Source organism: Bacillus sp. FSL P2-0099 (genome assembly GCF_038007445.1).
GTDB classification, from domain to species: Bacteria; Bacillota; Bacilli; order Bacillales; family Bacillaceae_G; genus Bacillus_A; species Bacillus_A mycoides.
This window is the reverse complement of the sequence record NZ_JBBOXE010000001.1, coordinates 886,714-944,384: the sequence shown is the minus strand read 5'-3', so window position 1 is coordinate 944,384 and position 57,671 is coordinate 886,714. Positions and strand designations below refer to the sequence as shown.

48 protein-coding genes (1 of these 48 running past the window's edge) are annotated in these 57,671 nt (G+C 35.7%); 12 read left to right on the top strand and 36 right to left on the bottom strand.

The genetic code is table 11. The features are described from left to right. The 3 genes from MKY90_RS04765 to dcm form a co-directional block, all read right to left on the bottom strand. Positions 1-710: the 5' portion of a DNA mismatch repair protein MutH gene (locus MKY90_RS04765; protein WP_341090567.1), read on the bottom strand. Its footprint begins 1,648 nt before the window's first position; 710 of the gene's 2,358 nt are visible here — the first part of the coding sequence; its start codon is at positions 708-710; its stop codon lies off the left edge, out of view. Next, a complete protein-coding gene (locus MKY90_RS04760; protein ID WP_341090564.1) occupies positions 643-1,671 on the bottom strand; it encodes an FRG domain-containing protein in 1,029 nt (342 codons plus the stop codon). The genes MKY90_RS04765 and MKY90_RS04760 overlap by 68 nt, the downstream gene beginning before the upstream one ends. Before the next feature lie 356 nt (positions 1,672-2,027). After that, entirely contained in the window at positions 2,028-3,311 is a 1,284-nt protein-coding gene (gene dcm, locus MKY90_RS04755) for a DNA (cytosine-5-)-methyltransferase (RefSeq protein ID WP_341090562.1), read from the bottom strand. A 322-nt stretch (positions 3,312-3,633) separates the two neighbouring features. Between dcm and MKY90_RS04750 the strand changes: the two genes are divergently transcribed. Continuing rightward, on the top strand, positions 3,634-5,028 hold the full coding sequence (locus MKY90_RS04750) for a Sau3AI family type II restriction endonuclease (protein WP_341090560.1): 1,395 nt from the start codon (positions 3,634-3,636) through the stop codon (positions 5,026-5,028). Between the two features lie 128 nt (positions 5,029-5,156). Here MKY90_RS04750 and MKY90_RS04745 read toward each other — a convergent pair whose 3' ends face one another. The 3 genes from MKY90_RS04745 to MKY90_RS04735 are packed head-to-tail and all read right to left on the bottom strand — an operon-like array spanning position 5,157 to position 8,417. Next, the gene (locus tag MKY90_RS04745; RefSeq protein ID WP_341090558.1) at positions 5,157-6,134 is read right to left on the bottom strand and encodes a tripartite tricarboxylate transporter substrate binding protein; all 978 of its coding nucleotides are present in this window, start codon (positions 6,132-6,134) and stop codon (positions 5,157-5,159) included. Next, on the bottom strand, positions 6,131-6,808 hold the full coding sequence (locus MKY90_RS04740) for a response regulator (protein WP_215564027.1): 678 nt from the start codon (positions 6,806-6,808) through the stop codon (positions 6,131-6,133). The genes MKY90_RS04745 and MKY90_RS04740 overlap by 4 nt, the downstream gene beginning before the upstream one ends. A gap of 19 nt (positions 6,809-6,827) precedes the next feature. Then, positions 6,828-8,417, bottom strand: a complete 1,590-nt coding sequence (locus MKY90_RS04735; RefSeq protein ID WP_341090553.1) for a sensor histidine kinase — start codon at positions 8,415-8,417, stop codon at positions 6,828-6,830. 225 nt (positions 8,418-8,642) lie between these two features. On the opposite strand from MKY90_RS04735, the gene MKY90_RS04730 reads away from it, so the two are divergent. Further along, the gene (locus MKY90_RS04730) at positions 8,643-9,965 is read left to right on the top strand and encodes an MFS transporter (protein WP_341090549.1); all 1,323 of its coding nucleotides are present in this window, start codon (positions 8,643-8,645) and stop codon (positions 9,963-9,965) included. Positions 9,966-10,025: 60 nt separating this feature from the next. On the opposite strand, the gene MKY90_RS04725 is transcribed toward MKY90_RS04730, so the two are convergent. After that, on the bottom strand, positions 10,026-10,337 hold the full coding sequence (locus MKY90_RS04725; protein ID WP_044792516.1) for a hypothetical protein: 312 nt from the start codon (positions 10,335-10,337) through the stop codon (positions 10,026-10,028). Between the two features lie 257 nt (positions 10,338-10,594). Between MKY90_RS04725 and MKY90_RS04720 the strand changes: the two genes are divergently transcribed. Both MKY90_RS04720 and MKY90_RS04715 read left to right on the top strand, forming a co-directional pair. Beyond that, positions 10,595-11,632, top strand: a complete 1,038-nt coding sequence (locus MKY90_RS04720; protein ID WP_215599687.1) for a lipase family protein — start codon at positions 10,595-10,597, stop codon at positions 11,630-11,632. Between the two features lie 16 nt (positions 11,633-11,648). Then, positions 11,649-11,948, top strand: a complete 300-nt coding sequence (locus MKY90_RS04715) for a hypothetical protein (protein WP_013246223.1) — start codon at positions 11,649-11,651, stop codon at positions 11,946-11,948. A 45-nt stretch (positions 11,949-11,993) separates the two neighbouring features. Here MKY90_RS04715 and MKY90_RS04710 read toward each other — a convergent pair whose 3' ends face one another. Beyond that, positions 11,994-12,359, bottom strand: a complete 366-nt coding sequence (locus MKY90_RS04710) for a hypothetical protein (protein ID WP_098168894.1) — start codon at positions 12,357-12,359, stop codon at positions 11,994-11,996. 671 nt (positions 12,360-13,030) lie between these two features. Between MKY90_RS04710 and blaIII the strand changes: the two genes are divergently transcribed. Next, positions 13,031-13,978 (top strand): class A beta-lactamase BlaIII, encoded by a 948-nt coding sequence (blaIII, locus tag MKY90_RS04705; protein ID WP_002016516.1) that lies wholly within the window; start codon positions 13,031-13,033, stop codon positions 13,976-13,978. 144 nt (positions 13,979-14,122) lie between these two features. On the opposite strand, the gene MKY90_RS04700 is transcribed toward blaIII, so the two are convergent. The 8 genes from MKY90_RS04700 to MKY90_RS04665 all read right to left on the bottom strand — a co-directional run bounded on the left by MKY90_RS04700 (position 14,123) and on the right by MKY90_RS04665 (position 21,279). Next, positions 14,123-14,281, bottom strand: coding sequence for a hypothetical protein (locus MKY90_RS04700; RefSeq protein ID WP_002087303.1), 159 nt, complete (start codon positions 14,279-14,281; stop codon positions 14,123-14,125). A gap of 188 nt (positions 14,282-14,469) precedes the next feature. Further along, on the bottom strand, positions 14,470-14,631 hold the full coding sequence (locus tag MKY90_RS04695; protein ID WP_165689461.1) for a hypothetical protein: 162 nt from the start codon (positions 14,629-14,631) through the stop codon (positions 14,470-14,472). 287 nt (positions 14,632-14,918) lie between these two features. Beyond that, a complete protein-coding gene (locus tag MKY90_RS04690; protein WP_085309462.1) occupies positions 14,919-15,443 on the bottom strand; it encodes a hypothetical protein in 525 nt (174 codons plus the stop codon). 331 nt (positions 15,444-15,774) lie between these two features. Next, the gene (locus MKY90_RS04685) at positions 15,775-16,746 is read right to left on the bottom strand and encodes an ABC transporter ATP-binding protein (protein ID WP_141507031.1); all 972 of its coding nucleotides are present in this window, start codon (positions 16,744-16,746) and stop codon (positions 15,775-15,777) included. Continuing rightward, a complete protein-coding gene (locus tag MKY90_RS04680; protein ID WP_002087306.1) occupies positions 16,739-17,731 on the bottom strand; it encodes an ABC transporter ATP-binding protein in 993 nt (330 codons plus the stop codon). Before MKY90_RS04680 ends, MKY90_RS04685 begins: the two co-directional genes overlap by 8 nt. A 27-nt stretch (positions 17,732-17,758) precedes the next feature. Next, a complete protein-coding gene (locus MKY90_RS04675) occupies positions 17,759-18,610 on the bottom strand; it encodes an ABC transporter permease (RefSeq protein WP_215598997.1) in 852 nt (283 codons plus the stop codon). A 6-nt stretch (positions 18,611-18,616) separates the two neighbouring features. After that, positions 18,617-19,567, bottom strand: coding sequence for an ABC transporter permease (locus MKY90_RS04670; RefSeq protein ID WP_002125592.1), 951 nt, complete (start codon positions 19,565-19,567; stop codon positions 18,617-18,619). A 122-nt stretch (positions 19,568-19,689) separates the two neighbouring features. After that, positions 19,690-21,279 (bottom strand): ABC transporter substrate-binding protein, encoded by a 1,590-nt coding sequence (locus MKY90_RS04665; protein ID WP_098169082.1) that lies wholly within the window; start codon positions 21,277-21,279, stop codon positions 19,690-19,692. Between the two features lie 318 nt (positions 21,280-21,597). Between MKY90_RS04665 and MKY90_RS04660 the strand changes: the two genes are divergently transcribed. Further along, positions 21,598-21,936, top strand: a complete 339-nt coding sequence (locus tag MKY90_RS04660) for a hypothetical protein (protein WP_215598998.1) — start codon at positions 21,598-21,600, stop codon at positions 21,934-21,936. Positions 21,937-22,436: 500 nt separating this feature from the next. Here MKY90_RS04660 and MKY90_RS04655 read toward each other — a convergent pair whose 3' ends face one another. The 6 genes from MKY90_RS04655 to MKY90_RS04630 form a co-directional block, all read right to left on the bottom strand. Then, positions 22,437-23,414 carry an ornithine cyclodeaminase family protein gene (locus MKY90_RS04655; RefSeq protein ID WP_341090527.1) on the bottom strand — a complete coding sequence of 326 codons (978 nt, stop codon included), beginning with the start codon at positions 23,412-23,414 and terminating at the stop codon, positions 22,437-22,439. Between the two features lie 19 nt (positions 23,415-23,433). Further along, entirely contained in the window at positions 23,434-24,486 is a 1,053-nt protein-coding gene (locus MKY90_RS04650; RefSeq protein WP_341090525.1) for a proline racemase family protein, read from the bottom strand. Positions 24,487-24,781: 295 nt separating this feature from the next. Continuing rightward, on the bottom strand, positions 24,782-25,243 hold the full coding sequence (locus MKY90_RS04645) for a VOC family protein (protein ID WP_098169086.1): 462 nt from the start codon (positions 25,241-25,243) through the stop codon (positions 24,782-24,784). A gap of 248 nt (positions 25,244-25,491) precedes the next feature. Continuing rightward, on the bottom strand, positions 25,492-26,694 hold the full coding sequence (gene lhgO / locus MKY90_RS04640; protein ID WP_098169087.1) for an L-2-hydroxyglutarate oxidase: 1,203 nt from the start codon (positions 26,692-26,694) through the stop codon (positions 25,492-25,494). A gap of 58 nt (positions 26,695-26,752) precedes the next feature. Next, complete coding sequence (glaH, locus tag MKY90_RS04635) at positions 26,753-27,691, bottom strand: glutarate dioxygenase GlaH (protein ID WP_098169088.1); 939 nt, start codon at positions 27,689-27,691, stop codon at positions 26,753-26,755. Positions 27,692-28,222: 531 nt separating this feature from the next. Continuing rightward, a complete protein-coding gene (locus MKY90_RS04630) occupies positions 28,223-28,576 on the bottom strand; it encodes a DUF3870 domain-containing protein (protein WP_215599000.1) in 354 nt (117 codons plus the stop codon). Positions 28,577-28,817: 241 nt separating this feature from the next. On the opposite strand from MKY90_RS04630, the gene MKY90_RS04625 reads away from it, so the two are divergent. Next, positions 28,818-29,033, top strand: coding sequence for a YflJ family protein (locus MKY90_RS04625; RefSeq protein ID WP_098169089.1), 216 nt, complete (start codon positions 28,818-28,820; stop codon positions 29,031-29,033). A gap of 461 nt (positions 29,034-29,494) precedes the next feature. Then, positions 29,495-29,995: a DinB family protein gene (locus MKY90_RS04620; RefSeq protein WP_001273686.1), complete on the top strand. Its 501-nt coding sequence runs from the start codon at positions 29,495-29,497 to the stop codon at positions 29,993-29,995. Between the two features lie 201 nt (positions 29,996-30,196). Here the strand turns inward: MKY90_RS04620 and MKY90_RS04615 are convergent, their stop codons facing one another. The 3 genes from MKY90_RS04615 to MKY90_RS04605 all read right to left on the bottom strand — a co-directional run bounded on the left by MKY90_RS04615 (position 30,197) and on the right by MKY90_RS04605 (position 34,274). Continuing rightward, positions 30,197-31,150, bottom strand: coding sequence for a TRM11 family SAM-dependent methyltransferase (locus MKY90_RS04615; protein WP_215599001.1), 954 nt, complete (start codon positions 31,148-31,150; stop codon positions 30,197-30,199). Positions 31,151-31,309: 159 nt separating this feature from the next. Beyond that, positions 31,310-32,917, bottom strand: a complete 1,608-nt coding sequence (locus MKY90_RS04610) for an N-acetylmuramoyl-L-alanine amidase (protein WP_215599002.1) — start codon at positions 32,915-32,917, stop codon at positions 31,310-31,312. 307 nt (positions 32,918-33,224) lie between these two features. Next, positions 33,225-34,274 carry a M42 family metallopeptidase gene (locus MKY90_RS04605; protein WP_215599003.1) on the bottom strand — a complete coding sequence of 350 codons (1,050 nt, stop codon included), beginning with the start codon at positions 34,272-34,274 and terminating at the stop codon, positions 33,225-33,227. A 127-nt stretch (positions 34,275-34,401) separates the two neighbouring features. Between MKY90_RS04605 and MKY90_RS04600 the strand changes: the two genes are divergently transcribed. Further along, positions 34,402-34,581, top strand: coding sequence for a hypothetical protein (locus MKY90_RS04600; protein WP_070141061.1), 180 nt, complete (start codon positions 34,402-34,404; stop codon positions 34,579-34,581). A 20-nt stretch (positions 34,582-34,601) separates the two neighbouring features. On the opposite strand, the gene MKY90_RS04595 is transcribed toward MKY90_RS04600, so the two are convergent. The 3 genes from MKY90_RS04595 to MKY90_RS04585 all read right to left on the bottom strand — a co-directional run bounded on the left by MKY90_RS04595 (position 34,602) and on the right by MKY90_RS04585 (position 37,685). Then, the gene (locus MKY90_RS04595; protein ID WP_002125566.1) at positions 34,602-34,928 is read right to left on the bottom strand and encodes a nucleoside triphosphate pyrophosphohydrolase; all 327 of its coding nucleotides are present in this window, start codon (positions 34,926-34,928) and stop codon (positions 34,602-34,604) included. A gap of 375 nt (positions 34,929-35,303) precedes the next feature. Next, positions 35,304-36,383 (bottom strand): RNA-guided endonuclease InsQ/TnpB family protein, encoded by a 1,080-nt coding sequence (locus MKY90_RS04590; RefSeq protein WP_341090511.1) that lies wholly within the window; start codon positions 36,381-36,383, stop codon positions 35,304-35,306. Between the two features lie 513 nt (positions 36,384-36,896). Beyond that, positions 36,897-37,685, bottom strand: coding sequence for an enoyl-CoA hydratase (locus MKY90_RS04585; protein WP_215599005.1), 789 nt, complete (start codon positions 37,683-37,685; stop codon positions 36,897-36,899). 329 nt (positions 37,686-38,014) lie between these two features. Between MKY90_RS04585 and MKY90_RS04580 the strand changes: the two genes are divergently transcribed. After that, complete coding sequence (locus MKY90_RS04580) at positions 38,015-39,394, top strand: O-antigen ligase family protein (protein WP_215599006.1); 1,380 nt, start codon at positions 38,015-38,017, stop codon at positions 39,392-39,394. A 99-nt stretch (positions 39,395-39,493) separates the two neighbouring features. On the opposite strand, the gene MKY90_RS04575 is transcribed toward MKY90_RS04580, so the two are convergent. From MKY90_RS04575 to MKY90_RS04560, 4 genes are all read right to left on the bottom strand, one after another. After that, complete coding sequence (locus tag MKY90_RS04575) at positions 39,494-41,356, bottom strand: S-layer homology domain-containing protein (protein ID WP_215599007.1); 1,863 nt, start codon at positions 41,354-41,356, stop codon at positions 39,494-39,496. A gap of 148 nt (positions 41,357-41,504) precedes the next feature. Next, positions 41,505-42,593, bottom strand: coding sequence for a polysaccharide pyruvyl transferase CsaB (csaB, locus tag MKY90_RS04570; protein ID WP_078184539.1), 1,089 nt, complete (start codon positions 42,591-42,593; stop codon positions 41,505-41,507). Between the two features lie 143 nt (positions 42,594-42,736). After that, positions 42,737-44,257: a putative polysaccharide biosynthesis protein gene (locus tag MKY90_RS04565; protein ID WP_341090502.1), complete on the bottom strand. Its 1,521-nt coding sequence runs from the start codon at positions 44,255-44,257 to the stop codon at positions 42,737-42,739. A gap of 334 nt (positions 44,258-44,591) precedes the next feature. Next, a complete protein-coding gene (locus MKY90_RS04560) occupies positions 44,592-46,061 on the bottom strand; it encodes a SulP family inorganic anion transporter (RefSeq protein WP_012260397.1) in 1,470 nt (489 codons plus the stop codon). A 351-nt stretch (positions 46,062-46,412) separates the two neighbouring features. Here MKY90_RS04560 and MKY90_RS04555 point away from each other — a divergent pair, with 351 nt between their 5' ends. Then, the gene (locus MKY90_RS04555; protein ID WP_085309419.1) at positions 46,413-46,883 is read left to right on the top strand and encodes a hypothetical protein; all 471 of its coding nucleotides are present in this window, start codon (positions 46,413-46,415) and stop codon (positions 46,881-46,883) included. Between the two features lie 38 nt (positions 46,884-46,921). Here the strand turns inward: MKY90_RS04555 and MKY90_RS04550 are convergent, their stop codons facing one another. Both MKY90_RS04550 and MKY90_RS04545 read right to left on the bottom strand, forming a co-directional pair. After that, positions 46,922-48,478 (bottom strand): fatty acid--CoA ligase, encoded by a 1,557-nt coding sequence (locus MKY90_RS04550; RefSeq protein ID WP_078184536.1) that lies wholly within the window; start codon positions 48,476-48,478, stop codon positions 46,922-46,924. A 271-nt stretch (positions 48,479-48,749) separates the two neighbouring features. Next, entirely contained in the window at positions 48,750-50,240 is a 1,491-nt protein-coding gene (locus MKY90_RS04545) for a coproporphyrinogen III oxidase (RefSeq protein ID WP_341090500.1), read from the bottom strand. Between the two features lie 250 nt (positions 50,241-50,490). Between MKY90_RS04545 and MKY90_RS04540 the strand changes: the two genes are divergently transcribed. Next, positions 50,491-52,194 (top strand): S-layer homology domain-containing protein, encoded by a 1,704-nt coding sequence (locus MKY90_RS04540; protein WP_098169096.1) that lies wholly within the window; start codon positions 50,491-50,493, stop codon positions 52,192-52,194. A gap of 101 nt (positions 52,195-52,295) precedes the next feature. Here MKY90_RS04540 and MKY90_RS04535 read toward each other — a convergent pair whose 3' ends face one another. Both MKY90_RS04535 and MKY90_RS04530 read right to left on the bottom strand, forming a co-directional pair. Beyond that, positions 52,296-56,366, bottom strand: a complete 4,071-nt coding sequence (locus MKY90_RS04535) for a SpaA isopeptide-forming pilin-related protein (RefSeq protein WP_341090497.1) — start codon at positions 56,364-56,366, stop codon at positions 52,296-52,298. Positions 56,367-56,760: 394 nt separating this feature from the next. Beyond that, entirely contained in the window at positions 56,761-57,633 is an 873-nt protein-coding gene (locus MKY90_RS04530; RefSeq protein WP_063218437.1) for a Cof-type HAD-IIB family hydrolase, read from the bottom strand. Positions 57,634-57,671: the final 38 nt, after the last annotated feature.

Genomic DNA, 57,671 nt, shown 5'->3' with positions numbered 1-57,671 from the left:
AATGTCGAATCTGTATTATATGAATTATTCAGACCATATAAACCTAATAAAAATTTCGTTTTGAAATTATTTCGTAAACGATTTGCCTCGTTACCAACAATCCCTACCCTCACATTATCTTTAAACAATCCACTCCCTGTTTGATTATATAGCTTGTACAATTCTCTTAATGAAATATTATAAACTAAACCTAGACCACCTTCGACTTCCTTACTGGCAGCCTTATACTCTAAATAATTCACTCCATCTTCTTCCAAAAACATTTCAATTTCACTATCTCGAATTAAATAACATGTCTTTAAAGATTCTAAATCTTTTTTTATCTTTCGTTTTTCTATACCGCTTTTTGCTTCGACAACTACCTGATCCCGAAAGTCCTGTTCCTCTTCCCACGATTCAAATATCATTAATGGCTGTATTTCTAAATTATTTTTTTGCTCATAGCTTTCCCAAAATTCTTTGAATGTAACATTATCTTTACTGTTTTTACGAAAATCCCCTACATGATACTCCACTATATCCCCGTTATCATTAATAACTTCTAAGATTTCAGATTTCAAATCAACGCTTCGCTCTTCTAATCCTGTATCACCTAATATTTTGTATATCTTCTTTATATCTTCATCTCTTAATATCATATTACTAGCCCCTTTTTGTATAATATAAACGTAAATATTCGAAGTCATGGCAAGCCCTTTTCCTAATTTCATTTAACCTTCCCATATCTTCTCCCTTGGTTTTAGCCTTTTTTTCTAATTCATCAAGAGCACAAAATAAATCTTGCTCGTACTTTCTTAATTGCCTCATAACATTTTTTTTAGGCTCTTTATTATTTATATACGAATTAATTTCAAATTCTAAGTTTTCGAAATACGAATCCAACTCAGCTTCCAGTGTATTATCTGTTTTACATCCTTCCAAAGTTTTATCGATGCCTTCAAAAATAACATCACTCAATTTATCCTTTTCCGGAAAAAGAGTAGACTCATATATAGAAAAGAACTCTGCTAATTGCTTTCTTATATTTTCTTTTTTCTTACCACTTATTTTTATTCTTTTGTAAAAACAACTCGGTATCCTCGTAATATTACTTGCCGGGAAAAATATGAATCCTCCTCGTTGTAATTTTATCCTGTCATTAAAATGTCCATGTGTTACCACTTTAAAGTTCTTTTTTAAAATTAGCTCATTTTGATTTTCTAATAACATATCATTATAATATTTTTCGATATACTTCGAACTCGGAGAGAAATGCTGTGGTAAACAGAATACATACAAATATCCATCCTTGTCACCTTTATCATTTTCATAGGCAGTAGCAAAATATATTGCTACCAGAACATTATATGTTATATCTAATAACCTACTAGTTGCTAAATAATGTTGTGCGGCTATTGCTTTTTGTAAATTTGTTTTATCCTTTTCACCTATTACCTGATAATCATTTAATAAATCAAATAGTTTAATTTCTTGTTTTGGGCTTAAACCTCTTCTATATAACGATGGTAATAATTTTGTCCCTTCGTAATCTTGAGGTTCCCCACGAAAAGCAATGATACTCTGTTTTTCAGGAATTCCTAAAGATTCCCTCAACAAAAGTGTCTCTTCTTTTACCCTCTTTAATAATTCAAAAAGGCACTCCTCTATTTTCTCTACTCCATTTTCATTCATTTGCACACCTCTTTAACATTTTATTAAAATAATAAGATATAATTCAATTTTTCGTCTTATAATAACACTAGTACTGTTATAATTAACTACACTATTCATCAATCTAATATATACAACATAAAAAAACGATTTTACACTATAGAATTATATCACATCATAATTTTTTTGAATAATATTCCTTTCTTGTTATAATATACATACAGAATCTTTCTCTTTTTTAAATAAAAAATTTTTTCACTTTACAAATTTCACTATTTAAAAAACACAAATAACCCGATTTTATATCCATACACAAAATCGGGTTACTTACTCATATTAATTTTATTTTTTAACATCTAGCTACTAACTTCATATACCTAAATAAGGCTTAATTGCACCCATCCACCTTGTTCTTCCTCTTCCATATTAATCTCCAAAATTCTCTTACCCATTCGCTCCACCAAATCAACCACTAAAGCATTTCCCATACAAAAGTATCTGTTTCTTTGTGGCATTCCTGTATTCGTCCAGTCCATTGGGAAACCATTTAACAACTCACATTCAGCTGGCGTTAAATATCTTAGCCTTTTTGTATAAGGATCTTCAATTACATGGGAACTTCTATTACATGTTCCTTCACTTGTTAACATTGTACGTCCAGGCTTATCTAAACCATCTGGGAAAGCCATTCCTCCCTCAGCGTAGAAGTATTTATGACCCGTCGCCTTTGATACTCTTTCTTCCTTCTTAGGGCCTTTAAGGTACTTAAGTTCCTCAAATTCTGTTCTTCCCTTTTTGTTAACCTTATCCATTTTCAAATAATATGATTCATCTGCAGGACCAAATTTATCATATACTTTCTGAACAACCTCACCTAAAGTCTCTGGGTTTTCAGTTACTGGTACCACTTCTTCAGTATATACTTGTCCCTCTATCATCACACCAGAATTATAGTATTCCGCTTTAAATGTATCAGAAACCTCAATAATATCGACCGGCAACTCAAATTGCCCTCTTTTTTTATTTTCCTCAGGTGCTTCATGCACATTAAAAATCGGAGCAAAGAATCCATTTTCACATAATATCTCCAACGACTTCATTTCACTTTGAACAGATGCGAAATGAGATTCTTTTAAGTACGCAAAAATAAATACTCTTCGTCTTCTTTGTGAATTTCCATAATCCGCAGCATTAATAACTCTCCATTCCACTACATATCCTGCATCTCTAAAGCTCGCCAGCATAATAGAAAAGTCACGACCTCTTTGTTTTGCTGGTGACTTCAATAATCTATCTACATTCTCTAACAAAACAAACCTTGGCTTGCGAGAATTAACTATGTTCATTATCTCCCAAAAAAGAACACCTTTTTTCCCTTGTATTCCTTTTTCACTTGATAAAGTACGTGCTACAGAATAGTCTTGGCAAGGAAAACCTCCTACTAATAAATCATGCTCAGGTATTTCCGGCCAAGCTTCAGCTATATCTCTATTTACATGTATTCCTCTATTTTCAAAGCGAGTTGCATAACAATTAAATGCATGTTGTGCTTTAGTTGAAGGTTCCCACTGGTTCCCCCAAAGAACTTCAAAGTTTTCGTTTGCTTCTAGTCCTAATCTAAAGCCTCCTACTCCCGCAAAAAGTTCTACTACTTTCACCATAAATACACGAACATCCTTTCGGTGTTTTATTTACTTATGCTTCTTTATAATTAAAAGTGCGGAAAAGATTATCTATAAAAGTTTAAGAACCATCCTTTTTTAGCTTATAACAATTAAGAGCATACTTCGCTACCATATCAATATTATAAACGAAATAAATTATCTTGAAAAGATCCAATATAACTGTTTTTTAATGGTAACAACTACCTTTTCCTTCTTATAAATTTTACTTATATAAAATTGAAACAGCTTTTAATTATAGCATAACTTTAATATGTATTAAAATCATACACTCAGCACTGAATACAGAAAGGAAATTATTATGGACTACACTACAGTAGAAGAACTTATGAAAAAAGCACATGAAGCTGAAGGAAAGACATTTGGTGAAATTGATTCAACTAACCGACTTGCAAACGCAAAATCAAAAGGTGGGCTAGGACAAGTAATCGAGGAAAGTTTTTTTGGATATGAAGTAAATTCAAACGCAGAAGCTGATTTTAAACACCTTGGTATTGAACTCAAAGTAACTGCATTTAAACAAAATAAAAACGGTTCATTATCAGCCAAAGAACGCTTGGTTTTAAATATTATCAACTATATGGAAGAAGTTCATACACACTTTGAGACATCAAGCTTTTGGAAGAAAAACGAAAAGCTACTATTAATGTTCTATGAATGGGTACCTGACGTAGATCGTAAAGATTTTCATATTACAAAAAGCTTTCTATTCACCTATCCTGAAGCTGATTTAGAAATAATTAAACAAGACTGGGAAATCATCGTAAATAAAATTCGTGCCGGCAAAGCACATGAATTATCTGAAGGTGATACAAACTATTTAGGAGCTTGCACAAAAGGATCCAATAAAAATTCACTTCGCTCACAACCGTGTTCTGAAATTCAAGCAATGCAAAGAGCTTTTTCATTAAAGCCTTCTTATATGACCGCACTAGTTCGTAGATATATCCTAAACGAAGAACTGGTAAGTTTCACAACAACAAATGAACTAAAAGGAAAATCTTTAGAAGAAATCCTTTACTCAAAATTTGAGAATTACATAGGCCTAACTAATCAAAAAATTGCTCAAAAATTGTCTATCGATTACAGACCTACAACCAAGAGCTTTGTTCCATTATTAGTAAGCTCATTACTTGGTATTAAAGGAACTCGACTCGATAAAATTGAAGAATTTGCGAAGGCCAATATAGAATTTAAGACAATTCGTTTAGAGCCAAACGGAAAACCAGAACAAAGCATGTCATTTGAAACAATTGATTTTCATCAATGGACAAACGAATCATGGGAAGAAAGCGAAATTCGAGAACGCTTCTATCAAACCAAGTTTTTATTCGTAATTTTTGAATTTAACCAAACAAAAAAAGAAAATCCAAACCGTAAACTCTACTTTAAAGGTATTAAGCTTTGGAACATGCCTGTCCCTACAATAGAAAAAGAAATACGTGAACTATGGGAAGAAGTTAATAAAGTGATAGATGAAGGTATTCAAATTGAATACAAAACACGTGGTGATAAAGTCGTCGAAGCAAATAACCTACCAAAAATAAATTTCAACGGCGTCGCGCATATTAGACCAAAAGCTCGTAATGGTGCTGATAAAGTAACTTTACCTGATGGGCAGCAAATTACAAAGCAGTGTTATTGGTTGAATAACTCTTATATTGCTTCTGTTATAGCTAATAACGTTAAAGAGTAATTTAAGTTTAACCTACAATCTTTATATCACCAAAAGTCTCCTTCTCTATTTACGTAATTATTATGTGAATTGAGAAGGAGATTATGGTTTATAACAAATTCACTTTGTTTCTATATGATTACTACCTCTTATTTTTTCATTCCAGCTTCTCTCATCATTCCCCCATATTCAAAAACATTCTCCTCCAAAAACCCACTCGTCTCCCCACTATCCTTATAAAAACTCTCCCAACCCCGCTCCCTCAAAATCCCCTTCCAACTATCACTCTCAACCATCTTCTTAATAATACTATCCCAATAAGCAACCTCTTCCTCCGTCATATCTTTTGGCCCCATAATACCTTTCCAGTGCTGGAAGATGACGTCGATTCCTTGTTCTTTCCATGTTGGGATTTCTGGTAGTCGGTCTAGCCGTTTTGGTGCGGATACGGCTAGTATTTTTATTTTGCCGGATTTGTATTGTTTTTCGGCTTCGGATAGGGTCATGGTTGCGGCGCCTATTTGTTTGTTCGTTAGGGCGTTTATGATTTTTTCTTTGTTTTCGTAGACGAAGAATTCTAGTTCGGCAGGGTTTATGCCGAAGGCTTTACTTACTTGTACGAATGATAGGTGATCGTCGTTTCCTAAGCCGGGGGCAACGCCGATTTTGAAGTTTTTCTTGTCTTGTTTTAGTTGTTCCATTAGCTGTTTTGCGTTTTCTATGTTTGATTCTTTTGATACGACAACGACTTCCCAATCTGACGCGAGTGTTGCGAGCGGTGTGAAGTCTTTATATGTTAGTTTACTGTGGCCTAGTAGGTTGTTCGTTATGAGTAAGCTTGAGTTGATCGCCAGTACGTGACCGCCTTTTTGTTTCGTATATTTCCATCCGACGTCACCGCTGCCACCTACTTTGTTTGTGACAGTGATTGGTTTTGTGAAGATTTTTTCTTCTGCCAGCGTTTTTTGCATCGCTCGTGCTGTTAAGTCCCATCCCGCTCCTTGAACGTTTGGTGCAACGATTTCTACTTCGTCTATGTTTACTGTATTCGTTTGAGATTTTTCTGAAGAACAACCAGCTATTACTCCTGTTATGATCCATATACATAGTAATAATCGTTTTTTCATAACCCTCGTCCTATTCGATACTTTCGTTCTGGTCGTCCGATAATGCCGTATGTGTACTCTACTGTGCATTCGTTTGTGGCTACTAAGTATTCTAAATATCTTCTTGCGGTTGTTCTGGAGGCCCCCATTTGTTCTCCCATTTCTTCTATTGTAATTCCCTCTTCAAATCCTTTTATAATCCCTTTCACTTTTTGCAGTGTTAACGGATCCACACCTGTCGGTAAGTTTTTCATGTCTTGTGTTTGCGAAGTGCCAAAGAAATTATCGATAATTTCTTGATTCACTTCATTGTTACTATGTAATAATTGCTTCTTTCTTTTATAGTCTTCAATTGTGCGAACGAATTTTTCTAACGTGACCGGTTTTATAAGATAGTTGCTTACGCCGTTTCGAATTGCTTTTTCTAACATATGGTTTTCATTCGCCGCTGTAACCATAATGACGTCAACGTTTGGAAATTCAGCATGAATTTTCGGCAATAAGTCTGTACCAATTCCATCTGGTAAATAATTATCTAATAGAAGTAAATCGATTTCTTCCTTTTGTAGTAGTTCCATCGTTTCTTTTGCGTTCAATGCTTTTCCGATCACTTTTACGTCCTTTATTTTTGATAAAAACTCCTCTTGAATTTGCGCGACGCGGAAATCATCTTCTGCAATTGCAACCTTCAACATATGCCCATCCCCCTGTTTGTCATATACTTTCTCTCAATGTTTTTGGAAGGTAAATTGTAAAAATAGCTCCCCCATTTTTCTCGTTTTGAATTTCAATTGTTCCTTCTAGTAGATCTACCATTTCTTTCACGTTTGCTAGCCCGTAACCACGATCATTTCCTTTCGTTGAAAATCCTTTTTGAAAAATAGTTGCGATTTTTTCTGTCGGTACTCCCGCTCCACTATCTATCACTTCAAACACAATATCGTATCCAATATCCGTAACAAAGAAGGAAACACTCTTTCCCTCTCGTTCACTCACCGCATCAAACGCATTGTCGATTATGTTTCCAACAATCGTAATGAGGTGTGAAACTTTTATATGGTCTGGTAATGGCTGAAGCGCACTATCTCCTTCAATATGAAAATCAATTTTCTTCTCAGATGCTGTTCCGATTTTGCCTAATAAAATAGCTTGTACTTTTGCATCATGAATTTGATGAAATAAAATATGGTTTTGGCTTTGATGAACATTAGATTCTTGTTGAATAAATTCAATCGCTTCTTTGTAATGTCCTAACTGAAGTAATCCTGATAAGACGAAAAGTTTATTTGTAAATTCATGTGTTTGAGCACGTAAGTCCTCGGAATACTTTCTTACCTCAGATATCGTATTCACTAAGTTTTGTAGTTCTGTTTTATCTCTAAAACTACATACAACTCCTACTGTACTGTTATTTTCAAGTATCGGTGTCCTATTTAAAATAAACACTTTATCTTGAAACGCGATTTCTTGATCGTTTTCTAGCACTCTCTCCATATTAAATTCCGGTAAAACTTTTGAAATGTGCTGCTGCATATAGTCATCACTTACATGCAGCATTTCTTCTGCCGAGGTGTTCATCATTGTAATAAAACCATTTTGATCAATAGCGATAATCCCTTCTTTTATAGATAGTAGTATCGCACTTCGTTCCCGGTATAACGCTGCAATTTCATTCGGTTCTAAACCGAGTGTATCTTTACGAATACTACGCGCTAAAAGAATGCCGCCAACAATTCCAACTAGTAACACCGCTAAAGAAAAGAGTATAATTTCTTTCGTTCTACTCAGTATGTTAGATTCAATACCTTTTATTAAAAACTCTACTGTCACAACGCCTACTACTTGATCGTAGTCTCCGTTATGAACAATAATAGGCGCCTTCGCCATTAAAGCCGGGCCACTTGCACCATTTCCTTCGAGTGTATAATAGCCACCAAAAGTGAGTGCTTCATAGTTATATGGATTGTTACTTTTTGTTCCAATCAACTCAGAATTAGAATGGGAATACATAACCCCGTAGCGATCTTCCACAATTACATAATCTGCACCAGCTTGCTCGCGAACTTGTTCCGCAATGGATTGAATCGTACTTTTATGCTCGTTGTATTGAAAAGCATCTTTTATAGCTGGCATAAAAGAAAGTGACTTCGCCGTTTGCAGTGCTAGCTGCTCTACTTGACGCTTCGTATCAACGGACTGAATATAAACAAATATTCCTGCTAACAGGAGAACGACAAATAAAATTAACGTAATAATTAAGCTTACTATTTTCGTTTGCAATGATACTTTACTTGATTTCTTCATGCTTCATATCCTTTGATAAAATATTCAAAACTATCAATCTCCTTTTTCTATTATTATGACAAAACTAATAATGAAGCAACTATTAAAACTCTCCATGTACATAAAGTACAAAAAGAATAAAATTGTCATAATATTGAGATTTTATTCTATAAACAGTACAATTCAACTACATTGAACACGCTTTCATAATTATCATTTTATTTATAAGTAAGAGGAGGAATTAATATGGCTCAAGCAAAATCAAGCCGAGTCGCCGGCAATATCTTCAAAGGTTCAGTCGGCAATTTAATTGAATGGTACGATTGGTACGTTTACTCTGCTTTCGCTGTTTACTTCTCAGCAGAGTTCTTTCCTAAAGGAGATCCAACAAGTCAGTTACTGAACACAGCAGCTATTTTCGCAGTCGGATTTTTAATGCGCCCTATCGGAAGTTTATTAATGGGACGCTATGCAGATCGGCACGGACGCCGGGCAGCATTAACGCTTTCCATTACAGTTATGGCCGGTGGTTCTTTAATTATCGCCTGTACACCTAGTTACGAAAGCATCGGTATTATGGCACCAATTATTTTAGTTCTTGCTCGTTTACTTCAAGGGTTATCACTTGGCGGAGAGTATGGAACTTCCGCAACATATTTATCTGAGATGGCTAGTAGTGGACGCCGTGGTTTTTATTCAAGTTTTCAATATGTAACGCTCGTTGCTGGGCAAATGGTTGCGTTAGGCGTTCAAATTGTTCTTCAGCAATTACTAAGCGAACCAGATATGAAAGCTTGGGGATGGCGTATTCCATTCATTATTGGTGCGATGGGAGCAGTAGCTGTATTATGGCTTCGACGTACAATGGATGAATCAGAGCAGTTCTCAAACATGGAATCGAAAAACCGCGAAAGCGCAGGAACCGTTCGCGCTCTTATGAAACACCCGAAAGCAGTATTAACAGTAGTCGGCCTAACACTAGGAGGCACTGTCGCATTCTATACGTACACAACATACTTACAAAAGTTCATGGTAAATACAGTCGGTCTTCCGAAAGAAGTTGTAAGCTGGATTAACTTTGCCGCACTACTTATATTCGTTGTACTTCAACCAATTGCAGGGCTATTATCCGATAAAATTGGACGCCGCCCACTATTAATGGCTTTCGGTATTCTCGGAACGTTACTAACAGCACCAATCTTCTTCTTTATGGAAAAAACGACAGACCCAATGGTAGCATTTTTACTCATGATGGTCGGCCTCATTATCGTTACTGGTTACACTTCCATTAACGCAATTGTAAAAGCCGAACTCTTCCCAACTGAAATTCGCGCACTAGGCGTAGGTTTACCGTATGCACTAACTGTTGCGATATTTGGCGGAACAGCCGAGTTCATCGCATTATGGCTAAAAAGTATCGGAATGGAATCACTATTTTACTTCTACGTAGCTGGATGTATCGCGATAAGCTTTATTACGTATTGGCGTATGGATGAGTCATCGAAAACTTCGCAGATTGAGGCGGAGCTTAGTGGTGGAGATACATTAGTTAATAATAAATCTAGTTAAAAAAGGCACCTTCAGGTGCCTTTCTCTCATTTGAATTTACTATTTGAGTAATCTAATCATTTACCTCTGATCCTTAAATCCCCAACCGGAGACTAAATAGTTTTGCGTTTTGTTTATCGTAACGCGGATTACCTTTTTCTTATCATTTTTAGAATAACCTTCTACATCAATAAAACCATCACGTACTCCATGTAAAATCTCAACTTTAGTAACTACAAGATCTATATTTTCTTTATCCTTCATATGATTTATTGCTACTTTTGAAGCTTTATCTTGCGTAATATTTTTGTTGTACATTGTATAAGATACGTAGCCTATTATTAATAATAAAATCGTAAAAATAGCAATATTCACCTTTTTTCTCTTATTCAATATATTTCCTCCTTAAGAAGATTTATAATATAACTATAAATCTTTTTTGAGGAGATGGAAATATGGGAAGTTCAGTTTCAGATAAAAGCCTTTCCCATTTGGCTACTAGTAGTTATGGTGATGCTCTTACAGAAGTTGTAGAATTTGGTAAACAAAAAGAGATTTGGAAACCTGTAGAAATAAATGGTGCTGTTCTTCATAACTCAAAAAATAGCTTTGATGCCACCGTTTACAAGAATGAAGAAACAAAACAAGTTGTGATTGCTTTTCGCGGCTCTTGGGAAGCACCTGATTTTTATGATGCAGATGTATTTGATGTTATGGGTAATCGTTTTAGAAAAAATCAAGATAGTTTGGAAAAAATGAATAGCTTTGACACTTCATCACTTCCTTTAACTGAACAATTTAATTTCGCTATGGCGAAAGAAAGAAAGCAAAAAATAGTTGCAGAAAGTCAATTTACTAATGCTGATGATTTAACAAAAGAAGTAAAGAAATATATGAAAGACCCTAAAAATGGGTTAGACGGATACCAGCTTACATTAACCGGCCATTCTCTAGGTGGTGGTTTAGGTGAATACGCTGGGGTTATGAATGATGTAGCAGTTGTTAGTTACGAAGCTCCAAATGTTATTGCTTCATTACCTAAAGATAAAAAGGAAAAAGCCTTAAGGGGAGATTATAAAGATCAAATTACAACTATCGGAAACCCCAATGATACTGTATTTACTGGTTTTAGAGGAAATGATAATAAAAATAGAGGTCGTATAGGTCATTTATTTTATACAGATAAACCAGATATAAAAAATGATAATAGGATTCATGATGCAAGTAGTTATATTCCATTTTTACCTTTTTTAACAAATGGTTATAATACTGTTCGTTTTTTCATGGGTTTTATGGGTCCAAGCTTTCATTCCATGGATAACCTTAGTCACGATAAATACGGTTATTTAAATATACAGAATATGTACGATGGCGAGACAGGAGAGAAAATTCAGGGGTCCCCGCGCGCTGATGGGGTTACAATTCATTTAACAGTCGAAGAAGTTAAACAAATTACTTCAGATTTAAAAAGGGAAATTGATGATATTAACCAAAAGATCGTACAAGCAAGCAATAAAATTATTAATGTATTACAACAATCGCCAGCTAGTGTTGATGGCAATTTAATAAATACACTTACATACGGTATTTATGGATTTCAAAGAGGGTATATGGAACGTATTCGTTCTGAGGCTGATTTCATTGAACAAAGAGCGGTTGAATTTGAAACTGTTGATAAACAAAACTGAAAAACGGGTGATCTTCATGAAAAATTATGATGTTATAGCACATGCTGCCGATGTAGTAGGTGCCAAAAATAATTTAGAATCGTGTATTTTAGAATTAGAAAATCACAGAAAGAATGTCAATGCCATAAAAACACTATTAGCACATAGCTGGAAAGGAAATACCGCTAAAGAAATTGAAAGAAGGTTAAGTGAAGTAGAGAAGGAGCTCGTCTATAGAATCGATGAATTTAGAAAGATAGGAGATGATTTAGATAGATATAGAAGAGCAATGGATAGCTTCGCGAATCAATTCATGATGATGGGGCCTAAATATTAGTATAAAAAAACTTCCCCCTCATAAATATAACATTCTAACTCTTTTCTACTTTTCTACTCCAAATTTTATTCCTAAACCAACAGGTCCAAGACCAACACTTAATTCATTTTTTAATCCAACTTTTGCCTCTCCACCTATACTACCATAAGCTACATCTCCGCCAACAACTAGTTTCCAATCAGCAATAAAAGGTAACGGTATTTTAACTTCGCCCTCAACACTATCTATTGGATGTAAAATTGTGTTTAATATTCCTTTAGGTTCATCTAACACCGCTTCATTTTTCCCTTTTTTGTAGTTATGATATTGCCCGATAATAGGAGTATTTTCTATCTGGCGAATAAATTTTTCGTACAACTGATCCATCGCTTCTACGTTATTTTCAACAGTATCTTTAAGTTTATCAAACAACGTTTCTTCTATGTTCTTCGTTTACCTGAACTCGATTTTCTTTATCTAAAAAAGCATAATTCATTAATATACAATTTAAAAACCTCTACTTATATGTAGAAGTTTTTGTATGACGAAAAAACACGTAGTTCCATTGTTATTTTACAAACCCCAAATTCTTCCTCATCTTAAAGTGGAACAAATTTATTACTTAGAGTGTCTAATAAGTGTATTTCTAATAGTAGTTGTCCAGATTGGATACAGCATATCCCGTTTGACATCTATTTTTATGTATTACAAAAAAAAGAAAGGACTTATTATTCCCAAAAGTAAAAAATATGTATTGTAATACTACGGTTAAGTATTACAAGTTTAATACTTTCACAGGTGAACCATTACAAGTGAAAGCAAAAAAGAAACACCCCAAACCGTGACTTATCAATCATATAAAGTGAAACTTTAATCAGTGGGGGTTTTACGGGCAGCCCGACCCCCACCTAACTTCTTTGCTTCCGCTGAATTTTGAGGTGGGGGTCTTACTGCCCACAAATAGCGGGATAAACGTTTTGGATGTCCTTTAACCTGTGAAATTTTAGTTGCAGTAGTATTGTTACCCTATGCCATCTTTAATTGCATTGGTATTTAGAATACCTAGACAAAATCCATATATTCTTGAAAGAGGTTGAAAATTTATGTTCGTTTTAAACAAGTTCTTTAACATTTTACATTACAAAAAGATTGTGCCTGTAGTATTACTTTCATGTGTATCACTTATAGGCTGTTCCAATAGTAACACTCAATCTGAACCACCTAAACAAACGAATCAAGCTAATCAAATTAAACAAGAAAATACAGGTAATCAATCTTTCGCTAAACTTGAAAAAGAATATGATGCTAAGCTTGGTATTTATGCACTGGACACAGGTACAAATCAAACTGTTGCTTATCATTCAGATGATCGTTTTGCATTTGCATCTACATCTAAATCATTAGCTGTGGGCGCTCTTTTACGCAAGAACTCATTAGAAGCTCTTGATCAAAGGATTACGTATACTCATGAAGATCTTTCTAATTATAATCCAATTACTGAAAAGCATGTTGATACAGGAATGACTTTAAAAGAACTTGCAGATGCTTCTGTTCGATATAGTGACAGCACAGCACATAATTTGATTCTTAAACAGTTAGGGGGGCCCTCTGAATTTGAAAAAATCTTGAGAGAAATGGGAGATACTGTTACTACTTCAGAACGATTTGAACCTGAATTAAATGAAGTGCATCCAGGAGAAACACATGATACTAGTACACCAGAAGCGATAGCTAAGACACTTCAATCATTTACATTAGGAACTGCACTTCCAATAGAAAAACGTGAACTATTAGTAGATTGGATGAAGAGAAATACAACTGGAGATAAATTGATTCGTGCGGGCGTACCAAAAGGATGGGAAGTAGCTGATAAAACAGGCGCGGGATCTTACGGAACAAGAAATGATATCGCAATTATTTGGCCACCAAATAAAAAGCCGATTGTTCTTGCTATACTTTCTAATCATGATAAAGAAGATGCTAAATACGATGATAAACTTATTGCAGACGCAACCAAAGTCGTGTTAAACACCTTAAAAGCTACGGAATAAATGATAATAGGTTAAAAGTTTTCTATTTTAGGCGGGTGTTTTCATCAACTAAAAATGTAATAGTGTCTCAAAAACGAAATTTGGTGCTACCCCTAAAGTATCTGGACTATAATAGCCAACTAAAAAATGCAAACAAAAAGACCTTTAATCAGTCGTTTTGTTTGCATTTCCTTTTTCTAAAACTACAGAAAAGATAAGTACTATAGTTAACACCATAATAAACCTTACTTCACTTCCATCACTTACAAAAAATGAATACAAAGTATAAATTAAAATTAATATTCCATAAATAACTTTGTGCAATGAACTCCCCCCTTTTTGCCGTATATATTTTAGTGTAAAAATTTAATTCAAGCCCTATATCAAAATGAAAATAAAAAGCACCTGTGATATACACAAAGTGCTTTTCTCTTGTCAATTTATCTATTTTCACTATATTTATCTATTTTCACTATATTTATCTATTTTCACTATATTTATCTATTTTCTTTTTATAACTCAAATTTCTTCGAATCGTACTTTTCTAGAGTCCGCTGCAATTCATTTTGTTCATATGGAATATGTTTATCTGTCTGTACATCTTCAACATTTTCTCCACCTGTTAATAATCTCCTGTACTTAAAAGAGTGCCCTGTTAATACTGTTGTAATCATTTTGTATTGCCCTCCTTTTGTTTGATTACTTGTATCATAAAACAAGTATCTGAAGTTGATATGTAGTCCATCTAGAGTGTATGTAAATTTAGAAAATCTCTAATAAAATGTTTATGTTGTAACGTTACCACCAAAACTAGTGCTTCCAACACCATGATTTGAAGAGACAGTAACCCCTATTCTAGCTTGAATTCCTCCTATAGTTCTATATTGAGTAAAACTAGTTAATCCCTACAATATAAAAAGAGCACCCCTTTTGGATGCTCTTCGTTATAACTATATAGTATTTAATTTCCTTCTTTTGTTGGTACCATTTTTCCTTCTTGAGAGTCTGTACCTTCTGTTCTTTCAACAGTTTTTGCATGTTCTGGTTTTTCAGGGGCTCCCATTTCAAATCCAGATTGAGAATCTGTACCTTCTTTTGCTGGTACCATTTTTCCTTCTTGAGAACCTGTACCTTCTGTTCTTTCAACAGTTTTTGCATGTTCTGGTTTTTCAGGGGCTCCCATTTCAAATCCAGGTTGAGAATCTGTACCTTCTTTTGTTGGCACCATTTTTCCTTCTTGAGAACCTGTACCTTCTGTTCTTTCAACAGTTTTTGCGTCTCCTTTAGGAGTTGCTGGCACTGCATCTTTAGGTAAATCAAAGTTTTGTGAGAAAGACGTTGTTCCATCTGCACTCTGTGTAATTACTTGATTGGAGCTATTTTCATTTGACTTTAAATTGTCCATTTTCGCATCATCTGCACCTACTGCACCTCCCGCTACCAATCCTGTACTTAAAAGTGCTCCTGCTAATAATGTTTTAATCATTTTTCATTACCTCCTGTTTATTTGTAATATTCATCAAAAAAGTATCTAGAGTTAATGCTTTAGTCATTATCTTTATCTACTTGCTTTTTGATTACATTTAGCATAAGACAAGAATCTATAGTTGATATGGACTGTATCTGGAGATTATGTAAAGAAAAATAGATGATCAATTGTTTAATAAACATAAAAAAGAGCTAAGGCTGTATGAGAACCTTAGCTCTTTTTTATGTTTATTGTTTATTATATAAATTATTTAACGCTACAAGCCATACCAGCTATCATATTACCAACTGAAATACCACCAGGTCCCCCCCAATGCTTTTCCTCAAATCTAAAACAAATGGCAAGCCACCTCATGCCCCTTCGCAATCTCAACCATTTTCGGTACTTCCTGTGCGCATTTTTCAGTAGCGAATTTACATCTCGTTCTGAATTTGCAGCCGGATGGTGAGTTTAGTGGGCTTGGTACTTCTCCCTCTAGAATAATCCGTTCTTTGCCTGTGCTTGTTGGATCTGGTTCTGGCATGGATGAGAGTAGTGCTTGTGTGTATGGATGTGCCGGTTTTGTGTATAGGTCTTCGCTATCGGCAATTTCTACTATGTTTCCTAAATACATGACTCCGATTCTATCTGATATGTGTCTTACCATGGATAGGTCATGTGCGATGAATAAGTATGTGACTCCTGTTTCTTCTTGAATGTCCTGCAGCATGTTTACGACTTGTGCTTGGACTGAGACATCTAGTGCTGAAATTGGTTCGTCACATAGGATGAAGTCCGGTTTTACAGATAGTGCGCGTGCGATGCTGATGCGCTGTCTTTGGCCTCCGCTAAATTCGTGCGGATAGCGATATAGGTGTTCTTCTTTTAGGCCTACTTTTTTGAGAAGGTCTAGAATGATTTCTTTTCTTTCTTCGGCTGTGTAAGAGCCATGAATGTTCATCGGTTCGCTAATAATTTGGAATACGTTCATTGTCGGGTTTAATGATGCGTATGGGTCTTGGAAAATGATTTGCATTCGTTTTCTGTATTCTTTTAGTTCACTTTCCTTTAGATCCGCGATATCTTTTCCGTCAAATAGGATGTTACCTGAAGTTACATCGTGTAAACGAATGATGCTTCTTCCTGTCGTTGATTTCCCGCAGCCGGATTCTCCTACTAGTCCGAATGTTTCACCCTTTTTAATTGTGAAGCTTAGGTCATCGACTGCTTTTAATTGCTCTGTTTTTCTGCCGAATAGTCCTTTTTTAATAGGAAAATACTTTTTTAAGTTCCGAACTTCAATTAAGTTTTCTTCATGCATGTGAATCACCTACCGCCCTATCGTTTAGCCAGCACATGGAGCGTCTTCCGTTTCCAATTTCAAAATATGGTGGACGTTCTTTTTCACAAATGTCCATTTTATGTGGGCAACGCTCTGCGAATGGGCACCCTTTCGGCGGGTGTAGTAAGTTTGGCGTTACACCTTGAATTGGCGCTAGTCTTTCTTTTACTCCGTTCGATATTTTTGGCAGAGAGTTTAATAAGCCTTTCGTGTATGGATGATTCGGCGATTGAAAAATATCAAGTACATGTCCTTCTTCCATAATAAGTCCGCCGTACATAACGATGACGCGTGTACAGTTTTGCGCAACAATTCCAAGATCATGTGTAATAAGAAGTAATGACATATTCGTTTCGTTTTTTAAGTTTTTCATTAAATCTAGTATTTGTGCTTGTATCGTTACATCAAGCGCTGTCGTCGGTTCGTCCGCAATGAGAAGGTCTGGGTTACAAGACATTGCCATTGCGATCATAACCCGCTGCTTCATACCGCCGCTTAGTTCATGCGGATATTGTTTTACCCTTTCTTCCGGTGAAGAAAGACCGACTTGTTTTAGTAAGTTGACCGCGATATTTTGTGCTTCTTTCTTTTTCACTTTTTGATGCCGAATAATTACTTCCGTCATTTGCTTACCAATTTTCACAACTGGATTTAATGCCGACATTGGATCTTGGGAAATAAGCGAAATTTGATTTCCTCTAATAGAACGCAATTCTTTCTCCGATTTAGAAAGCACGTTTTCGTTTTGAAAAAGAATCTCTCCTTCTTTCACTTTCCCCGGAGGCGTAACGAGGGCCATAACCGATTTCGCCATAACGCTCTTTCCGCTTCCCGATTCGCCAACAATCCCAACGACTTCACCCTTTTTCAAGCTAAATGAAACGCCGCGAACTGCTTCTACTTCGCCGTCTTCTATGAAAAAAGAAGTCTTTAAGTTTTTCACTTCTAATAGTTTTTCAGACACGCTTTTCACTCCCCCTCACTTAAAACATTAGTTCTCATGATGAGCCCCTTTTGGTGCGAAAGCTTTTTTCAACGCTTCACCGATTACGTTAAAACTTAGTACAGTTAATAGAATAAGGAACCCTGGGAAGAGTGTTAAATACCAAGCTTCACCTATGTATCCTTGCGCATTATTTAGCATGCTGCCCCAAGAAGAATCTGGTTCTCTAATACCTAACCCTAAGAAGCTAAGTGATGATTCCATTAAAATCGATGTCGCAATTGTTAATGTCGCTGCGATTATAATGGTCGATAAAATGTTAGGGATGATGTGTCTTACAATAATCATCAATGATTTTTGTCCGGATACTTTTGCATATAAAACGTACTCACGCTCTTTTACAGATAACGTTTCTGCCCTTACGATACGCGCGGTATCCATCCACGTTAGTAATCCAATAATAAGAACAAGCGTTGTAATGCCTGGTTTTAAATACGCATTTAATAACAGCATTAAAAAGAATGATGGAATTGACATTAAAACTTCAACAATTCGCATTAAGAAGTTGTCTAACTTTCCGCCAAAATATCCGCTAATTGTTCCTACTGCGGTTCCGATTGTAATGGAAACAACCATCGCTAGAAAACCAACAGCAAGCGAAACTCGTCCGCCATATAACGCTCTCGTTAAGTAATCCCTTCCGTAATCATCTGTGCCGAAAGGATGACTTAAACTCGGTTCTTGTAAACGATCTGGAATCGACATTTGACTAGGATCGTACGGTGATATGAATGCGAAAAGAGACGCGATTGTTAAAACACCCAGTATAATAACTCCCATTACTACAAACTTATTTTTTGTAAAACTATTTTTTATCGTTTGAAATCTCCTATTGTTCATTCCAAATCACCCCCTCATTCGAATGCGTGGATCTACTACGCCATATAAAATATCAGCAATTAAATTACCGAGAATTAACATGAACGATGATAATAATGTGATTGCCATAATAATTGGATAATCAAATCTAAAAATAGCATTCACCCCGAGTGAACCAAGTCCCGGCCATGAGAATACTGTTTCCGTAATGAACGCTCCGCCTACTAAACTTGGAATGGATAATCCGAAAATTGTAATGATCGGTATTAATACGTTTCGAAGTACGTGATTAAATAAAACTGTTTTCTGTGAAGCACCGTACGCATATTGAATTTGTACGTAATCTTCTTCTAATTGCTGAATTGTACTTGAGCGAATATATCTCATATAGACAGAGATGTTTTGGAACGCTAGCACCATGCAAGGTAAAATACCGTGCTGGACAATATCCAAGAAGGAATCTTGACCGACTGTGCGCATACCCATACTCGGAAGCATGTTCAACTTTAAAGAGAATAAGTAGATTAATAGTAACGCGAACCAAAAGACTGGCATTGAGATTCCCACATAGGAGATGAAGTTCACAATGCGGTCAAAGAACGAGTTCTTTTTCACACCTGTAAATAACCCAAGCGGTATTGCGATTACAAATGAGACGAGTAAAGATGATCCCATTAACCCGATTGTTGCGGGTAATCTTTCTGTAATAAGTTCTAAAACAGGACGATGGTTTTGAAGTGAGTATCCAAAATTCCCTGTTAAAATATTTTTTAACCATAAAAAATATTGCACGTAAATCGGCTGATCTAGTCCTAAACTTTTGCGAATACGTTCAACGTCAATCGGACTCATATTCGGCGTTACAAAGTTTCGAACGGGATCGCCCGGCGCTAGTTTTATTAATAGAAAAGAAATAATAGAAATAACAAATAAAAGCGGAATTGCATTTAAAAGCCTCTTTGCAATTACTTTATACACAAACTTCCCCCCTCAAGATAAAGTGAAACTTTAATCAGTGGGGGTTTTGTCCATCCCCACTGATTATTAGCCCATTAAAGCGGGATAAAGAAGCTGATTTCCACCAGCTTCTTTACAGTTTCTTATTTCACTTCATAAATTTTCGATAGATCTTCAAACATTGTAACTGGAATTGCTTTTGCTTCTTTTAATCCATCAAACTTTTTATCTACTGCAATAACTGCTTTCGGATATGCGATTGGAAGATAAGGTAAGTCTTCTCTCGCTGTATCTTGGATTTTATGGTATAGCTCTGCGCGTTTTGTTTTATCTGTTTCAACCGCAGCTTCTTCCCATAATTTATCGAAATCAGCGTTTTTATAACGTGCGTAATTGTATTCAGCATTACTTAAGAATAAGCTCTTATATGAATCTGGCTCAGGTCCCATTATGTAACCACCGAATGTAATATCATATTCTTTATTCGCTTTATCTAAGCTTTTTTCACTTGCTGCACTAGCATCTAATGCATTCAGTTCAACTTCTAAGCCAACTTCTTGTAATTTTTGTTGTGTATAAAGCGCTAAGCTTTCCATAATTTTATTATTCGTTACATACATAACGCGTACTTTTTCTTTATCTTTCACGCCAGCTTTTGCTAATAAATCTTTCGCTTCTTTTTTATCATACTTATAATCTTTAATGTCTTTTGCATAATACATAGCGTCTGGCGTTAAGATTGAATTTGCTGGTTCTGCGAATTGACTAGAAACGAATGCTGAGTTAATCATTTCTTTCTTATCTAACGCATGCGCAATTGCTTGGCGCACTTCTTTTTTCTTCATAAGATCTGTATTTTGGTTATAAGATAAGTAGAATAATCTACCTTCAGGGAATGTCACCATTGAGAAGTTCCCAGTGCTATCTAATTTCTTAAAGTCTTGCGGCTCAATCATCTTCATGTTGATTTGACCATTTTGTAGTGAAACATTTGCTGTATTACGGTCTTTTACAACACGATATACGATAGAGTCTAATTTAGCTTTACCACCGACATAATCATCGAATCGATCTAATGCAACATACTCATCTGATTTATACTCTTTAAACTTAAATGGACCTGATCCTACAGGTTGTAAGTTTTTCTTACTCTTCACTAAATCCGCTTCACCTTCAAATACATGTTTCGGAATTGGGAAGAAATCGTTCATAACCCCTTCGAAAGATGCACTTACTTGTGGTAATACGAATTGAGTCGTTAGCTCATCCACTTTTTTCACCTCAAGCGGCTTTCCTTTAAAAATAAAGTTTTCACGGCTTGAACTATTTTGCTTCTCATCTAAAATAGATTGGAATGTAAATACAATATCGTCTGATGTAATTTTCTTACCATCATGCCATTTCAAATTATCCTTTAGTTTTAAAGTCCATGTTAATTGATCCTCTGAAGGCGTAAAGCTCTCAGCAAGAACAAACTTTTTCTTACCGTCTTCCATATGATACAGCGGTGCATATAAAGCTTGCTGTATCGTTAACGACACACGATCATTCGCATAAAGCGGGTTCATCGTATCTGGATTATCACTAACACCAACTGTTAACGTTCCTCCATCTTTCGGAGTCCCTGATTTACTAGTGTTCGCTTGCTTCGAAGAATCTTTCTCCCCTGAACAAGCCGCTAATGCAATAAATAATAGTAGGACAAATGGTAATGCAAACAACTTCTTCTTCATATTTCGACCCCTCTCGACTATTTACACCTATAAGAAAACTCGGGATTAATACCGAGTTTTCTTATAGGTTTTAAATTACCACTACCCGTATGTATTGTCAAACTTTTTCGCAAAGGTAGAAAGTTTGAAATCTATCAATGAACTCTTGCGATAAACTATATTTATGCGGAGGGTAAAATAAAAAGACCACGAATAGGTGGCCTAGCAAAATGAGTTAGAAAACTAGCAGCCTACAGAAAGTTTCTCTGAAATGGTTGTTATATATAATTGAAAATGTAGAATGAGATTAAAGATAAAAAACACTTTTAGGAGGTTATCATGACATTTGATGAATTGAAAAAAAACAAACCAACAACCTCATGGGTTGAGTATGATGAAGATGGGGAATTTTTCACTGAAGAAAATATAAGTGCAACAAATAAGGTTCTTGACACTTACATTAACCATCTAGAGCAATTAGGCGAGACTCCAACCGAAGTTGAAGTAATGCAAGTTGTTAAAGAGGTAGTTATTAAACTAAATGAACTAAATATCGAACATGACCATTTTATCGAAACAATGGAAAGAGAAGATCTCTATGAATTTATCGATACAGCAGCACGAATAGCTGGCTTAGAATCCGAAGAAGATATAACAGAAGAATGGCGGGAATGGTAAAAAAATCTGCATACTTGATATCTAAATTTACTCCTTCATAAAACTTTGTCCCTTATTCTCCAATTGGAAAATAAGGGACAAACAAAGACAACTCCAATAGAATCCAATACTGATATTTTTCTAAGTCCTTCTTCTCTAACTAAAATTAATCTATTTTCCAAACTCATTTCTCTAATCAATTACCAAGGTGTTTTGAACATAAATATCTTATACCCTTTAAGATGTGTATCTTTAGAGTATTAAATAAACAGAAAAATAGCCGACTCTTTGTATAAAAGTCGGCTGCTTTCTTAGAATTCGAGCCCTCCCATGCGAAGAAGCTCAACAACTGCTTATGAACGTCATTTAACCCCTAGCTTTTGCATTGTATTTGAGATGCAAAAGCGCATTATAAACAAAAAGAACACCACAATTTCAACACACTTTCATATACAAAAATATTTGAATAGCCAAACAGAGTAACTTATCCCCCAAATTAAAAAGACCACCAAAAGGCAGTCTCACAACTCAATCCTAGTACCAACTCCACACTCCACCGCTTTTTCATACCAATACTTCGCAACGATAATATCCACTACCGCCAAACCAACTGATTTAAAAACAGTAATCTCTTCATCGTTCTCTCTACCAGCTTTTTCCCCGCTTATAATTTGACCAAGTTCAGCATGGATGTCACTTGCCTCAAACAAGCCTTCTTTTATAGGAACTTGGAGGTCACCTGTTTCTTCTAATGCTGCTTCTTTTGATTCGACTACTACTTTGTTTGCGTTAGCGATGGCGTGAGATGGTAGTTCTTGCATGCTCGGTCTGAATGAACCGACGGCGTTTATGTGGACGCCTTTTTGTAGTTTTTCTGAGAAGACTGGTGTGGATGCATTCGTTGTTGTGACGATGATGTCTGCTTCGCTTATTGCTTCATTTGGATCTCTGTAGACGTACGCTGGTTTGCTGAATTTTTCTTGTATATATTGCGCAAATGCATAGGCTTTTTCTTCCGTTCGGTTATATAGAATGATTTTTTCGATATCCCTAACGGCGAGTACAGCTTCTGCAATTCCTTTCGCTTGTTCACCAGTGCCGATGATGCATAAGTTTTTTGCGTCATGACGAGCTAAATATTTTGTCGCTACTCCTGATAAGGCGCCTGTTCGAATCATCGTTAAGTACGATCCTTCTAAAAGTGCAAGCGGTTCTCCCGTTTGAAAGTCTGATAGCATAACAATTCCGTTTATCGTTTTCTTTCCTATCTTTTTATTATGCGGAGCTACCGTTACTACTTTTAAACCGAGTGCTTCAAGTCCTTCCGCTACTGAAGGCATAATTAACGCAGTATTTTGGCCGTTCGCAAATGGTAATGAACCGCGAATTGGTGTGATCGTTCTTTCTGCTGAAAATTCTTTTAAAGCAAGCGCCGCGTATTCAATGACTTCCTTCATATTTACTAAGTTTCGTTGTTCGTTCGCGCTTATGACTAGCATATCTTTCCACCTCCTCCTTCTACTCTAACAAAAATCCCCGATTCAAATCATCTCTCGGGTCTACAACGAACTGATGAAATCCTGTAATAAATGCATTCCCCGTTACTTTCGGAACGACAGCTTCATATGTATCTACTGCGGTTAACGACAATGCTTCCCCCTCGAATTTCCCGTTAGTAATGCATTCGTGGACGAAAATTTCTCCCTTTTGTAACGCATCTTTTTCAAAAAGAGTTGCGATTCTTGCGGATGTTCCTGTACCGCAAGGGGAACGGTCTACTTGCCCATCAGCAAAGATCGTTACATTTCGTAAAGTAGCGTCTTTTCCTTTCGGTTCATCTGAGAAAATAACTCCGTATATTCCTTTTAAATCTTCTTCAAGTGGATGTTTTACTTCCATTTGACTTTCAATGTAGTGTTTAATTTTACCGCCCCACGTTTGAATTGCAGCTAAATCTTTAAAATCGACTTTCAAACCAAACTCTTTACTATCCACTACAGCGTAGAATGCTCCGCCAAACGCGATATCTACTTGAAATTCATAGTCATCTATTTTGATAGGAACGTCTTTCTTGTATACGAACGAAGGAACGTTTTCAAATGATACTGCCTCTACTTCGCTCCCGTTATATGTTGCATACGCAATAACTTCCCCGGCAGGGCTATCAATAATGAATTTTTGTTTTTCACCTGTCACTTCAAACATACCTGTTTCAATTCCAACTGTAATAACAGCGATAATTCCGTGACCACACATCGTACTCCAGCCTTCATTGTGCATAAATAATACGCCAAAATCAGCATGAGGACTTGCGGGCGGAGTAATGATACAACCGTACATGCCGTGATGTCCTCTCGGTTCATACATAAGAACCTCGCGAAGATGATCCAAATGTTCCATGCAGTATGCGCGTCTTTCTAGTTGCGTTTCTCCCTTTATCTCTGGCACTCCGCCCGTAATGATTCGAAGTGGTTCCCCAGCTACGTGAGCATCAATTGTTGTGTATATTTTACTAACCTTCATTTCTATCTCTCCCCTATATGTTAATACTATTTTCATTGCAAGTATCATGCCAACGCATAGAGTATAAAGTGAAACTTTAATCAGTGGGGATCTTCATCCCCCACTGATTATTAGCCCACACCAATCGGGCTTTTATGGGCAGTTAATGCGGGATAAATCTGTATACATTTTTTGAAAAATACATACTACTGTCTATTTTTTTATACAGTATGTGATTATTAACCCCAAAACAAAAAGATCCCCCGAAAACTCAGGGGGATGATTTAAACCATAACTTTACCACTTAGATAAGGTTATGGTTCCCTTTAAAATAGCGTTGCGAAATTCGAGTTAAAAATCAAATTTATTCTTCACTCTCCAAGCTTTCCCACTCACTCAAATACATGACATCTTGTTTTACTTTTTTCTTTTCAGGAAGTAAACATAGAAATTCTAAAGAATTGCCGTCAGGATCATAAAAATAAAGATTTGCAGTCGGTGTCCACGTTTGAACCATAGGCTCGGAAGGTTCAAGACCGAAAGCGGCTCTTGGGTTTATTCCTTTATTAAGAAGCCATTCTCTTGCATAAGTGATTTCTTCATAGTTAACCTTGAATGCAAAGTGGCTTGTATGGAATGCTTCTTCCGATACTTCCCAAATGCCCAGCATTTGTTCCTTCTTATTTTCTTTATTAAACCAAAAGAATGCTACGCGGCGTTCTTCAATAGTGTGAGCATGAAATAATCCAAGTTTAGTATAAAACTCTTTTGCCACTTCTAAATTTTTTGTTTTAACATGTGTTTCATATAAAGTACCTGGAAACAAAGCATATCCCTCCTTTATATTTTTAGAAATCCTTACTATAAGCCTACTTTAATAAACTAGAAATAGAAGTGATGTCGTATTTTCTTTAAATATTTTTCAATTTCGTAGTCCTAATGCTGAGGAAAAACTACCACTGATTAAAGCTTCACTTTGTGAGAAGGGATTCTTCAAATTCATGATTCACGGTAATATTATCGTTCAAAGTGAGGCGGATTTATGACTCAAATCACTCGGGGACCCATTACCCATCAAACCCTAACCGCCACCACATCCGGCACTTGCTTAACAATCTCCTCACCAATCTTTATACTAGCCGTTGCGGCCGGGGATGGTGCGTTGCAAATATGCAGAGAGTTTATGCCAGGGATAATGCAGAAGTCATCAACCATATTTCCGTTCGATAATATAGCCTGTGCCCTTACACCTGCATGGGTTGGCACGATATCTTTTTCTGTAAGTTCTGGTATTAAGCGCTGTAAGCTTTTTAGGAATGATTGTTTACTAAATGAGCGCACCATTTCTTTTATGCCTTCTTTCATATTTGGCATCGCCATTTTCCAAAAGCCTGTGTATGTCATTGTTTCCATGAAGTCTTTTATGTTGAAGTCTGTTTTCGTATAGCCTTCTCGCTTAAAGCTTAATACGGCGTTTGGTCCTGCATGTACGTCTCCGTTTATCATTCTTGTGAAATGAACACCTAGAAACGGGAATTCTGGATTTGGAACTGGATAAATTAAATGTTTTACGAGATGGCGTTTTTCTGGGACAAGTTCGTAATATTCACCGCGGAACGGAACAATTTTCATATCCGTTAATATTCCTGTCTTTTTCGCAATGCGATCACTATGTAATCCAGCGCAGTTAATGAGAAATTTCGTTTTAAATACACCTTGATTCGTCTCAATTGTTACAGCGTCTTTCTTCTCAGTAATACGCTCCGCCGCTGTTCCTAAATGTACTTCTCCGCCGCTTTCTTGGATCAAGCGAGCAAACGCATAACTTACTCCTCTATAATCAGCAATTCCGCAAGATGGAACACTGATTGCCCCAAGTCCCTTTACATGAGGTTCAATTTCAGCTAATTCTTCCTTACTTATTTTTTCAATATGTAAATCGTTTTGTAAGCCTCTCTCATATAAGTTATGTAAAAGAGGAAGTTCGTCCTTTTCTGTAGCGACAATTACTTTTCCGCACATGTCATAAGCGATGTCATTTTCTTTACAAAATTGAACCATAGCTGCGTTTCCTTCTTTGGCAAACTTCGCTTTATAACTCCCTGGTTTATAATAAATTCCAGAATGAATTACTCCGCTATTATGTCCAGTTTGATGATGTGCAAGTTCCTTTTCTTTTTCAATGATCGCGATTTTCGCACGAGGGAATTTTTTCGTTAAAGCCATTCCCGTTGAAAGCCCAACAATTCCTCCGCCAATAATTATAAAGTCATACATCCTACTTCCCCCTTAATATGATGAAAGGCAGGCCTTTTTTAAGACCCGCCGTACAAACTTATTTAGAAAAACAACCACGTTGACGCATTAGTTCTCTATATAAATCTTTATTTTTCTCAAATGCAGCTCTTCCGTGCATCCAAAATAAATTGTTTAAAAGGACTAAATCGCCAATTGGTAATTTCAATGCATGCGTTGCTGGTGAATTTTCAACAGAATATGATAAGTCTTTCAAATAGTTTGCTTGTTCAATATTATCTGGATAGGCGAACTGATCAATAAAGCAAATACATGGTGCGTTATTTACATCAAAAAACGTTTCACGATAGACGATTTCTTGCGAATTTTTACTTGGTGGTGCTTTATACGTAATTTTAACAGATGCGAGTGAATGATCTCTAAATTTCTGAAGATCTTCCCAATCGTCTAAATGTAGTAAACGAGATTCTCCGCCTACTGCATTTCGCTCTTCAATTTTCATCATAAGAAGCCAATCTGTCGGCTCATCAACGAATGTACCGTCCGTATGAAGAGTAAACAATCGGTACGCTTGACGAAGGTAAGAATCACTACTATCCGTATCTTTCACATTAAATCTAGCATAATACGTTCCTGTCATTGCATCAAAATTTGGCTCCCCGATTAAATGTGTTAATGCTGTTGCAAATTTCACATAGTCTGCTGGATCTGCCGTTTCACCTTGTACCCCAATTGTAAATCCGCCCGTTTCACGGTCATGAACAATGCCGCGAATGTTATCCATAAATGATTGCCCAAAAATCTTTCTCATTCCATCCGCAAGATTAAATCGAGAATAAGGAATATATTGCAGTGACTGCTCTGAATGCTCTTTTACCTCTTCAAAAAACTGCTTAAGCAATTGCTGGTTTAGCGTAATATGATATAAACGTTTATGCTCTGGATGAGGAGCAATTTCATACCCCTCATATTTCTTTGCAAATTTCATCTTTGCATTTTGTTCTGTAATAATCGACATTTCAATTCCTCCCTAATTTAAATATGAAGAACGTATTGACGTTTTTTACAGACAGTTATCCTTATCTTCTTATGCTGAGATTCGGTCTTACTGCCCTAACATCGAAAAAGCCAGTCATACGTATCCACGACATAAAATCGTAGAAACGTACAACTGGCTCATAATTACGAGTGTTCTTTAATCTCTTAAAGTACAATAATAATAGACAGTTTGTATGAAAATATTTGTAAAACAGGAAAGTAAGATCGAATATAGAGAAGGCTAATTTCTCGTATGGACCTTATTGATTAATTAAATAATAATTCAAAATATTATAACTGTCAATTCGTTTTTTATTATTTTCTCTACATACTTTATACGTTTTAAAAATCCCCTTACTTTCTACGCACCCTTTTTTTTCATCTCTTGTTTTACAACTTACACTTCATTTAACTTTTTCATAGTTCTTGCCTCCTCAATAAAATAAGCCAGTCGTATCTCTTTAAAAGAAATACAACTGGCTCTCGTTTATGGTTGTAAACTGGATAGTTTTTATGGTGTTGTTTCCTCGTACTCTCCCCTGGGCTGTTCATCATTTAAATAACTTACATATTGGCGATGTAAATCTTTCACCGCACTGACGATAGCATTTTGCGCTTTTCCTTGATAATGGTCCGTAATATCTTGAACGATTTCCTCAATACCATCTTGCAAACTATGCCCTCTCAACATTTGAGCGACGAAGTCTCTACCGTGATCTGTCGCAAGCGTACATGACGCTTCAATAATAACGTGATATTTATGATCTGCCTCAATTGTAATCGTTAATGTTTCATACATACTGCGAACAGCCATCCCTTTCGGAAGTCTCGAATGTCCTGCCATAAAAAATGTCCCTTTACGCATATTTCATCCTCCGTTACTATGTTAAGAGCCAGAAAAACAATGTACACATTTGCATTGAATTTTACTACCCTTATCCTTATAGCTCGTACTTCTGCTAAAGAAGCTCAAGTGGAAAGAAGTTTACTCTCTTCACTTTCAAACATAAATCCGGGCCTACAGCGAGGCTAATCACTGTCATCCGATAATAAGTTAATCATAATAAAAATAAACTGAATATTCAATATTAAATTCTACAAATTTCATGAATAAAAAAAGAAAATTCTCTCGCCCCAGCACATATACTGTTCAAAAGAAAAAAGGAAGTGATCCAATGTATTACGGAACAAAAGGCTGGTACGTAGCTGAGCTAAAAAAATTAGGTGTTCGCTATCATGAAGGACGAAAACTAGAAAGTTACCGTGCACACGTATTACGCAATTTATTAATCGCACAACAAGAGACAACGAAAGAAGAGTAATTTACTAACAAAACAACTCTCGAGATATATCGTCTATTCAACAAATCCCGTCAAATCTCCCATCTAAACTACCAACTAATCACACACTGATACAAACTAAAAAAGGTCAACCAAACAGGCATACCCATCAACTTAAGAATTCAGAATCACCACAAAATGAAAAAATAAGCTTTTTTGTCACAAGTGTAGCTTTGTAAAAAAGATTGATTAAAAACATCAAACCTCTATAGATTTCTTAGAGGTTTGATGTTTTCTTGTTGGATATTTATGTTAATCTAACGATAAACATTGTGAAGAAATGTACTTCAACTAACGGGGCAGGTTAATTGAAGATTGCTTTGACCTTTGTTCAACAATTGGGCCATTTAGTTGAAGATCTCATCAAATAAGTAATGATATTTAAAGGAATAATTCATTCTGATAAAGAACATTAAAAAACGTGATGATAAGGAGGCGATTGTATGGCAAATCATGTAGAAAATCTATATAACTATCATGTATGGGCAAATCAACGGATTATTGATCATCTTAAGACACTTTCTCCTGAGAAATATCAAAAGGAAATGAAAAGTGTCTTTTCTTCTGTTTCAAAGGTTTTATCTCATCTCTATTTGGTGGAATATGGATGGCTTCATACCCTTGAGGGTCAGAGTATGAATGAAGCAATGCAATCTTCATTTCAAATTCAAGAAAAGATTGAGAAACTGCCCATTGAAGACTTAGAAACGGAATTTCACACTTTAACATCCCGGTTTAAAACCTTTTTGAACAGACAGGAAGATATGGAAAAGAGAATAATGTTGGATAATCCATGGGCAGGATTAAGAGAAACAAGTATATCTGAAATGGTCTTACACGTTGTGAATCATGGAACCTATCATAGAGGGAATATTTCAGCTATGTTACATCAGTTGGGTGATTCTTCAGTTATGACTGATTATGCTTTTTATTGGTATTCTTGAAATGTTATTCATTAAGGCTCAGTAAAATAATCAAACTTTTTTATAAAAATCTCATACTTAGCTAAAAAGGGTAACTCCATTTTGATCAATCTTTATTCAAAATGGAGTTTTTGTATTTGTTGTTAAATAAAAAAGGATAATCAGCCTCATAATGGACTAACTATCCTGTAATTTATTAATTTAATAAACGGGTGACTTTTCCTATTCACAAACAAGAATTTGTCTAGAAAATGATCCTTTTCTTGTGATACAGCGATCTGTAATTTCAAATCCTGCTTCATGTATCATGTCGTCCATTGTTTCCATCGTGACAACGACTACCTTTTTAGCAATGCGGCGCGCACTTGAAAGAATGGAGAACTGGTCTTCTGGTGTTGCATGCGTAAATAAGTCGTACGGCATATCGATAATTGCAACGTCGTAGTTCTCAGTAATTTCCTCGATTGGACCTTTTGTTACTGTTCCTTCAAATCCGAAATGTGCGATGTTTTTTCTCGTTCCAAGAACTACAAGTGGATTTATATCTCTACCAACGATGTTAATTCCCATGGAAAGTGCTTCTACTACTACTGTTCCAATGCCGCAGCACGGGTCAATAGCTCGTACTCCATCTGGGTTTGGTACAGCGATATTTGCGACAGCTCTAGCAACACGTGTGCTCAGTGATGTCGAATAGCTATGCGGTTTTTTTATATGATGATACCAAACCGGATCACTTTCTACATAGTGTCCGAAGTACCAGCGTCCTCCAAGAGGAACAATCCCGAATACACGCTCTGGATTACGAACATCCGCTTCTCCTTCAATATGCATGCCAAGGTCTCGTTCAATAAGGCGTCTTTCCCCATATTCAATTTTATTTTCTTTACCAAGATCATTGATTTTAACGAAGATAACTTTGAATGTCGCTCCTGCTAAATCAATTTGTTCCACTTGTTCTAAAATGCTTTCTAAGTCGTCCCCTTCATACATAACCTCAACGCGCTCTTTAATAAACGGACTTCTACTCGGAGCAATCTTGACTTCACTTTTCAAAATATTAACGTGAGACTCCATCCCAAAGAACGAGCGCATTTCCAAGTAACATAAAGCACGCTCCTCTTCGCGAAACGCATACGTATATATACAGGCAGGTGTTTTACTATGATTATTCAATCTATGATCATCCTTTATCATTTTAAATTGTTATGATTACAATTACTCGAATACTATTTATATAAAATTAAATGATATCACATGCCCGAAATAAAGAGAAACCTTTATCATTCATACAACAAATAAAAAGAGACTGCCAATGGCAATCTCTTTTATTTATTAACGGAAAGAAGACACGTTGTTACCCATTTCTTCATAGTAATCTAAAATACCTTGATAAATAGCTTCCGCTGCATTTTGTCTTTGCGCTGGTGTAGCTATTTTATCCGCATCACTTTTATTATCTACAAATGCTAATTCTGCTAATACAGCTGGCATTGTATTTTCTCTAATTACGTATAAATCGCCTTTTTTCACACCACGATCTTTTGTTCCCATTGCATCTACAAGACGCTCTTGAATTTTTTCTGCTAGTAAACGACTTTCTGATACGTTAGGATTTGTTCCTCTTGCTGTCGCTGATTCATAGTAGAACGTTTCTGTACCTTGTCCATTTTTACTTTCCGTACCATTACCATGGATACTTACAAAGATATCCCCATTATTTTTTTGAGCAAATTCTACACGTTTCTTTAAAGAATCAGAAGCACTTGTTCCTGGACGTGTATCATCTGTACGAGTGAATAACACAGTAAATGGTGTCTTTTTCTCAAATATTTTCTGTAATCGTAATGATACATCTAATACGGTTTGACTTTCTTTCTCATAATAACCTGGATTACCTGAATCCGCTCCACCATGCCCCGGATCAATAATAATTGCCTTTCCTTCTAAGAAGTTCCCTTGTTTCACTGGGTTCAATTGATTTTTATCAACCCATTGGAAACCACTATTTGTACGAATGCGAATCCAGCTACCGCTTTCTTCAATAACAGTTACTTGTTGTGCTCCATATGTACCTAGTACTTTAGAAGTATGGACAGCCCCTGCATATGTAGTGAATCCTTCATTAATAGCTTCTGTTTTCTCTACTAAAGGTGTCCATTTATCACCGTTACTTGTTGCAATTTTGATCCATCCATCTCGCTCTTCTTTTACTTCAACCATTTGTGGATCATGCTGATTTGCACTAATCCCAGATGTTAATGATGGTGCGTGATATGTAATGAATTTTCTATCTATGTACATTTTCTTTGTTTCTACTGGACGATCACTATTTTTGCTAAATTTATCTGTTTGCGCAGTAAGTTGAGCTGCTTGTTCACGCGTAATAGAATCATTCGGTTTCCAGCCATCCTCTGTACCTAAAGAAAGTTTTAATTCTACTAAAATATTAACTTCTTCTTTACCCCAATGATTTTCTAAATCAGCAAATTTTGTAGGCACTGGTCCTGTTACTTTGTTTTTCAAATTATATGCTCTTACAAGCATAGCTGCCATTTCAGCACGAGTTACTTTCCCTTCAGGATCAAATACTCCTGGTTCTCGCCCTTTAATAATATTCTCTTTTTCCATGGCTGCAATAAATGGAGCTGCCCAATTATTTTTTGCATCATTATAAGACGGCTTTGCGTTTGGATCTACTTTAACGCCAATTGCTGTTGCGATAATCTTTGCTGCCTGGGCACGTGTTAAATTTCCGTATGGCATAAAGTTACCATCTGGCATACCGTTAATTACATTTCTCTCTACTAAATAATAAATTGCGTCTTTCGACCACGCACTATCTGAAACATCAGGAAATTTCTTCGTTTCTGCTAAACTACTAATTGGATGTGCTAGTAAATTTGCTGCTAATATACCTGCGGCTATTGCTTTGTACTTCATGAAAAATAAATCTCCTCTCGAAACTTCATATTTATACAATTTCTCCCATTAAACTAACTATAAAATATTAACTAATAATTAATCCTTTCATAGTTTATAACATTATATATCTATAGTAAATACGTTTCCCGCCGTATAACGAAAATCGCATATATATAATTTGTAATGAATGTATATAAAATAAAAAATTAGTCAGCCCGCAAATAGCGGGATAAAAAAGCGATTAGGACATATCTCCTAATCGCTTCGCCAAATGAAAAGCTGATTAAAAATAGTACCTTTAATCAGCTCTCTATTATCTATGAAATTAGTCTTCAATTAAATTAGACATTACATACGCATAGACTAATGCTTCCGTATGTGTAATCGAGCTTTCATGCGTACGCTCAAATGCGTGAGAAGAATCAATACCCGCCCCAATTAACGCATGTTTTACATCAAAGCCGGCGCGAATCGCAGCTGATGCATCAGATCCGTAGTACGGGTAAATATCTACTTTATATTCAATATCGTTCGCCTTCGCAAGCTCAACTAAATGTTTACGTAATGCATAATGATATGGGCCACTAGAATCTTTTGCACAGATGGATACTGTATATTCATCAGATGCTTGTCCATCACCTAACGCTCCCATATCAACTGCTAAATATTCAACAGTTTCTTCTGGAATATTAGAATTACCACCGTATCCAATTTCTTCATTATTAGAAATTAAGAAATGTGTTGTATATGGTAATGTTACCTTTGCATCTTGCAATCTTTTAATTAATTTTAATAGAATTGCTACACTTACTTTATCGTCTAAATGACGTGATTTTATGTATCCACTCTCTGTAATTTGAACGCGTGGATCAAATGAAACGAAGTCTCCTACTTCAATTCCTAACTCACGTACTGCATCTGCTGAAAAGACACGCTCATCAATACGCACTTCAATATTTTTCTCATCGCGCTTCGCTTCCCCTGCATCTTTGTACACATGGACAGAAGTTTGATGCATTAAAATTGTACCTGTATACGTCTTACCGCTTGACGTTTCAATTTCGCAATATTCCCCTTCTACAGAGTTCCAGCGAAATCCACCAATCATAGATAGTCGAAGACGACCGTCTGGCTTAATTTCTTTCACCATTGCGCCTAACGTATCAACATGTGCAGTTAATAAACGGTGCTGCTCATCATTCTTCCCTTTAACCGTTAAAATAAGAGCGCCTTTATTATTACGCTTCGTCTCTACATTCCACTCACTTACATAGTTTTCAATAAAATTAATAATTTTCGCCGTGTTTCCAGATGGACTTGGAATAGAGACAAGCTCCTTGATTAATTCCATCGTTTCTTTCGCATGATGTGCCATTGTCGTTTCCCCCTCGTTTTTTCTACTATTTAGTATAGCGAAATTACAATAAAACCTCTACTCATATAGTCTAATTTTCTAAATTATAGTAAAATTTAGTTTAGTAAGTGAAAAGGAGATAACAAAAATGAATGTAACGAAAAAACATGTACATATTGCACTTATTTGGTTTTTATCATCATTACTATGTTTACAAGTCTCTTATGTCGTTCACACTACTACCTCAATTACAATTGGCTGGGCATTAACTATTATCTTCTTAATCATTAGCCTAATTGCAGGAAAAAAGCACAGCGCTACTGAGTAAGCTGTGCTTTTTCTATAAAACTACTCTTCCGAAACGTCCATCAAATAAATCCCTCTTGTAAACCCGCCGCGCTCTTCTTCTTTCTGTTTACGAATAAGCTCTACATCTTCCATTGTTGCACCTTCTGCACGCGCTAATGAAATAATAATTTCAAGTGCATCTGCAAGTGAATCTAGCGCATGTTCACGCTCTTTCATCGAAGCAAATTCACGAATTTCTTCTGTACCAATTTTCGCTAACGCTTGTATGTAAGCTTGCCCTGTTAATTTTTGTGCTGTATATGTTTTTCCAGACATCAAAATTTTCTCCGGGACACGATCTCTTACTAACCTGTTATAAGTTGACATCACTTTTCCTCCTATTTTTAATAACACCCGATTGGTGAAGGCTAAATCAGTGTGGATGAACAAAACCCCCACGGATTAAAGTTTCACTTTATAGAAAAACCACTCTTTTTTCACATCCCGTTCTTTCTTCACTTCACCAGAGAAAGCAACAGTTGGATGTCCCTCAAAGAATAATGCAGTCCGTACCGCAAGAGATGGTGTACTATGCAAAGCATAATATTTGAGACTCCCACGACTAAAGTCGCAAGCCCGAATCCTTACGAAATTACGGGTGGGATTCTTGAATGACTAAGCGTTCGCAGTCCATTTCTGTTTTGAACAGCCTTCAAGATGAGGGCATCTCATTGCCCCTCCTAAACCAGACCATATAGGTGCTTAGGCTGATTGACTGTTACCATCAATCACAGTTGCATAGCGAATATTCATCGCCCCAACGATATCACGGTGTGTCTCAAACCCACATGGACACTTGTACTTTCTGTCTTGTGCCCTGTTCTTTTTAGCGCATTTCGGACAGCTTTGACTTGTATAAGCTGGATTCACATATTCAACCTGAATATCAGCTAATATCGCTTTATATTCAATAAATTTTGACAAACGATAGAATGACCAAGTGTGTAGGTTTTTTTCGTTTTTACGGCTTGTTCTTGCCGTCTGTCTTATATTCATTAATTGTTCTAATCGAATGACAGAAATATGATTTGCAATCGCAAAATTAATGATTTCACGACTTATTGTATGATCTTTATCTTGCATCCATCTTTGTTCTTTATCATCCATTCGCCGAATGGCATTTACTTTTTTGTCTTTTCCTAACTTTTTGCGAGCACTACGAAACTTACGCTTCCTATATTTGTTGTTCCTACCATTTCCAAAGAAACGAACCTTATCATCATCAGTGATTGCTACCGCGGGGACTTTGAGACCTAAGTCTACTCCTAAAATTTTCGTTCCTGCCTTTTCATTTGTAGGAAGCGTGACAGATATTTGGGCCATCCACTTATTCGATTTCATTGTGATGCGAAGTGTACCTAATTTATGTTTTAACAGATTCAGATTACGATTGTTTTTATCGCTTAATAAAGCTCGGATTTTTACACGAGTGGACTTTCCATTTACCTTAAACGGGATTGAAATATGAGTGGCGTCAAACGAATAATTTTGATTGTTCCATATACAAACAGGCCTCTTTAAAATCGGAATGATTTTATACTTGCTTTTCTTTACTTTTGTAGCAAACAAACTTTTCGCTTCTTTGATTGCTTGATTCTTCACCGCACTTGGGATATTTGCTTCAATATTTTTCGTGCTTTTTTTCGTACTTTCTTTTGCTTCAACCATTTCTGATACAAGTGTATTTATGACTTTGATATATTCCTGACTACTTTGTTCTAATAAACGGATTTGTTCTTTTGTTGGAATCAATTTGACTTTCACTGTTAGGGTCTGTGACATACGTTTCATCCCCTTGTTTTTTGATTTTCAACATCGTTCATGTGATACATTCCTAGCAATAGAAACAAAATGAGAACGTGTCCATAGACTTTACAACTACATGAGGTGAGGAGATTTTCCTCTCAAACACTTTGAAACGCACTTCTATCATCATTGATTCTAGTTACAATGTATCATTTACTTTCGAAAAATTACAACAAAAAGACTCGAAGAAACTACCTATACTTTGGATACTTAAAGTACCACGAACCTTGCGATTTTCAGTGGTACTCCGTATCCAACCTCACTTTCATCCCATGCCTAAAGGCGATGGGCTTTCTCGTTCGGGAAGGGCTGTAAGTAAAATAATAGCGACAATACCAATCATTTTCTTCATTTATTACTCCTAAAAAAAGTGCTAACACAATTATACTAAAATGTGTTAGCACTTTCTTCCCTTTATCTCGAATTAACGGGCAGTCAGACTAATAATCCGCGGGGGATAAACACCCCCCCACGGATTAAAGTTTCACTTTATTCCCCTTTAAATGCTGGTAAACGTTTTTCTAGAAAAGCAGCAATACCTTCTTTATGGTCCGCTGTTTGTCTCATCGCATATTGACCACGCTTTTCGAGCTGAAGCGTTTGTTCTAAATTAGAACGATTTACTTCACATAAAATTTGTTTCGTTTGAATCATTGCCTTGATTGGTTTTTGTAACCACTCATTAATTTTTTGCTTCACAGCCGTTTGGAAATCCTCACCGATTACTTCATCAATTAAACCGATGTCTAATGCTTCTGTTGCCGATAACTTCTTCCCTTCCCAAATGATTTTCTTCGTCATATTTTCACCCACACGCTTTTGAAGGAAGAAATGACCACCACCATCTGGAATTAAAGCGATTCCAATAAAGTTCATCGCAATAACTGATGATATATCTGCCATGACATAATCAGCTGTTAATGCAATACTTAATCCAAGTCCAGCAGTTGGCCCATGAATTGCACTAATAACAAGCTTCGGCATCGTATATAACGTCACAACGATTTCAGAAATTGTATTCATGATACCTTCAAACTTACTTTCATCATTACTTGAAAGCATCGATTTAATATCTCCACCCGCAGAAAAACCACGGCCACTTCCGCATAACACAACAACGTGAACAGAACTTTCCGCCACTTCTTTCAACTTTTGTAATAACTCTTTTAACGTTGATTCATCTAATGCATTTAAAACCTCTGGACGATTGACCATAACCGTTGCTACGCGCCCTTCATATTTCACAACAACAGATTCTGTTTTACTTGTTACTTCCATTATAAATACCCCTCTTTTCCACATAAAGATTATACTTATATAATTATAGAAAGCATGTTAAAAATCCTTCTTTTTTCTCAATTTTCTGTCTAATATTCTCGCAATTTGTATATATCTCCGCATAAAACATACAATTTCGTTAAAAAATATAGAAATTAAAGTCGGTTTATCAATGCTTTTCATCTATTTACCATTACAATGAAATGGTGTATTCTTAAATTTGATGCAAAAAAATAAATATTGAAATTCATTCGCCTTATTATGTAAATAAGGCTTTTATCCCCATCTCTTGGGTATTGAACTAAAGGAATGAAGAAATGGAGGAATATATGGTTAATAAGTTGAAACAAACGGATAACTACTTCCCGCATTTCCTATTGCTATTCATTGTGTTTCAACCAATTTTAGATTTATTAACGTCTTTTTCAATCTATGTATTACACATGAGCGCAACAGTTGGAATCGTAGTCCGTTTCGCCTTTATGCTTCTTGCATTAGGTTATCTACTTCTTCATAGAAATCAACATGGAGCGAAAAAGTACATTCTCTATTTATGCCTACTCGGTATCGTACTCGCAATTGGTCTTGCAAATAATATGATGATTAAATCTCCAGTTTCATTTGGCGAAGAGGTGAAATTTATTTTAAAGAGCATATATCCAATTGTGCTACTGTTTGGATATATTATCGTCTTTAAAGAATTAAAAAATAAAGAATATGCATTTCATAAAATCATTACATATTTCTTATATGCAACTTTAATTTTGAGCATCACACTGATTGTTGCAATGCAAACTGGTACAGATTTCCCAAGCTACCCTCACTCAAAGATCGGCTCAAGAGGTTGGTTCTTTGCTGGAAATGATTTAAGTTCTATTTTTGCAACTATGTTCCCAATCGTAGTGCTCTATTCGATTCATAAAACAACTTCTTTCTCGAAAATCTATTACTGGCTTCCAACAATACTTGCGATGTATGCAAGTATTATGATCGGAACAAAAGTAGGATATGGTGCAATTGTTCTAACGCTTGGCGTGGCACTTTTATTCTCATTCATTGAATATATGATTCATCGCAAAAAAGAAGGAAAAGGGTTCACATATCTCGTAAATACAGTTGTTGCCGCTATTGTACTAGGAGGTTTAATTGCACTTACACCGCATACTCCTATCGCAAAAAATATGGGCATCCACATGCAAATATACGAATACAAAAAATCAGTACAAGAAGAAAAGGATAGAAAAGAAGGAAAAGTAATTAAAGAAGAAAAACATGAGCAGGGTGAACTAACAGACTCTGAAATGAAAAGTTTAATTTACAGTGATCGCGATAAATTTTTAAAAGTATACAAACAATACTATAAAGACGCACCACTATCACAAAAACTATTCGGAATGGGCTATGCTGGTAACTATACTGATAAAATTAAGTTAATCGAAATGGATTTCCACGACCTATTCTTTGCATTCGGAATCGTCGGTTTCCTTATTTACTTAATACCATTTCTATACTTCGGTATTAAATTATTCATTCGTATCATGACAAACTTCAAGAAAATATTAACTGTGAAATATATGCTATTAGCTAGCACCGTTGTACTATCACTCGGAATCGGCTTTATGTCCGGCCACGTATTAACAGCGCCGTCCGTTAGTATTTTCTTCGTCGTTATACTCGCTTACTTAATTGTTGATTTTGAAATTGAATAATAAAAAAAGAAGGTGCTCAAAAAAGTCAGTTATTCTGGCTTTTTGAGCACCTTTTTTTAAAATGCATCTAAATAATCAGTTTTTCTCTTTTATATTTAATTAGTGTTTTACGTATTCTAAGTTTTCTTTTGCGATATATGCTTCATTTACAGCAGGATTATCAGAAATAATTTTAACCCACACTTGTCCATTTATCGTTTCTTCGCCTGTAACTGTTACAACTTTATTTGTAGTTAAGCGATAAAGTCGTTCATTTGATCTATGAGGATCCTTTTTCACTTCCACATCATTCTTCACACGAGCAAGTTTATACTTGTTGTATTCTTTTTTACCTAAATAAGAATCAAAACGATTCATATGCCCCGCTACTTTTTTACCCCAATTCGCATCAGATGCATATTTCGCATTTAAACCAGCAGCTTTATCACCTGTATATGTTGCTGTATAACGCCAATGTCCTGGATTTAAATATCCTTCATTCATGTATACTTTTGCTGCATGTTCAATACAATCTTCTTTTGAATTAAATGCTTCCCCGTTACCATATGGACTATCGTCTGTTGCTTTTAAACCAAATAAATTATTTTTGTCTTTTGCAAGAGCGCTTGTTCCATAATAACTTTCATGAATTGCTAATGAATATAAGAATAATGCATTTACATTATACTTGCTTTCTACTTCTTTAAATTTCTTTCCTAAACCAATTAATGGAGAGTCTGGCTTAATCGATTTCACATAACTATCTAGTTGTTCAGCTGTATAACCTGTTTTCGAACGTAATGATAAATAATTGAAATATTGATAGAAAGTTTCGTCTCCAAATGTCTTTCCATCTACACTATACATTTGCTGTCCTTGCTTCATGAAAGAAGGTGCCACACCATATCTAAATTCTGTATATCCAGGTGAGCTTGTATTATATGTATAATATTTATGGTATAAATATCCATCTGATTTCACATAATAAGAAGACTGTTTCATTTCATTTGTAGGAATTAAAGTGATTTCATTCTTCTTCACATAACCTGTCAAACCAGAAACTTGAACTTTCACACGATCTTCGCCAATTTCTAACACTTTCAATTCTGTTCCATACTGAATATATGTATATACTGCTGACAATTTCTCGTCATAAATATTAATAATATTTTGCCCAGTTATTCTCTTCGCACTTGCAAAACCATCTTTAATCCATAAAAATTCGTTCTCGTATTTCACCGCATTCATACCTTTATTTTGAGCAGCCGTAACCGCTTCTTTATACGTATTATAGCGCTCTACTTCTTGCTCTGTTCCGTTTTCTCTTACATTTATCACGACATATTTCTTAGTTTCTACAGGATTGCTATTTCCGTTTTTTTCAATTGTCTGAAGCATGCGATCCAACATAGCTGAAGCCATACCTCTTGTAGCTGATAAATGTGGTCTAAATGTATTATCTTCTGGATACCCTTTAATAATTTGAGTAGCCACCATAACTTGTACATGCTCTTTATAGTTAATACTATCTTTATCAGTAAAGGTAAGCGGACTTACAGCTATTTTAATATTTTTATAGTCTAACGCTCGCTTTACCATTATCGACATTTCTTCACGTGTAATCACATCATTTGGTGAGAATGTCTCGTTAGTACGACCATTAATAATTTTCGCTCCATATGCTCTACTTACACCATCATATAAACCGTAAGTCTTCGGCACATCCTCGAAATTCGAATCAGCTTTCGGTAAATTTAAAGCCCTTGCTATGAATGTAGCAAACTCTGCTCTTGTTACTAGTTTATCAGGCGCATATACATTCTCACCATACCCCATTAAAACTCCTTTAGTAATAAGTGAACGCATATGCGTCTCAAACATATGTCCTGTAATATCATCATTTGCCGCATAACTTGAAATAGGAGTTAAAAGTAATGATCCCGTTAATGCCACTGCTGTTATACCTTTTGAAAAAGTCTTCAAGGTTATCCTCCTCGTAATCTACGAATTTATTATCACAAATTTGATTATATAATAATCGCAATCATTTTAGCATAATAAATAGAAATTAACATAAAACGTTTTTATAATTAGAATTTTCATTAAATTAAAAAACAAAATAAAAGACACTTTACTTTTTTAATAAAGTGTCTTTTTCCATATGATCAATGAGTTTCTTTGTTGCCTGTTTGCCTTGCAACCGAAGTTCATCTATTGTTAATTGTAACTCTTGCTGCACAGTTCCTTGTTGCATTAATTGCTTTTTTGCAAGTTCATATAAATACTCAGCACTCCATTCGCCATCCACACTTCCTATAACTGGCTGATTCACTTGACTTAAAAACGAATCAATTTTCGGATCGTACGAAATCCCGACCATTGGAGTTTTGGCTACTGCAGAAAAAACAAGTGCATGAAGACGCATACCAATTAGTAATGAACATTGTGATAAAATGAATATTTTCTCGTCGATATCCATTTTATATGGAAGCATATACGTCTCTTCTCCCATTAATTCTATTACTTCACGCGAAGCTTTTTGATCAAATGGCTCATGCATTGGAACAAATAAAATTTGGTATCCTTCTTGCTTTAATTTTTTTAATGCCATAGCTAATTTTTTTATATAATCTTCTTTTGCATGCCAATAACGTACACTAACCGCGATTACTTTTCCATGTATCGAATGCTTTTGCAACCAATCCGATTGTTTTGTTCGTTTCCATGTTAAAACAGGGTCTGGAACAATTTCAATATCGTTTTTTATACCAAGTCCTTTTAAATATAAAAACGAATCCTCATCTCGAACTGATACATAGGAAGCTTTTGACAAGTTCCATTTTACTAATAGACGATTATATCCTTTTGTAATTGGCCCTATTCCTTGTGAATAAATATAATACGGCTTTTTTAATAATCGAGCGAGTCCCATAATACCCGTATAATATAGAATACTCTTCGTACTTGTCTGATCTTGAAGAAGGCTCCCGCCACCGCTAATAACTCCATCACTGTTTTTAATCGCATGATAAACAGCTTTTATATTCCAGCGATCTACCGATTCTACACCATACATTTCCTTTGTATATTTAGAATCATTTGATAGTACTAATAGTTCTATATCCGGGTTCTCTTTACTTAACGATTCAATAATTGATTGTAGAATCGCCTCGTCTCCAACATTATAAAAACCATAATATCCTGATAAGACTAAACGCACCCTAAATCTCCTCCAAAACTAGGTAACCGTTTATCTCATTTAACATAAACTGGTACCCATTCCTTACCTAAACACTTGATACCCTACATAGTTTCCTCTTTATCAGCTCATATGAATTTTAATAAAAAATTAAATTTCTATATTTATCTTTTCAAAAATGGTATTTTTTTTATTGATATCCATTTTAATTTCAAAGCACATACACCATACAAAATGGTTGTAATACTTAATGCTATACCACTGAATAATAACGTCATAATTCTTGAAGATGTAACATCTATCACATTACACAGTTCATACAATCCTAGTCCCAAAATACATGCTATTCCTAGCACACCAAAAAAGCTTTTTAAATGAATAGAATAGGCAATGTAGCTTCGAATATGCAAATAATTTATAATACAAATCAATACGTAAGTAATTAATGTACTATACGCCGCTCCATCTATGCCAAACTCCTGCACTAACATCATGTTTAACACGACTTTCACAAAACTCGCGCCAATAACAATCCATGCAGCTTGTGCAGAACGATTAATCCCCTGTAAAACACCTATTGTTAATACCATAACCGCAGTAAAATACGAACTGCCAATCATAACTGTTAACATACTACTGCCTTTTACGTCTGTGAACAATCCGATATTTAACGGTACTGTTAATGCCATCAACCATATTGTTAACGGTGCTGTCAAAACATGCGCTAGTCGATTTGTATTTTGAATTGTTATTTTCGCCAAATTTATATCTCTTTTGGCCAATGCGGAAGTTAAGAGTGGTATTAACGGAAATACAATTGCACTTGCAAAAATAACAATTATTTGCGTGAATGCAAAACCGCGACTGTATATTCCAAATTGTTCTTGAATTTCTGTTGATGATCCTTGTAATACATGTGGTATTGTAAGCGAGTCTACTAAATTTAAAAGTGGCATTGATAAAGCTCCGATAGCGATTGGGATCGATACCCGCAATATCTTTTTGCCGTTTTCTCTTAAATCTCGGAGCGAATAGGAATTGCTTTTATTGTAGTATGGACTTCTATTATATTTTATACGCAAATATATAAGCGAACTAATGACTCCAAGAAAAGAGCCAACCATCGCACCACTAGTAATAATAGTATTACTCTTATCCCATGATACTAGTATGTAAGCAATTATTAGCATAAAAAACACACGTACAAATTGCTCAATGACTTGTGATACCCCTGTTGGTTTCATATCACCGAAACCTTGAAAATACCCTCTATAAACCGCCATGTATGGCGCAATGAGTAATGCTAATGAAGTAATAAGCAACGGCATTCTAGTTTCTTGTCCACCAAGCATATTTGCAATTTCAATAGAAAATAATACAATGACTAAACAGCCGAAAACGCCAAATGCTATCCCTATAATTGACGCTGATTTAAATAATTTCGCAATTTCCTTTTGCTTATTTTTTTCGTTCAACTCTGCAATTAATTTCGAAATTGCAAGCGGAACTCCGGCTACCGATAATGTAAGAGCAATCATATATACAGGAAAAACAAGGCGAAAAATACCGAGCACTTCATCTCCTGCAATATTTTGTAATGGAATTTGAAAAAAACTACCAAGCAATTTCGACAAAAAAGTTGTAATGGTTAAAATTGCTGCTCCTTTTACAAATGTTTTATTCATATTTTTTCTCTTTTCTTTTATACATATACTCTCAAACATATTGTTTTAAACGATAGGGATTCACTTTATCCCATTGATTATCATAACAAATTTATTATAGGTTGAATACTTGGTTTTTTTTTCAAAATAGAAAAGAGAACCAGTTCACGCCTATTTCTTCACAATTAATTTTCTAATTCTTTCCATTATATATGTACATATTATCACTGTTTCTGTTACTCAAAAAAGCTCTTCTTCTCTATCAATGCGATACATATTACTAAAAACATTATAAGAATATCCCACAACTCTACATTATAATGTATGTAAGATTGTGAGATATTCTAATTACCATCTAAACACTTAAGATTTTCAATTGCTCTTTCTGTTCATCGTTCGCCATTACTACGATTGTTTTTTCAATACTCGGATGTACTTGCTCAAGCTTTACACTTGCTCCTACTTTATTTGATTGCTCAACAAAATTTAATAATGCCATAGCTCCTGATACATCCATATAACGCACATCTTTCATACGTAAAACAACCGGTGACTTCACATCTTGTAAAGTAGAGAAAATACGATCTACTGATAGGAAAGAGAGCGGCCCTTGAATCGTGTACGTTTCTTCTCTTTCTTTTACGATAGAAGTTTTACGTTCTTTACACTTCACCATATATATGATGAACGAAAGAATAATACCGAATGCAACAGCAATCATTAAATCGAACTTCACCGTTACAATCATCGTTACGAGCATAACAACGACATCACCTTTAGGAGCGACATGCATCTTTTTCATGCTTTCCCAATCGAACATTCCAATACCAGTTAAAATTAAAATACCTGATAATACAGCAAGCGGAATGTATTGTACGACCGAACCAAGACCCATAATAAAAATAAATAATATAACACTATGCATACATGCCGAAAGTGCTGTTTTACCACCACTTCTTATATTCACGATAGACCTTACAGTCGCACCTGCACCTGCTAATCCGCCAAACAATCCGCTCATCATATTACCGATACCTTGTCCAATGAGCTCTTTATTACTTTTATGACGTGTACCTGTCACATTATCCATTACGACCGATGTTAACAACGAGTCAATCGATCCTAATAAAGCAATACTAAGCGCTGGTAAAATAAGTGTTGCTATTCCTGTTCCACTTAAAGATGGAATATGAAGCGTAGGCATCGCTTCTGGAATGGTTCCAATCTTTTCAATTACTTTATTTAATGAAAGATTTCCGATAATCGGTAACTTTACTGTAAGTCCTTCGAGTAGAGAAGAAAATAAAGGAAGCAAAGCTGTCACACCGACTAGTGCTACTAAACTAGACGGAATCGCCTTAATCCATTTGCCAGAAACAATCATTACAATAATCGTTAACACAACAAGTAGAAAACTATTTTGTACGTGCTTTATTTCACCTAAAATAATGATTAATGCAATACCATTCATAAATCCTGAAACGACAGGATACGGAATATATCGAACGTAAGAACCGAGCTTACATACACCGAATAAAATTTGAAATAACCCTGCCATCATAAAGGCAATAAAACTTGCCTCTAAGCCGTGCGTCGCAATAACTCCTGTTGCGATAACAGTAATTGGTCCAGTTGGCCCCGTTACTTGCCCAGGTGTCCCGCCAAATAACGCTGCGAATAAACCTGCAAAAATCGCACCATACAATCCAACAAGTGCTCCCTCAGACGTCCCTGTCGCGGCAATACCAAATGCAATTGCTAGCGGCAACGCAACAATCGCAACAGTAAATCCTGCTAAACATTCCTTTGCTATTTTTTGAAACATATAAATAACCACCTTCATATAAAGTGAAACTTTAATCAGTGGGGAGTTTTTTCATCCCCACTGATTATTAGCCCGCACCAATCGGGCGTTTACGGGCAGTTGATCTCCCACCTAACTTCCTCGCATTCGCCGAAATTTGAGGTGGAGGTCTTACTGCCCGTTAATGCGGGATAAAGTCCACGTTCCATTGTACACCTAAAAATACTCATCCGTTAGCCTGTTTATAAGAAACTCTTTACAGTATCGTGAAGTAAACGCATCCAAATAAAAGTTTCCCCCTTACCTTTGGAAACAATTACAACTATGCTATAATGAACAAATTAAATCTTTTACTATATACTTGGAGGCACTATGCTAACTTTTGAAGAAAAATTATCGATTATTGAATCTTTCCCGGAATTAGAAAGAAAGAACGTATCATTAAAACGCGTAAACTTTCACTTTGAAGAAAGTCGTTTAGATAAAAAGAACGTTGTATATCATTTACACCCAAATGGAAACGGATTTGTATATGCATACTTCATTAAAGGTTATAAAACAGATGCTAAAGGTATGATTAACATCCGTGAGTTTTCAGAAGAAGAACTGCGTTCATTAATTGAAAAAGTAATTGAACGTCTATCACAGGAGCCAGAGGAAATTGTAGCACCAATGGAACCTGCTGCAGAAGAAGAATGGAAGAACGAAGACGGTCATATCCTAACTCTTATTCAAGAGGATGACATGTGGAATGTTTACGCTGGCGTAAACTTAGACGGTACATTCAACTCTTATCCAGAAGCTGCGGAATACCTTGATGAAGAAGGTTTCTCACGCAAGTAATAAAAATGCCTTTCCGAATTTGGAAAGGCATTTTTTCATTATTTTTTCATACCTTTTAACGACTCTCTCAGCACAAATTTTTGCAACTTCCCACTCGCATTACGAGGAAGTTCATCTGCAAATAAGTAATGACGCGGACGTTTATAGTCGGCTAATTCATCACTTTCTTTGCAATACATTTCTAAATCAGCTTCTGAAATATTTTTATCTTTCTTTACAACGACCGCAACGACACGCTCTCCCCATAGTTCGTCTGGCTCACCAAGTACTGCAACATCTAATACACCAGGATGACTATGAAGAAAATCTTCAATTTCGCGAGGATAAATATTTACGCCACCGCTAATTACCATATCATCAACGCGGTCTGCAACGAATAAATAGCCGTCTTTATCGAAGTATCCTAAATCACCAGAGTGATACCACCCTTTATACATCGATTTTGCATTTGCTTCTTCTCGATTATGATAACCAGCCATCATAGTTGGACCGCGCAAAATAATTTCCCCTACTTCATAAGGAGGCAACGTATCATCTGGCTCTGCTGGTCCATCTTCGTTCGGTTTCACAATTCGAATTTCATGGCTAAAGCACGGTGTTCCTGCTGAACCAGCTTTCGTAATTTGATCCTCTTCTACGAGAAACGCAACAACTGGTCCCATTTCTGTCATTCCGTAAATTTGGACAAGATCAATATAAAGACGCTCTTTACATTCCTTCACTAACGCCGGAGCCATCGCAGCCCCGCCATATACACCGATTTTCATTGAAGTTAAATCATACTTAGTTAGATCTTTTTGCAGTAACATATTCCACATCGTCGGTGCTGCAAAAAACGTCGTAATCTTCTCTTCTTGAATGGTATGTAATACTCTATCCGTATCAAAATGATGTAAAATAACATTCTTTCCGCCAACTTGAATGCGCGGTATGATTCCAGCATTTAACTCGCCGCAATGATATAAAGGTGCTACCACAAGCCCGGCGCTATCCCTGTTATATTTTATGAAATACGTACAAATCATACTATGCTCAGCCATATCACGATGGCGATGTAGTACGCCTTTCGGATGACCAGTCGTTCCGCTCGTATAAAGCATAGAACAAAAATCCATTTCATCGACTACAATATCTACTTTCTCAGCTGATGCTTCATTTACTTTTTCATGGTAAGAACTAGCATAGGAAGGTGCATCGTCTTCCACGTACCAAAAAGACGAATTTGGAAAATCTCGTTCAATCATAGTAACTGTTGATTCGACTGCTTTTTCAAAGACAACTACTTTCGAGGCTGCATCTTGGAGGATATACGATAATTCTTTTGCTTTTAAGCGGAAATTAATTGGATTGAAGATCGCGCCAATTTTCGCACAGGCTAAGTAAACGTTTACAAATTCACGACAGTTATATAGGTAAACAGATACACAATCTCCCTTTCTTACTCCTTCTTTCAATAGAGCTTGCGCCGTTTTATTTATTTGCTCATCCCACTGTTTATATGTCCAACGAATATTTTTTTCTGGTTCTACTAACGCCTCTTTATTCGGATACTTGCCAACTGTCAAATCAAAAATTCTCCCTATCGTCATGTACATGCCAACAATTTCCCCCTTTTCTCTTTCATAAATCTATCATTTCGTCTATAAGTAGACATTGTCCTCTAATAATCTGACTAATTTTTCTGATTATTATCGACATAGTTTTACATATGGACCGTTTGATGGTGAATGAAATTATATCGGCGATTTTTTGAATATATCGAACACAACTCAATTTATATCAGCTATTTTTCGAATATATCGACTTACCGACAAAAACTGACAATATAAAAAGAGGCTGTTCCAAATCGGAACAACCCCCTTCTTCTTACACGAATAGCTCTTCTAAAATTTTCAGTTTATCTTCTGTATATTTCACGAAGCCATCGTTATATGATTTTGGATCTTTCGGATTCGCAAAGTGTGTAATTGCTCCTGTTTGTGGGTGAACAAATTTACTTGATGCCCCGCAACCAAGTCCGATAATCGATTGTACTTCTTCCATAATAACAATATTGTAGATACTTTCCTGCGTCGGTATTGCATACCCAACGTTTTCTAAGTTACCTAAAATATTTTTTTGACGATATAAATAGTATGGTACGTAATTATGGTTCTTCGTCCACTCTTCCGCCTCATGCATCATCGCAGTAATTTCTTCGCGACCTGCTACTTTATATTTACGTTTGTTTTGCGTCATTTCAGAAGCACGTTTAAATGATAACGTATGAACTGTTAACGATTCTGGCATTAACTTTTCTGTTTCACCTAACGTATGCTTAAAGATGTCTAATCCTTCACCAGGAAGACCAATAATTAAATCCATATTAATATTGTTCATTCCCATTTCACGTGCTAAATGATACTTCTCAATCGTTTCTTCTACAGTGTGATGACGTCCAATTGCTTTTAGTGTTTCTTGGTGGTATGACTGCGGATTAATACTAATACGGTCAATATTCCATTTATTTAACACTTCTAGCTTTGCTGGTGTGATCGTATCTGGGCGACCTGCCTCAACTGTTACTTCACGTACATCTTTCACATCAGGGAAAGCTTGGTACATTTCTTCATACAACATATCCATTTCTTCTGCTGTAATACTCGTCGGTGTACCGCCGCCGTAATAAATCGTCGTAACTGTAACACCTTTTTCTTTTAAAAACTTACCAATTTCACGAACTTCATAATGTAACCCGCCTAAGAACGAATCAACTGATCCTTGGCGTCCGTTAATTGCATAAGCCGGGAACGTACAGTACGCACATTTTGTAGGACAAAACGGAATACCGATGTAAATACTTACTTCTTCTTTCAAACGGTATAAATCCGGAACAACCGCTAATTGGCAATCAACAATACGCTGAAGAAGTTCAATTTTCTCTTCATGAATTAAATAACTTTCACGAAGTTCTTTATGCGCTTCTTCTTTTGACATACCATTTTGAAGCAGTTTGTGAAGAAGTTTCGTTGGGCGTACCCCAGTTAATATTCCCCAGCTCTGTTCAAGTCCAGTTAGCTGTTGAAGTACAGAAAGATATACGTAAGAAACAACATGTTTCACTTGCTTCATACGTTCTTTTTCTTCTGTGAAAGCAGATAAATCTTTTGCGAATGTTTCTTCATATACATTTCCGGTTGCAACATCTGTTAAACGAGCCGATGCTGTCACATTACCTTCTATCTGTATATCAACGATAAGATTTGCTTCTTCTTTCTCAAACCCTATCGTGCTCTCTTCAAAAAATAAACCGCCAATATTTTGTAGCGGACGTAAAAAACGATCATCTTGTAACGTTTTAATTGAAATTAACAACATTATCACCTTTTCATTTGCAAACTCTCTTTAGTTTACTTGAAGGGCGTTTGAAGGTCAATACAGAAGGTTTTACCTGTTTCTCTTACATTTTTTCAAATAATTCTTTTTATGAATATCGCTCATGTATATAGACATCATGATTTTCTCTTGTTAAAATTTATTAGTACGAAAATCTATACATAGTGAAAATACAATATATAAAGGAGGAATGTTAACACTAGATTCCATAATCTAATGTGTTAAAAAAAATATGAAAAAGAAATTTTATAGTGTTTTAACTCTCTCTCTTGCATTACAAACTGTTCTTGCACCTACTTATTCATTTGCAGAGAGTGCTGAAAAATCCGCCGAAGTATATACGGAGGATCAAGTTTTTAAAAGTATCAAAGAGCATGTGAAAGAGCATAGTACTCATGAAGAAGATATCGAGGTTACTGGCCAATTCCTACTATACACATCAAAAAAACATTCATTATATACCGCGAATGATTTAAAAAACAAATCGAATATCGAGATTACAGAACAAGTCGTAACGGCGACAAAGAAAAAAGGGAATGCATACTACATAACAACTCCAGCTGGCGCTGGGTGGATAAATAACAATGATAATAGCTTAGAAGTTCAAGAGATTCATAAACTATCTAATCAAAAATTAATTGTGAAAGAAGAAGCTTCCATACATTCATTACCATTCCAAACGTTTAAAGAAGAGGGTAAACTACAGCCTCAAGTAATTATTCCTACTGAACAAGCAGGAAATTGGTTTAAAGTCCAAATAAATGAAACATCAAAATGGATTTATGCACCTTCTGCTACATTTGAAGGTACAAAAGCTTCATTATTAAAAAACGGTCGTTCTGCTAAAAGTAGTTTATTGAGAGCTCCAGCTACTCTACAAACAAACAATATTTATGGCGTTACATTTAAAGAAATGATTGTCCCAAAAGGAAATGACGATATTCGCCCTGGCTACGCGATGGTCCCTAAATATATTACGATTCACGAAACGGCTAATCCAGCGAAAGGTGCCAATGCTCTAAATCACGCAAAATTCTTAGATAGTCAAGCACGCGGAACAGCTGATCGCGCCGCATCTTGGCATTTCACAGTAGATGATAAAGAAATTTATCAACATCTTCCAGTAAATGAAGTTGGATGGCATGCTGGAAATAAAACTGGAAACTATGAATCTATCGGAATTGAAATTGCCGTTAATCAAGATGGAAACTATGAAAAAGCGGTAGAGAATGCCCGTAAATTAGCAGCTTATTTAATGAACGAATTAAATATTTCTCTAGATAAGGTCCAAAAACACCAATTTTGGTCAGGAAAAAATTGCCCTGCGTATATGATTCAACGCGGACAATGGGATGCTTTCTTAAAAGGAACTGAAACATACTATAAGGAAAACCGAAAAGATCCAGTAACTGATGACATTACAGGTGGATGGTATGAATCAGACATTCGTCAATTAGCAGCTAGAGGCATTATGCAAGGAGAAGGGAACGGTAAGTACTTCCCAGAACGTCTTGTAACGCGTGCTGAATTTGCTACATTAATTACTCGTGCTTTACAATTACCAAGTGGAAATGCTAATTTCACAGACTTAGAACAAGTACATCCATCTTTAAGAGACGGTATTAATCGTGCAGCAAGCGCAGGCATAATCCGCGGACGTGGTGATAATACCTTTGATCCAAATACTACAATTACACGCGAAGAAGCTGTTATTATGATTGATCGTTCTCTAAAACACGCTGGTATTTTCGCAAAACCAGTTGAACTACCATTCGTAGACCAAAACTTAATTTACGCTAAAGAAGAAGTACAAAGAGTGTATGGATATGGAATTGTAAAAGGTAATGAATTTAATCAATTCGTACCAAAAGGACCATCACAACGTGCTCACGCAGCTGCATTTATAAACAGAATGCTTAACGTGATTGAAGCTTAAAAACATTTATAACTAAATATAGATGTTTTTACTTTAATCCTTCTGTATTAACCTAAAAGGCAAAAGAGATAATATTATCTCTTTTGCCTTTTATACATCTATTAACTATTTTTAGTCATAAATCTTAAACGTATTCCTAATAACACCAGAATTACACCTATAAATGGAAGGTAATCCGTATTATGCCCTGTAGCTGGAAGTTTTTGATTATTAGAACCGCCTTGTTCTTTTTCTGGTAAGTTAGGCTTTTCTACTTCTTCGCCTGGGCTTTCTGTTCCTTCACCTGGCTTTTCTGTTCCTTCACCTGGTTTTTCTGTCTCTCCACCTGGTTTTTCTGTCTCTCCACCTGGTGTTTCTATTCCTCCACCAGGTGTTTCTGTTCCTTCACCAGGTGTTTCTGTCTCTCCACCTGGTTTTTCTGTCTCTCCACCTGGTGTTTCTATTCCTCCACCAGGTGTTTCTGTTCCTTCACCTGGCTTTTCTATTCCTTCACCTGGCTTTTCTATTCCTTCACCTGGCTTTTCTGTTCCTTCACCTGGCTTTTCTGTTCCTTCACCAGGTGTTTCTGTCTCTCCACCTGGTTTTTCTGTCTCTCCACCTGGTTTTTCTGTCTCTCCACCTGGTTTTTCTGTCTCTCCACCTGGTTTCTCTGGACCTTTTCCTGTTTCTTTTTCATTGGTAATTTGAAGCTTTATAACTTCTACTTTCTCATTAGAAATCGTAAATTCAATTCCCTTATCAGATAAATTATATCCTTCTGGAGCCTGGACTTCTTTTAAAACGTAATCTCCTGGTTCCAGTTTCTTCGAAGTTGCTTTACCATTTTTATCTGATGTTAATGTGTCTATTTTTATTCCATCTTTCAGAATTTCAAACACTGCACTTTCTAATTTTTTCTCTGTATCATTAGCATCTATCTTTGTAATTTCTACTTGACCTGTGATTTTTTCTTTCACTTTTTCATTCAATACTTCTTGTTTTACTACTTCATTTGCTACAACATTTACTTCCACTTTTAATTCTACCGCTTTGTAGCCTTCCGGCGCTTTCGTTTCTTCTAACGTATACTTACCTGGCACTAAGTTTTCGAATGTCACAACACCATCTTTATTCGTTGTTTTCGCTTCTCCAACTACTTGACCATTTTCGTTTTTCAGTCTAAATTCTGCGCCTTCTAGAACTTTTCCACTCTCTGCATCCTTTTTGATTACTTGTAAGCTTCCTAGTTCTTTCGCATTTTCTACTTGTACTTGTACTACTTTGTTTGCTTCCACAACGACTTCAATTTCTTCTTTTAGTAATTTATATCCTTTTGGTGCTTTCGTTTCTTTTAACGTGTATTTTCCTGGTTCTAATTTTCCAGAGATGACTTTACCTGTTTTATCTGTTCGTAACATCTCTACTTTCTTACCATCTTTATACACTTCAAATTCTGCGTCTGATAAAAGCTTCGTTTTATCGTTTGCATCTACTTTTACGATTTCAAATTGACCAAGGCTCTTACTATTCGTTACTTTTACATCAACAACTTTTTCACCGTCGACTGTTACATGAATTACTTGTTTTGTTAACTCATAACCTTCTGGTGCTTTTGTTTCTTCTAACGTATACTCACCCGGTACTAGTCCTTCTACTTTAACCGTTCCAGACTTATCTGTTGTAATTTTTTCTTTTACAACATTTCCTTTAGCATCTTTCAATGTAAATACTGCGCCTGCTAAACGTTCCGCTTGATCTTTATCATCTGTTTTAATAATTTGTAGAGAGCCCAAGAGTTTTTCATTTTCTGCCTCTACTTTTACTACTTCTTTCTCATTTTGAATTGTTACTTTCCATTCTTTATTTGAAATCTTGTAACCTGCTGGTGCTTTCGTTTCTTTCACTGTGTATTCACCTAATGGTAATTTCGGTAACATCGCTTTTCCACTCTCATCAGTTTTCAACTCTGCTACCTTTTTACCATCTTTATACACAGTAAATTCTGCATCTGATAATAGCTTCGTTTTATCATTCGCATCTACTTTTACGATTTCAAATTGACCCAGAACTTTTTCGTTCATTACTTCCTGTTTTACTACTTCATTTGCTACAACATTTACTTCCACTTTTAATTCTACCGCTTTGTAGCCTTCTGGCGCTTTCGTTTCTTCTAGCGTATACTTACCTGGCACTAAGTTTTCGAATGTCACAACACCATCTTTATTCGTTGTTTTCGCTTCTCCAACTACTTGACCATTTTCGTTTTTCAGTCTGAATTCTGCGCCTTCTAGAACTTTTCCACTCTCTGCATCCTTTTTGATTACTTGTAAGCTTCCTAGTTCTTTCGCATTTTCTACTTGTACTTGTACTACTTTGTTTGCTTCCACAACGACTTCAATTTCTTCTTTTAACAACTTATATCCTTGTGGTGCTTTCGTTTCTTTTAATGTATACTTTCCTGGTTCTAATTTCGTAGATATTACTTTACCTGTTTTATCTGTTCGTAACGTATCTACCTTTTCACCATCTTTATACACTTCAAACTCTGCGTCCGATAATAGCTTCGTTTTATCATTCGCATCTACTTTTACGATTTCAAATTGGCCTGTAGCTTTTTCAGCGATTTTTTTATTCAACACATCTACAGTCACTGTTTTATTAGCAGCTACATCAACACGAACTGAGCTAGATGATAGTTCATAACCTTTTGGTGCTTCAACTTCTTTTAATGTATATGTTCCAACTGGAAGTTGTTTTGATAAAGCTGCACCTTTACCATCTGTAATAATTGTTTCAACAACATTTCCATCTTTATCTATAACATCAAATTTTGCACCTGGTAGAAGTTGACCAGATTCACTATCTTTTTTCAATAATTTAAATTGGCCATTCTCTACTTTTTTCGTATTCTTCATAACAATTTCAATTACGTTTGTACTATCAATTGTTACTTTTACTGGTGTATCAACTTTTATATATCCTTCTGGTGCACTTATTTCTTTTACAAAATAGTCACCAAGTGGTAAATCCTTGATTTCAGCAATACCCTTTTCATTCGTTGTAACAGTAGCCACAACATTATTATCTTTGTCTATAACATCAAACTTTGCGTCTTTTAAAACAATATTTTCATCATTTGCATCAACTTTTTTAATTTGTAAGTTTCCTTTTTCAACTACTGGCTTATTCCACTTTGGCCAATTAAATTTAAAGTTATGAACCTCAAATCCATCTCTTTGGTGTAATCCTCCAACATAGGCTTGTCCGTTAATAGAACCACCTTTTGTCTCTACAACAGCATTAGGCGCAAACACACTACCTACTACACCATAACCTTTAGTTGTTATCTTTGTAGCATTAGGGAACACCCAAATGACTTTACTAGCTAACTCAGTAAAAGCTGAATTAGGGTCATATGCTTGAGATGTATTAATTAAGTCTGTTGCCATCCCAGTATTTCTCGTATCGTACAAAATTGCACCGCTACCAAAATTCACTTCTTCTGCGTCTGAATAAATAACAATAAAGTCTTTGTTATTTACATTCGGAAGATAAACATCTTTTACATCAAATATTTTCTTTCCTGTTAAGCCTGAAGAAACGTAAATATTAGGGTTGTTTACATCTTCACCGATTCCAAAGCTCATATTAGGTTTTGGTTTATCAGTATGTAATTGACTCGCATCTCCAATTACACCATCAACGTCTTTTCTAAATTCTTTGAACTTGGCATCAATCTCTGCTTGCTCTTTATAAGAGATACGGTCATAAGATGATTTCATTGCACCTTCTGGGTCGCCATCTTTTGTCATCGCCACTGTTCCATCTTGGATGATTACTTGTCCTGCTCCCGCTTTCGTAAATTGACCACCTAGTAATAATGATGGATATCCTTCATCTTTCCATGTTGCTCCAGCTAAGTTGTTTGCTCCAGTTGCAGCCGCTAGGACTGTATAACTTGATGCGTTCATATTTTTTTGAACAGCCATCGCACCCTCAATATCCGCACTCGTTGCACTATGATCTCCAAAAATGATGGCGTTGTAATAAGATACATCACCTAAACCTTTTAATTCTGTTGTAGCTGCCTCTGCTTTAAATGGTAAATGGATTAAAAAATTCATACATATTAGTAATACAACTATAAAACTACTACTTACTTTTTTAAATTTTTGATTAAATGATTTCCTCAAGAAATTCATTCCCCCTTTTAAACTTCCTAAAACCACAAAAAGAAGTACATTTCGTATGTACCAAGTCTTACTCACATTAACTTAAAATAATCCATTTAAATAAAACAAAGAAACTCTACAACTCATTAATAAAATTACTACAATCCATTTTTGAGATAATACGTGAACTAAACTAACATGCGGAAGTGTTTTTTGCGTTTGGAGCTCAACAAAATTAACCTGGAGAATATTTCATATGGTGTAACTACTTTGGCAACATCATCCACTTTACAACAGTTTCCTAGAGTATTCAAGTAAATTGTATATATTCCATACACAATTCACAATCTAAAACGTTTTCATTCATTTTAATAAGTTCAACAAAAAAACGTAGCCAAAAAGCTACGTTTTTCTTTCATCGTTTCGGTGTATGTTTATGATTCTTTAAAAAAGGAAGCGGGAATTGCTTACGAAAATGCTCTTTAATCATGTACTCTACGCCGTTCTCAGTATTAGAACGTGTAATCCAGTCCGCCGCTTGCTTTAATTCTACAGGAGCGTTCCCCATTGCTACCCCAAGCCCAACATTTTCAATTACCTCTAAGTCTTCTACGCTATCTCCAATCGCAACCATTTCACTAAGGTTAATATTTAAATGCTCCCCAAGTAATTGTAAACCACGTAGTTTTGATACATTTTGAGGGAGAATTTCTATACGTCTTTCATCACACTCAACGTACTCTACATCTTGAAATGCCTTTCTTAACGTATTCATCCCTCTTTCTTTTTCACCTTTCGTATGGAAAACAATATCAATTTTTGGTGCAGCTACTGGATGATCACGCAGTGCATCCCCTAGCGAATCTACAAATTGAACCGGATAAAATAATGGATCTGCGCTTGATAATACAGTACGCGCAATTAAGTTTGGTGTATTTCTCTCACGATTACCAATTGAATATCGTTCATGAGAAATGCGAACATTACAATCAAAATGCTCTAACACTTGCACAATATTAAAGGTTTTCTCTTCAGATAATCTCCTTTGAGCGAACGGCTTATCTAACGATGCTGAAACGAAGGCACCACCATGTGTAACTAATATAGAATCTAATTTTAACGCCTTCGCTATTTTATGAGCAGATTGAAAATTACGATTCGTAAACAATGTAACGTATACATCTTTTCTTTTCACAAAGTCAATTGTCTCCCTTAACCCTTTTGCGATTTTTCCGTTGTTGTATAGTAGTGTCCCATCTATATTAAGAGCTAGTAAGCGATAAATCATGTCGCACTCCCCCTCTTCGCTGTTGTACTCTATCCATA

What these genes read in the sequence shown, in the direction of transcription:
- MKY90_RS04760 (WP_341090564.1), bottom strand. Translation starts at nt 1,671, where the DNA reads ATGAATGAAAATGGAGTAGAGAAAATAGAGGAGTGCCTTTTTGAATTA.
- dcm (WP_341090562.1), bottom strand. Translation starts at nt 3,311, where the DNA reads ATGGTGAAAGTAGTAGAACTTTTTGCGGGAGTAGGAGGCTTTAGATTA.
- MKY90_RS04750 (WP_341090560.1), top strand. Translation starts at nt 3,634, where the DNA reads ATGGACTACACTACAGTAGAAGAACTTATGAAAAAAGCACATGAAGCT.
- MKY90_RS04745 (WP_341090558.1), bottom strand. Translation starts at nt 6,134, where the DNA reads ATGAAAAAACGATTATTACTATGTATATGGATCATAACAGGAGTAATA.
- MKY90_RS04740 (WP_215564027.1), bottom strand. Translation starts at nt 6,808, where the DNA reads ATGTTGAAGGTTGCAATTGCAGAAGATGATTTCCGCGTCGCGCAAATT.
- MKY90_RS04735 (WP_341090553.1), bottom strand. Translation starts at nt 8,417, where the DNA reads ATGAAGAAATCAAGTAAAGTATCATTGCAAACGAAAATAGTAAGCTTA.
- MKY90_RS04730 (WP_341090549.1), top strand. Translation starts at nt 8,643, where the DNA reads ATGGCTCAAGCAAAATCAAGCCGAGTCGCCGGCAATATCTTCAAAGGT.
- MKY90_RS04715 (WP_013246223.1), top strand. Translation starts at nt 11,649, where the DNA reads ATGAAAAATTATGATGTTATAGCACATGCTGCCGATGTAGTAGGTGCC.
- blaIII (WP_002016516.1), top strand. Translation starts at nt 13,031, where the DNA reads ATGTTCGTTTTAAACAAGTTCTTTAACATTTTACATTACAAAAAGATT.
- MKY90_RS04695 (WP_165689461.1), bottom strand. Translation starts at nt 14,631, where the DNA reads ATGATTACAACAGTATTAACAGGGCACTCTTTTAAGTACAGGAGATTA.
- MKY90_RS04690 (WP_085309462.1), bottom strand. Translation starts at nt 15,443, where the DNA reads ATGATTAAAACATTATTAGCAGGAGCACTTTTAAGTACAGGATTGGTA.
- MKY90_RS04685 (WP_141507031.1), bottom strand. Translation starts at nt 16,746, where the DNA reads ATGCATGAAGAAAACTTAATTGAAGTTCGGAACTTAAAAAAGTATTTT.
- MKY90_RS04675 (WP_215598997.1), bottom strand. Translation starts at nt 18,610, where the DNA reads ATGAACAATAGGAGATTTCAAACGATAAAAAATAGTTTTACAAAAAAT.
- MKY90_RS04665 (WP_098169082.1), bottom strand. Translation starts at nt 21,279, where the DNA reads ATGAAGAAGAAGTTGTTTGCATTACCATTTGTCCTACTATTATTTATT.
- MKY90_RS04660 (WP_215598998.1), top strand. Translation starts at nt 21,598, where the DNA reads ATGACATTTGATGAATTGAAAAAAAACAAACCAACAACCTCATGGGTT.
- MKY90_RS04655 (WP_341090527.1), bottom strand. Translation starts at nt 23,414, where the DNA reads ATGCTAGTCATAAGCGCGAACGAACAACGAAACTTAGTAAATATGAAG.
- MKY90_RS04650 (WP_341090525.1), bottom strand. Translation starts at nt 24,486, where the DNA reads ATGATACTTGCAATGAAAATAGTATTAACATATAGGGGAGAGATAGAA.
- lhgO (WP_098169087.1), bottom strand. Translation starts at nt 26,694, where the DNA reads ATGTATGACTTTATAATTATTGGCGGAGGAATTGTTGGGCTTTCAACG.
- glaH (WP_098169088.1), bottom strand. Translation starts at nt 27,691, where the DNA reads ATGTCGATTATTACAGAACAAAATGCAAAGATGAAATTTGCAAAGAAA.
- MKY90_RS04630 (WP_215599000.1), bottom strand. Translation starts at nt 28,576, where the DNA reads ATGCGTAAAGGGACATTTTTTATGGCAGGACATTCGAGACTTCCGAAA.
- MKY90_RS04625 (WP_098169089.1), top strand. Translation starts at nt 28,818, where the DNA reads ATGAATAAAAAAAGAAAATTCTCTCGCCCCAGCACATATACTGTTCAA.
- MKY90_RS04620 (WP_001273686.1), top strand. Translation starts at nt 29,495, where the DNA reads ATGGCAAATCATGTAGAAAATCTATATAACTATCATGTATGGGCAAAT.
- MKY90_RS04610 (WP_215599002.1), bottom strand. Translation starts at nt 32,917, where the DNA reads ATGAAGTACAAAGCAATAGCCGCAGGTATATTAGCAGCAAATTTACTA.
- MKY90_RS04605 (WP_215599003.1), bottom strand. Translation starts at nt 34,274, where the DNA reads ATGGCACATCATGCGAAAGAAACGATGGAATTAATCAAGGAGCTTGTC.
- MKY90_RS04600 (WP_070141061.1), top strand. Translation starts at nt 34,402, where the DNA reads ATGAATGTAACGAAAAAACATGTACATATTGCACTTATTTGGTTTTTA.
- MKY90_RS04595 (WP_002125566.1), bottom strand. Translation starts at nt 34,928, where the DNA reads ATGTCAACTTATAACAGGTTAGTAAGAGATCGTGTCCCGGAGAAAATT.
- MKY90_RS04590 (WP_341090511.1), bottom strand. Translation starts at nt 36,383, where the DNA reads ATGTCACAGACCCTAACAGTGAAAGTCAAATTGATTCCAACAAAAGAA.
- MKY90_RS04585 (WP_215599005.1), bottom strand. Translation starts at nt 37,685, where the DNA reads ATGGAAGTAACAAGTAAAACAGAATCTGTTGTTGTGAAATATGAAGGG.
- MKY90_RS04580 (WP_215599006.1), top strand. Translation starts at nt 38,015, where the DNA reads ATGGTTAATAAGTTGAAACAAACGGATAACTACTTCCCGCATTTCCTA.
- MKY90_RS04565 (WP_341090502.1), bottom strand. Translation starts at nt 44,257, where the DNA reads ATGAATAAAACATTTGTAAAAGGAGCAGCAATTTTAACCATTACAACT.
- MKY90_RS04560 (WP_012260397.1), bottom strand. Translation starts at nt 46,061, where the DNA reads ATGTTTCAAAAAATAGCAAAGGAATGTTTAGCAGGATTTACTGTTGCG.
- MKY90_RS04555 (WP_085309419.1), top strand. Translation starts at nt 46,413, where the DNA reads ATGCTAACTTTTGAAGAAAAATTATCGATTATTGAATCTTTCCCGGAA.
- MKY90_RS04550 (WP_078184536.1), bottom strand. Translation starts at nt 48,478, where the DNA reads ATGTACATGACGATAGGGAGAATTTTTGATTTGACAGTTGGCAAGTAT.
- MKY90_RS04545 (WP_341090500.1), bottom strand. Translation starts at nt 50,240, where the DNA reads ATGTTGTTAATTTCAATTAAAACGTTACAAGATGATCGTTTTTTACGT.
- MKY90_RS04540 (WP_098169096.1), top strand. Translation starts at nt 50,491, where the DNA reads ATGAAAAAGAAATTTTATAGTGTTTTAACTCTCTCTCTTGCATTACAA.
- MKY90_RS04530 (WP_063218437.1), bottom strand. Translation starts at nt 57,633, where the DNA reads ATGATTTATCGCTTACTAGCTCTTAATATAGATGGGACACTACTATAC.